This is a genomic window from Terrabacter sp. Root181 (assembly GCF_001428505.1).
Classification (GTDB): Bacteria; Actinomycetota; Actinomycetes; order Actinomycetales; family Dermatophilaceae; genus Terrabacter.
This window is the reverse complement of record NZ_LMHU01000008.1, coordinates 57414-115084: the sequence shown is the minus strand read 5'-3', so window position 1 is coordinate 115084 and position 57671 is coordinate 57414. Positions and strand designations below refer to the sequence as shown.

42 protein-coding genes and 1 riboswitch (2 of these 43 cut by a window edge) are annotated in these 57671 nt (G+C 72.0%); of the genes, 28 read left to right on the top strand and 14 right to left on the bottom strand.

Annotation, left to right across the window (positions count from 1 at the left end):
* Window positions 1–715 carry the 3' portion of a hypothetical protein gene (locus tag ASD90_RS16890; protein ID WP_056759180.1) on the top strand. The gene continues 113 nt to the left of window position 1, outside the view, so 715 of the gene's 828 nt are visible here — the last part of the coding sequence; the start codon falls outside the window, past its left edge; its stop codon occupies window positions 713–715.
* Between the two features lie 100 nt (window positions 716–815).
* Here ASD90_RS16890 and ASD90_RS16885 read toward each other — a convergent pair whose 3' ends face one another.
* On the bottom strand, window positions 816–1268 hold the full coding sequence (locus ASD90_RS16885) for a hypothetical protein (RefSeq protein ID WP_056759178.1): 453 nt from the start codon (window positions 1266–1268) through the stop codon (window positions 816–818).
* A 455-nt stretch (window positions 1269–1723) separates the two neighbouring features.
* Window positions 1724–2350, bottom strand: a complete 627-nt coding sequence (locus ASD90_RS24760; protein ID WP_369793628.1) for a DUF6318 family protein — start codon at window positions 2348–2350, stop codon at window positions 1724–1726.
* Between the two features lie 350 nt (window positions 2351–2700).
* Between ASD90_RS24760 and ASD90_RS24020 the strand changes: the two genes are divergently transcribed.
* From ASD90_RS24020 to ASD90_RS16870, 3 genes are all read left to right on the top strand, one after another.
* Window positions 2701–5517 carry an McrB family protein gene (locus ASD90_RS24020; RefSeq protein WP_056759176.1) on the top strand — a complete coding sequence of 939 codons (2817 nt, stop codon included), beginning with the start codon at window positions 2701–2703 and terminating at the stop codon, window positions 5515–5517.
* Window positions 5518–5524: 7 nt separating this feature from the next.
* Window positions 5525–6757, top strand: a complete 1233-nt coding sequence (locus ASD90_RS16875) for an McrC family protein (RefSeq protein ID WP_056759175.1) — start codon at window positions 5525–5527, stop codon at window positions 6755–6757.
* Between the two features lie 163 nt (window positions 6758–6920).
* A complete protein-coding gene (locus ASD90_RS16870; protein ID WP_082588809.1) occupies window positions 6921–7508 on the top strand; it encodes a DoxX family protein in 588 nt (195 codons plus the stop codon).
* Window positions 7509–7612: 104 nt separating this feature from the next.
* On the opposite strand, the gene ASD90_RS16865 is transcribed toward ASD90_RS16870, so the two are convergent.
* The gene (locus ASD90_RS16865; RefSeq protein ID WP_056759172.1) at window positions 7613–8290 is read right to left on the bottom strand and encodes a VOC family protein; all 678 of its coding nucleotides are present in this window, start codon (window positions 8288–8290) and stop codon (window positions 7613–7615) included.
* Window positions 8291–8412: 122 nt separating this feature from the next.
* Window positions 8413–12375, bottom strand: coding sequence for a S8 family serine peptidase (locus ASD90_RS16860; RefSeq protein ID WP_162260216.1), 3963 nt, complete (start codon window positions 12373–12375; stop codon window positions 8413–8415).
* Between the two features lie 243 nt (window positions 12376–12618).
* On the opposite strand from ASD90_RS16860, the gene ASD90_RS16855 reads away from it, so the two are divergent.
* Window positions 12619–15963, top strand: coding sequence for a TM0106 family RecB-like putative nuclease (locus ASD90_RS16855; protein WP_056759599.1), 3345 nt, complete (start codon window positions 12619–12621; stop codon window positions 15961–15963).
* Window positions 15964–15990: 27 nt separating this feature from the next.
* Here ASD90_RS16855 and ASD90_RS16850 read toward each other — a convergent pair whose 3' ends face one another.
* Window positions 15991–16446 carry a hypothetical protein gene (locus ASD90_RS16850; RefSeq protein WP_056759168.1) on the bottom strand — a complete coding sequence of 152 codons (456 nt, stop codon included), beginning with the start codon at window positions 16444–16446 and terminating at the stop codon, window positions 15991–15993.
* Window positions 16447–16477: 31 nt separating this feature from the next.
* Window positions 16478–17923, bottom strand: a complete 1446-nt coding sequence (locus ASD90_RS16845; RefSeq protein WP_056759166.1) for an ADP-ribosylglycohydrolase family protein — start codon at window positions 17921–17923, stop codon at window positions 16478–16480.
* 130 nt (window positions 17924–18053) lie between these two features.
* Here ASD90_RS16845 and ASD90_RS16840 point away from each other — a divergent pair, with 130 nt between their 5' ends.
* From ASD90_RS16840 to ASD90_RS16830, 3 genes are read left to right on the top strand one after another with little or no spacing between them, the layout of a single operon-like run.
* Complete coding sequence (locus ASD90_RS16840) at window positions 18054–18416, top strand: hypothetical protein (RefSeq protein WP_056759164.1); 363 nt, start codon at window positions 18054–18056, stop codon at window positions 18414–18416.
* Window positions 18409–18891: a hypothetical protein gene (locus tag ASD90_RS16835; protein WP_056759163.1), complete on the top strand. Its 483-nt coding sequence runs from the start codon at window positions 18409–18411 to the stop codon at window positions 18889–18891. Before ASD90_RS16840 ends, ASD90_RS16835 begins: the two co-directional genes overlap by 8 nt.
* A 24-nt stretch (window positions 18892–18915) precedes the next feature.
* Window positions 18916–20151, top strand: coding sequence for a peptidoglycan bridge formation glycyltransferase FemA/FemB family protein (locus tag ASD90_RS16830; protein ID WP_056759161.1), 1236 nt, complete (start codon window positions 18916–18918; stop codon window positions 20149–20151).
* Between the two features lie 33 nt (window positions 20152–20184).
* Here ASD90_RS16830 and ASD90_RS16825 read toward each other — a convergent pair whose 3' ends face one another.
* The 3 genes from ASD90_RS16825 to ASD90_RS16815 form a co-directional block, all read right to left on the bottom strand.
* Window positions 20185–21153 carry a hypothetical protein gene (locus ASD90_RS16825; protein ID WP_056759159.1) on the bottom strand — a complete coding sequence of 323 codons (969 nt, stop codon included), beginning with the start codon at window positions 21151–21153 and terminating at the stop codon, window positions 20185–20187.
* Window positions 21154–21212: 59 nt separating this feature from the next.
* Window positions 21213–21821, bottom strand: a complete 609-nt coding sequence (locus tag ASD90_RS16820; RefSeq protein ID WP_157623214.1) for a hypothetical protein — start codon at window positions 21819–21821, stop codon at window positions 21213–21215.
* A 334-nt stretch (window positions 21822–22155) separates the two neighbouring features.
* Window positions 22156–22821, bottom strand: coding sequence for a DUF4232 domain-containing protein (locus ASD90_RS16815; protein WP_157623213.1), 666 nt, complete (start codon window positions 22819–22821; stop codon window positions 22156–22158).
* Between the two features lie 137 nt (window positions 22822–22958).
* On the opposite strand from ASD90_RS16815, the gene hrpA reads away from it, so the two are divergent.
* On the top strand, window positions 22959–27041 hold the full coding sequence (gene hrpA, locus ASD90_RS16810) for an ATP-dependent RNA helicase HrpA (RefSeq protein WP_056759151.1): 4083 nt from the start codon (window positions 22959–22961) through the stop codon (window positions 27039–27041).
* A gap of 108 nt (window positions 27042–27149) precedes the next feature.
* On the top strand, window positions 27150–28073 hold the full coding sequence (locus ASD90_RS16805) for a proteasome assembly chaperone family protein (RefSeq protein ID WP_056759149.1): 924 nt from the start codon (window positions 27150–27152) through the stop codon (window positions 28071–28073).
* A 143-nt stretch (window positions 28074–28216) separates the two neighbouring features.
* Here the strand turns inward: ASD90_RS16805 and ASD90_RS16800 are convergent, their stop codons facing one another.
* Entirely contained in the window at window positions 28217–29842 is a 1626-nt protein-coding gene (locus tag ASD90_RS16800) for a DNA polymerase (RefSeq protein ID WP_235506767.1), read from the bottom strand.
* Between the two features lie 118 nt (window positions 29843–29960).
* Window positions 29961–31127 carry a MalY/PatB family protein gene (locus ASD90_RS16795; RefSeq protein ID WP_056759145.1) on the bottom strand — a complete coding sequence of 389 codons (1167 nt, stop codon included), beginning with the start codon at window positions 31125–31127 and terminating at the stop codon, window positions 29961–29963.
* 168 nt (window positions 31128–31295) lie between these two features.
* Here ASD90_RS16795 and ASD90_RS16790 point away from each other — a divergent pair, with 168 nt between their 5' ends.
* From ASD90_RS16790 to ASD90_RS16760, 8 genes are all read left to right on the top strand, one after another.
* Complete coding sequence (locus ASD90_RS16790; protein WP_082588837.1) at window positions 31296–32042, top strand: EcsC family protein; 747 nt, start codon at window positions 31296–31298, stop codon at window positions 32040–32042.
* Between the two features lie 105 nt (window positions 32043–32147).
* Entirely contained in the window at window positions 32148–32873 is a 726-nt protein-coding gene (locus ASD90_RS16785) for a YkvA family protein (protein WP_056759143.1), read from the top strand.
* A gap of 123 nt (window positions 32874–32996) precedes the next feature.
* A complete protein-coding gene (locus ASD90_RS16780) occupies window positions 32997–34589 on the top strand; it encodes a DUF4192 domain-containing protein (protein WP_056759142.1) in 1593 nt (530 codons plus the stop codon).
* A 94-nt stretch (window positions 34590–34683) separates the two neighbouring features.
* A riboswitch (SAM riboswitch) is annotated at window positions 34684–34797 on the top strand.
* 15 nt (window positions 34798–34812) lie between these two features.
* Window positions 34813–36075: a homoserine O-acetyltransferase gene (locus tag ASD90_RS16775; protein ID WP_056759139.1), complete on the top strand. Its 1263-nt coding sequence runs from the start codon at window positions 34813–34815 to the stop codon at window positions 36073–36075.
* Between the two features lie 166 nt (window positions 36076–36241).
* The gene (locus ASD90_RS16770) at window positions 36242–36640 is read left to right on the top strand and encodes a universal stress protein (protein ID WP_056759133.1); all 399 of its coding nucleotides are present in this window, start codon (window positions 36242–36244) and stop codon (window positions 36638–36640) included.
* 337 nt (window positions 36641–36977) lie between these two features.
* Window positions 36978–38615, top strand: coding sequence for an RNA polymerase sigma factor (locus tag ASD90_RS16765; protein WP_200958654.1), 1638 nt, complete (start codon window positions 36978–36980; stop codon window positions 38613–38615).
* A gap of 165 nt (window positions 38616–38780) precedes the next feature.
* Entirely contained in the window at window positions 38781–39014 is a 234-nt protein-coding gene (locus tag ASD90_RS23615; protein WP_157610941.1) for a hypothetical protein, read from the top strand.
* A 288-nt stretch (window positions 39015–39302) separates the two neighbouring features.
* The gene (locus tag ASD90_RS16760) at window positions 39303–39779 is read left to right on the top strand and encodes a DUF6069 family protein (protein WP_056759129.1); all 477 of its coding nucleotides are present in this window, start codon (window positions 39303–39305) and stop codon (window positions 39777–39779) included.
* A 90-nt stretch (window positions 39780–39869) separates the two neighbouring features.
* Here ASD90_RS16760 and ASD90_RS16755 read toward each other — a convergent pair whose 3' ends face one another.
* From ASD90_RS16755 to ASD90_RS16745, 3 genes are read right to left on the bottom strand one after another with little or no spacing between them, the layout of a single operon-like run.
* The gene (locus tag ASD90_RS16755) at window positions 39870–42179 is read right to left on the bottom strand and encodes a transglutaminase domain-containing protein (RefSeq protein WP_056759128.1); all 2310 of its coding nucleotides are present in this window, start codon (window positions 42177–42179) and stop codon (window positions 39870–39872) included.
* On the bottom strand, window positions 42176–43420 hold the full coding sequence (locus ASD90_RS16750) for a DUF58 domain-containing protein (protein ID WP_056759126.1): 1245 nt from the start codon (window positions 43418–43420) through the stop codon (window positions 42176–42178). The genes ASD90_RS16755 and ASD90_RS16750 overlap by 4 nt, the downstream gene beginning before the upstream one ends.
* Window positions 43421–43436: 16 nt before the next feature.
* Window positions 43437–44495: a MoxR family ATPase gene (locus ASD90_RS16745; RefSeq protein WP_056759125.1), complete on the bottom strand. Its 1059-nt coding sequence runs from the start codon at window positions 44493–44495 to the stop codon at window positions 43437–43439.
* Between the two features lie 496 nt (window positions 44496–44991).
* On the opposite strand from ASD90_RS16745, the gene mraZ reads away from it, so the two are divergent.
* The 10 genes from mraZ to murG all read left to right on the top strand — a co-directional run.
* Entirely contained in the window at window positions 44992–45423 is a 432-nt protein-coding gene (mraZ, locus tag ASD90_RS16740; protein ID WP_056759123.1) for a division/cell wall cluster transcriptional repressor MraZ, read from the top strand.
* A gap of 372 nt (window positions 45424–45795) precedes the next feature.
* Window positions 45796–46806, top strand: coding sequence for a 16S rRNA (cytosine(1402)-N(4))-methyltransferase RsmH (rsmH, locus tag ASD90_RS16735; RefSeq protein ID WP_056759121.1), 1011 nt, complete (start codon window positions 45796–45798; stop codon window positions 46804–46806).
* Complete coding sequence (locus tag ASD90_RS16730; protein WP_056759118.1) at window positions 46803–47459, top strand: hypothetical protein; 657 nt, start codon at window positions 46803–46805, stop codon at window positions 47457–47459. The genes rsmH and ASD90_RS16730 overlap by 4 nt, the downstream gene beginning before the upstream one ends.
* Before the next feature lie 517 nt (window positions 47460–47976).
* Window positions 47977–49764 (top strand): penicillin-binding protein 2, encoded by a 1788-nt coding sequence (locus ASD90_RS16725; protein ID WP_056759116.1) that lies wholly within the window; start codon window positions 47977–47979, stop codon window positions 49762–49764.
* A gap of 11 nt (window positions 49765–49775) precedes the next feature.
* Complete coding sequence (locus ASD90_RS16720) at window positions 49776–51359, top strand: UDP-N-acetylmuramoyl-L-alanyl-D-glutamate--2,6-diaminopimelate ligase (protein WP_056759115.1); 1584 nt, start codon at window positions 49776–49778, stop codon at window positions 51357–51359.
* Window positions 51356–52777, top strand: a complete 1422-nt coding sequence (murF, locus tag ASD90_RS16715) for a UDP-N-acetylmuramoyl-tripeptide--D-alanyl-D-alanine ligase (protein ID WP_056759113.1) — start codon at window positions 51356–51358, stop codon at window positions 52775–52777. Before ASD90_RS16720 ends, murF begins: the two co-directional genes overlap by 4 nt.
* Entirely contained in the window at window positions 52774–53859 is a 1086-nt protein-coding gene (gene mraY / locus ASD90_RS16710; protein WP_056759110.1) for a phospho-N-acetylmuramoyl-pentapeptide-transferase, read from the top strand. The genes murF and mraY overlap by 4 nt, the downstream gene beginning before the upstream one ends.
* Window positions 53856–55346: a UDP-N-acetylmuramoyl-L-alanine--D-glutamate ligase gene (gene murD, locus ASD90_RS16705; RefSeq protein ID WP_056759108.1), complete on the top strand. Its 1491-nt coding sequence runs from the start codon at window positions 53856–53858 to the stop codon at window positions 55344–55346. Before mraY ends, murD begins: the two co-directional genes overlap by 4 nt.
* A complete protein-coding gene (gene ftsW, locus ASD90_RS16700) occupies window positions 55343–56629 on the top strand; it encodes a putative lipid II flippase FtsW (protein ID WP_056759106.1) in 1287 nt (428 codons plus the stop codon). The genes murD and ftsW overlap by 4 nt, the downstream gene beginning before the upstream one ends.
* Window positions 56626–57671 carry the 5' portion of an undecaprenyldiphospho-muramoylpentapeptide beta-N-acetylglucosaminyltransferase gene (murG, locus tag ASD90_RS16695; protein ID WP_056759104.1) on the top strand. 67 nt of this gene lie beyond the right edge of the window, so the window shows 1046 of its 1113 coding nt (coding positions 1–1046); the start codon lies at window positions 56626–56628; its stop codon lies off the right edge, out of view. The genes ftsW and murG overlap by 4 nt, the downstream gene beginning before the upstream one ends.

Below are 57671 nucleotides of genomic sequence, written 5' to 3'. Positions count from 1 at the left end.
GCCTGCCGCTGCGGCGAGCGAGCAGGACGTCGGCGCCGTGGAGGCTGACGCTGAGCCGGCAGGGCCTGAGCTCACGCCCCTGGTCTCGCCGGGCGAGCCGGTGGCGGGTGCCGTGGGCATCGCCGGAGGCGCCGACCTCACCGCCGCGGCGGGTGCAGGGGCCCTGGCCGCCGAGACGGCTGAAGCCGCTCCGGATGCTGGTTCGCAGGACGAGGCAGACGACGTCGACGCGGCCGCTGGGGCGGACGTCGACGAGGCGGAGGACGCGGACGGGACCGGATTCGGGGGGGCCCACACGCCGCTCTCCGAGCCTCGAGGTGCGGCGGAGTCGTGGGACCGCGATGCACAGGACGAGGACGCGCTGCTGACCGAGGCTTCGACCGAGCCGGACGACTCCGCGCCTGTCGTCGACGCGACCCCGAACGGTGACGTGGCCGGCGTCGGTGAGCCGGTCGTGGTGGCAGCACTCGACGAGGCGGTCGAGGCCGACGACGCGGCGTCGTGGACGGACGCGGTGCCGGACCTCGAGCCGAGCCCGAAGGCCGACCTCGACGCAGACGTGTCGGTGGAGCCGGCCGACGACGTCGTGCCCATCGCGGACGCGACCCCGAGTGGCGACGTGGCCGGCGTCGGCGGGTCGAGGGCACGGCCGACGCAGGGTGAGCTCACCTTCGACGAGCCCCAGGAATCCGTCCCCCCGGAGGACCAGCCCTGACCCGGCTCCTCCCGCTCACCGCCGACCACCTGTGTACTGGGTGGGGTTCCGGCAACACTCGCTACTCACACGACCCGGTCCGCGACGGGACCGGCCGACGTCAGTGGTTGACGAGCACGCCCTTCGCCTCCCGCACCGTGACCGTCGTCGACGGGCCGGGAAGGGTCACCGTCGAGGGGATCTCGTCCCAGGTCGACCCGTCCAGGCTGAAGTCGGCCCCGAACGTGGTGTCGACGCGAACGGGATACTCACCCTTGGCGCGATAGAGGTGCGTGACATCTCCGTCCGGATAGACGCCTCCGGTCGACGTGGTGGGGCCGGTGCTCGATCCGTCGCCGAAGACGTAGGTGAAGCCGACCAGCTTCGGACGGATCTGGACCGGGATCCCTCGCAGCACGGACCGGTCGACCTCGCCCGGCTGGAAGCCCTGCGACGTCCAGTTCACCCGGTAGAAGGTGCGGAGGTTGACGAGGGTCGTGTTGCCGGCCGGCTGGCTCGAGATCTGCGGCTTCGACCACGGCGTCCGCATGAACGCTGCCTTGAGGTCAGCCATCGTCAACGTCGGCCGGGCGCCAGGTGCCACATCCGCAGCACAGGTCAACCCGATCAAGGTCCATGGCTGAACGACTTTGTCATCGACCAGCGTCCGTCTCCAGATTCGAAGCCGCGGGCCCGCCTCGTCGGGAGGGCAAGATCGCAGCGCCCCCGCGCATGTGACAGCTTCGGTGCCACTGTCTGGCGTGGCCTCGTAACAATCCGCCAGTGATCGGTACTCATACCTCGGAAGATGCTTGTCCCGATCATTAACCACGACCCCACCGGCGTCCCCCGGGAATTTGGGCAACCTAATGACCTTGTCCCTGGGGAGTAGGTCTGTAAAGGCGCCGTCGCTATCAGTGCCGCAGTCGACCCAAGCGTCGTCACATGGCCCCCCGTCGGCCGCGTGGCACGGGAATGCGATTGCCACGCCGACGGCAAGCGCGGTCCCCATCGCGCGGATTGAACGCTTCATGACGCTGTCTGGAGTTTGGTGGCTGTCCAGTGTCCGTTATCGAAGGAGAGGGACATTACGAACGTGCCGGGCCCATTAGCTGTGGTTCGAACCTTGTCGCCGGCCTGGTTCACAACGTTCACGGATGTCTGCTCAACGTCCACTAGCACACGGGCCGACGACGTCGAGAACGCCAGTGGACTTGTCCTGAGCACCCGAATCGAAGGTCCAGTGTGCCGCTGCCCCTTGGCCTCCAGGCTCTCCAGCGACTCGGACATTGCTCGGCATGTCTCGCACGTAGGAGCAAACAGCCCGGCAAGCACCGTCGCATCCGGTTTGGTCGCACCGTCGTTGAGCGACTCGATGAAGTGGCGGGCGAAAGCTTGAGCGCCCGGCGCCGTTCGGGCGAGGGCGGCGGCCGGGATCTTGGCGATGACGGGGTCGACCGAGGCAGTCGGACTGGGTGCTGTCGACGTGGTGGTCGTGGGGGTTGCGGAGCTGGTGACGGCCGAGGTCGACGGTGGAGTCGTCACTGCAGGACCGGGGTCGCTTCCCGTGCACGCACCCAGCGTCGCGAGCGCGACGGAGGTGGCGGCAAACGCAAGGAGCGTGCGGTGTCGGTGCGAGCGTGCGGCGGCGGTCATCGGCGTCCCCTGTCGATCGTCGATCATCGTGCGGTTGCGTCGGGTGAGGTGCGTTTCGCACCCTTCGTTCCTCGACGGCAACCTACGACGATCGTGCCTCACCCGCACCCTGAGCCCCGTCCGTCATCCACAGGCACCCCGGCTGCACCGGGCCGCGGTGCTCGGGTGACAATGGTGGCGATTCGCTGCCGTCAGGGGCCGTTCGACGCTGCGATTTCTGGGTCTCACCGGCGACACACCCACGAGTTCGGAGCATGGGCGACCGGCAGGTAACCTTTTTCGCGGTCCTGTGCGCACCTCCACGCGTGCAGTAGCTATGCGCCCTAGAAGTGGGCGTGCAAGGGAGCCCCATGTCTCGCACTGACACCGTCGACGTCAAGCGTTGGCGCGCCAAGTACGCCCTCATCGAGCGCGCCGCCGAGGCGGACAAGGACGCCCAGGCCCTCTTCGCCGAGCTCGACTCCGAGCGTTCCGCCCGCAACGGCGAGCTGCGCGAGATCCTCGCCGACCTCGTGGCCTCGAGCGACCTCGTCGCCTTCAAGGAGGCGATGAACCAGTGGACCCGCAAGGACGGCCCCTACGTCGGCTTCGGGCCCATCGGGGGCCCGTGGCTCGCCTCGCTCGTCCGCCGGGCCGAGGAGGAGTACGCCGAGGTCGTCGGTCTGCTCAAGCTGACCCTGCAGACCCCGGCGTCCCCGCAGGACGCCGGCGACAAGCTCCAGGCCATGGAGGCCTTCCTCGCCCGCGGCGGCTCGCGCGGCCAGCGCGCCCCGGGACCGGGCCACACGGCATACGTCCTCTCGCTCTTCTGGTCCACGGACGACGGCGGCGAGTGGCCGCTCATGTGGGAGAATGCCCCGCACATGCTCCAGCGGCTCGGCTGGCTCGAGCGCGGCCTGAGCCACGCGGAGCGCTACGTCGCCTTCGCTGCCCTCTGCGCGGCCCTGCGCCCCGAGGACCCGAAGTACGCCGCCCGCATCCTCTGGTACCTCAAGGAGACCGAGGCGTTCGTCGGGATCGCCCCCAAGGTGCTCGACGTGTGCGTCGAGGCGGCCGAGATCGCGGCGGACTTCCGCCAGTCGACCGGCTACGCCAACGCCAAGCGCGAGGACCGCGCGGCCGACCTCGCCCGCCAGCTGCGCGGCGAGGCCGACCACATCAGCGACAGCCTCATCGAGCGGCTCTCCACCGAGACGGGCCTCTACCTCGAGGCCCCGACCCTCGCGCTGCAGCAGCACGCGGGGGAGGACGCCGCCTACCGCTCCGACCTGTATGCCGCGTGGATCCTCGTCGGTGGTGCCGGCGCGCCCGGCTTCCGCCTCTGGGTCACCCCGTCAGGCGTCGCGTTCGGCCTGCACGGCGGCTGGGAGGGCGAGAGCGACCAGCAGCACCGCGAGGTCGGCACCATCGTCCAGGAGCACCTGCCGCGCGGCCTGACCTTCCTGCGCGTCCACGAGGACGGCCGCACCGACCGGCTCGAGGCCGTCGGGCGCGAGTACCCCGGCGGCGAGGCCTTCGTCGGCCGCTGGTGGAAGGGCGACGAGGCCGTCGGACGGGCCGACTTCGCCGACGACATCATCTCGACGGCCCGCGCCCTGACGCCGCTGCTGCGCTTCATGACCTCGAGCCAGCGAGGCCCCCTCGACGACCCCAGCCTCGAGCTCGCCTCCATGGTCGACCTCGACAGCGAGGTCGAGATCTTCAAGAGCGAACGGCCCTACCCGAGCGAGCGCGACGCCTGGCACCAGGAGCAGCGGCGCGTCTTCGCCGCCTGCCTGTCGCGCGAGGGGCTCGAGGCCTTCGACCTGCCGACGTTCAAGCGCATCGTGTCGACGCGCGGCTACGGCGACATCGGCGCGCAGTCCGTCCTCATCAGCAGCATCAACGCGCTCGACGCGGCCGGCATCGACGAGCTGCGCGTCATGGTGCGCGACCTGCTCTGGGGTGAGGGCCGTGACGAGGAGCGGATCAACCGGGTGCTCGGCTCCGACGACGTGCCGGTCCAGGGCTTCGGCGAGAGCGTCGTGCTCAAGCTCTTCGCCATCGCGCACCCCGAGCACTGGCTGCCCCTCTTCGCCCTGAGCGGGGACTCCGGCAAGATCGCGATGCTCGGGCGCCTCGGGGGCCCGGCGCGGTGGACCGAGGGCAAGTCCCGCGGTCGCACGCACGTCGAGACCAACGCCCTGCTCAAGCAGACGCTGGACCCGCTGCTGCCGGACGACCCGTGGGGGCAGGCGCAGCTCGCGTACTGGCTCATGCGCCGCTCCGACAAGGCGCTCATGCCCGACCACGACGCGCTCGGCGAGGCCGCGCAGGAGCTGCTCATCGGGGAGGACTTCCTCCGCGAGATCCAGGGGCTGCTCGAGGAGAAGAAGCAGGTCATCTTCTATGGGCCCCCCGGCACCGGCAAGACCTACCTCGCGCAGCGGTTCGCCCTGGCGCTGCAGCCCGACCCGGCCAAGCGCGACATCGTCCAGTTCCACCCGAGCAGCAGCTACGAGGACTTCTTCGAGGGCTTCCGGCCGCAGATCGACCACCAGGGCCAGATGGTCTACGAGCTGCGCAAGGGCCCGCTGGCCCTCCTCGCCGAGGCGGCCGAGGCCGACCCGCTGACGCCGCACATCATGATCATCGACGAGATCAACCGGGCGAACCTGCCGCGCGTCTTCGGTGAGCTGCTCTTCCTGCTCGAGTACCGCTCGCACTCGGTCAAGACGAGCTACCGCCCCGACGAGGGCTTCGAGCTGCCGCCGAACCTCTACTTCATCGGCACGATGAACACCGCTGACCGCTCCATCGCCCTCGTCGACGCGGCCCTGCGCCGGCGCTTCGACTTCGTGCCGTTCATGCCGCACGACGGGCCGATGGAGGGACTGCTGCGCCGCTGGCTCGAGGCCCATGACGGTCCCGTGTGGGTGGCCGAGCTCGTCGACCGCGTCAACGAGGACCTGCGCCGGGCCCTGCGCGGCCCGCACCTGCAGATCGGCCACAGCTACTTCATGCGTCCCGGCCTCGACGGCGACGAGGCGACGCTGCGCCGCATCTGGGACTACAACGTCTACCCGTTCATCGAGGACCAGCTCTACGGGCGCGAGCACGAGCTGGCCCAGTTCCGCTGGGAGAACGTCCGAGCCCGCTACGGCCAGTTCGACCTGACCAGGCCGTGACACGACGATGACCATCGAGCTGGCCCCGATCCCCGAGCACGGACGCTCGGGGCCGGTCCGGCTGTCCCGAGAGACCCGGGCTGCTCTCGTCGCGGCAGCGGGGGAGCGTCTCGTCATCCACGCGACCGCCGACCCCGACGTCGTCACCATCGGCGCGACGAGCTGGGTCGGGGCGCTTGCCGTGCCTGGCCTCGTCGTGCGCGTCATGCCGAAGGTCTCGGTCACCAACTTCTTCGCGATGCTCGGGGCGGGCGTCTCGCCCGACGCGTTCGACCACGAGCACGTGACGTGGAGCGACACCGACGAGCTCATCGACGGCGTCGCCTACTTCGCCATCCGACTCATCGACTCGGCCACCATGCGCGGCCTCGTGCACGGCTACGTCCCGCGCGAGGAGCGGATGCGGACGATCCGCGGCCGGCTGCTCGTCGAGGAGTTCGCGCGGCGGCCGTGGAGCGCGGCCGAGCCGCAGTGTCGGTTCGACGACTTCACCGCCGACATCGTCGAGAACCAGCTCTTCCGCTGCACGCTGCAGGCGATGCTCTCGTGGCCGCAGCTCGCGCCGCACATCCGCCGCGAGGCCCTGCGCGTCCTCGGCCGGTTCGACGGCGTCGCCGACACGACGGCGACGAAGCACGCCGCACCGCTGCCGATCACGCGCCTCAACGAGCACTACGAGGACGCGATGAGGCTGAGTCGCCTTGTCCTGCAAGCGATGTCGCTGAGTCACGAGGCCGGCGACCAGCAGGCCAACAGCCTCATGGTCGACATGGACGACCTCTTCCAGCGCTGGATCGCGCAGGAGCTGGACCTCCGGCTCGCCCCAGAGATGCGCATCGAGCGCGACGAGGACGTCTGGCTCGACGAGGGCCGCGCGGTCACGATGGCACCCGACCTCGTCGTGCGCCGCGGCAGCGAGGTGGTCCTCGTCGGCGACGCGAAGTACTCCATGGGCGCCGACGGCTACATGGCGTCGCGCGACTACCTCGAGCTGATCGCGTACACCACAGCCATGGGCCTGCCGACGGGTCTGCTCATCCACTGCAACAGCGACCGCGCGCCGGAGTCGGAGATCGTCATCCGCAACGCCGGCACGCGGATCCTCTGCCGTCCGATCCGTCTCGACGGGTCGTATGCCGCCGTGTGCCGTTCGCTCGACTCGCTGGCCGACCTGGTGCGCGAGCTCGCCGAGGCACCAGCGGAGTTCGAGGTCCCGACCCTCATCCGCTCACGCCGCTGACGCGTCGGACCCTGCCGCCTCTGGACGCGGAAACCGACGGCCCACAACGGTGTCCGCCAGATCACACCCGGATGAGGGATCCCTGTGACCCAACTACTACTACGCTGTGTAGTACCGACAGAGAAGCTGCCGGAACACACACCGAGTTCTGGAGTTGAGTTCCATGGGCACGATCCCACGCGACACGCACACCGAAGGTAGTGCGACGGTCACCGCGCACGACCCCACCAAGGGCGTCGTCACCTTCCAAGAGGAGGTGGTCCGCTCGGCCGTTGCCCGCAAGTTCCTCGCTGGTCTGCGCATCGTGCTCGGCTTCACCTTCCTCTGGCCCTTCATCGACAAGATGTTCGGCCTCGGCTACATGACCCCCACGGCCAAGGCATGGATCCACGGCGGCACTCCCGCCCAAGGCTTCATGAAGAACGCCGAAGGCCCGTTCGCCGACTTCTTCAAGAACATCGCCGGCCCGTGGGCCGACTGGCTGTTCATGGGCGGCCTCCTCGGCATCGGTGTCGCCCTCCTCGCCGGCGCGGGCCTCAAGCTCGCCGCCTGGACCGGCGCTCTCCTCCTCGCGCTGATGTACCTCGCCGAGTTCCCCCTCGGCACCACCGGCGCCTACACGAACCCGATCATCGACAGCCACTGGATCGAGGCACTGGGCATCGCGGTTCTCGCCACGACGCTCGCCGGGGACACCTGGGGCCTTGGCAAGTGGTGGGGCCGCCACGTCGGTAACGGTCTCCTGCGGTGAGCCGGGTCGGTGGCCGCGTTCCCTGACACGGCCACCAGCACGGGCCCTCGGGCCCGGGCAGCAAGGCGGTCCTCCTCGGAGGGCCGCCTTCCTGCTGCGTGTCGTCAGTCGGGCGTGAAGGCGCAGAACTCGTTGCCGGCCGGGTCGACCATGACGGTCCACCCGAGGCCCTCGTCACCCTTATCGCGCACCGACGTCGCCCCCGCCGCCACGAGGGCCGCGATGTCCTCGGTCGTGACGTCGAGGTGGATGCGGTTCTTCGCCGTCTTGTCCTCGGGCACGGGCTGGAAGACGATCGCCTCGAACGGCAGGCCCGCGATCCCCTCGACGTGGCTCCAGCCCTCGTCGCGCACCGCCGTGCCGCCGAGCGTCTCGGCCCACCATCCGGCCACCCGGTGTGCGGCGCCCTCGTCTCCGGTGACGTCCCAGACGAGCTCGTAGACCGGGTCGGTCACGGGTTCGTCGCGGACGAACACGCAGAACTCCTGGCCGTCCGGGTCGAGCAGCACGGTCCAGCGGGGCTGCTCGTCGTGGACCACGGCCCCGGCGTCGAGCGCGGGGCCGAGCGAAGCCGCCCTGATGTCGAGGTGCAGACGGTTCTTGACGGTCTTGGGCTCGGGAACGCGGTTGACCCAGACCCTGACCTCGTCACCGACCCGCAGGCACGAGTCCCCGTCGTCATGAGGGTGTGACTCCCAGCCGAGGAGCGGCCCCCAGAACGCCGAGAGGGCGTGCGGGTCGGTGGCGTCGATGCACAGGTCCTTGTAGGTCGCGAGCGGCATGGAGCGACCGTAGCCCCCTGGTGCCGTCGCGTTGCCGGCTTCAGCGACGACGAGCAGACGTATGCCGTCCGGCCGAGAGGCGGCCGGACGGCATACGTCGTCGGGATGGTGCGGGTGACCGCTCAGCCCACGCGGAGCGTCACCGTGGACGAGACGGACGGGTGGTAGCGCCCAGACCCGTTGTAGGTGGCCCGCACTGAGTGCGTGCCGCGCGAGAGGACGGGTGCGTGCAGCGTCGCCTTGCCCTTCGCGACGGTCGACGTGCCGAGGACCCGGGTGCCGTCACGGAAGGTGACGGTGCCCGTGGCGGTCGACGGCGAGAGCGTCGCGGTCAGCGTCGGGCGCCCGCCGTAGCGGAAGCTCGTGCTGCTCGACGTCAGGGACGTGGCCGAGGCCACGCCCTTGACGGTGACCGTGACCGTCGCCGACGTGCTGGCGACGGTGGTGGTGTCACCGGAGTAGCGCGCGACGAACGACTGCGTACCACGCGGGAGGCCGGTGACGGGCAGGACGGCCTTGCCGCCCGAGACCGCGACCGTGCGCAGCGACTTGCCGTTCCAGTCGAACGTCACGGTGCCCGTGGCGGTCGACGGGGACACCGTCGCCGTCAGCACCGTGCGGCCGCCTTGCGTGAAGCTCGACGGGCCGGCCGTGAGCTTCGTCGCCGACGTCGTGCGCACCGTGACCACCTTGGCCCGGGAGCCGTCGGTGTTGAGGTGGTGCAGCAGGAGCAGACCCTGCGGCTTGTCGACCTTCACGGTCGCCTCGTCACGCCGGACCTCGAGCTTCTCGCCCGGGCGGTCGGTGCTGAGCAGCGTGCCGAAGTCGCCGTAGGCCGACAGGCCGGGGGAGGCGAGGCTGATGGTCATCGGCTTCGCCGCCGAACCGAGGGCGTCGACGGCGACGCCCTGGGCGAGCGAGCTGACCCAGTAGCGGACCTCCGGGGCAGCGCCCGTCACGAGGCCCTCGTCCTGGAGCACCTTGACCGACACCGGCATGACGAGCGAGTCGCTGTTGAAGAGGTTCGTGTCGAACGACCCGTCCACGCCGTTGACGAGCGACTGGTCGAGCACACCGCCGAAGCCGGGGCCCGGTCGCAGGTCGACGAGCTCGGCCACGAAGTAGTCGTAGTCGTCGGTCGTCGACAGCCGGGTGTTGTAGACCACGGCGTCGGCCGTGCCGTCGGCGTTCGTGTCGAGGAAGACGTCGAACTCCGTGGACGTGGCCGGGGTGCGCCACGCGCCCTGTGTGGTGATCCCGAACGTCAGCATCGCCTGGTCGAGACGACCGAAGAGCGGCGCATCGGAGGCTGCCCCGACGTAGCGCAGGTCGGCCCCGCGGTCGTCCGCCGTCGCGTTGCAGTCGACGATTCGGGTGGCCGAGCAGTCCGCGCGGCGCGGGCTCGTGCCCTGCAGCTGAAACGTCGAGACCGTCGAGACGTACGACGTGGCGTCGCTGCCTTGGTCGATGCCGGTGCCGGTGAGCGGGAGCATCGAGGTGGCGACGCCGGCCGGGAGGCCGGACTGCCTCGTCACCGTCGTGCTCGCGGGCGACGACATCGTGGACGCCGCCCGCGGCGCCGACCAGACCGGCACGCGCAGCGCGCCACCCGCCGTGCCCTGGACGGGCTCGAGGACCATGCGGCCGCTCGCGTCGGCACGGTGGCTGCGCAGGATACCGATCTCGAGCGGGTCGGCCTCGGCCGTCGGGTCGGCGACGGGCCGCAGCGCAGACCGCGTGAAGGTCGCCGTGACGGTGACGTCGACGGACCCGTTCGCCGGGACGAGTACCTGCGACGGGCTGAACGCGTACGTCACTCCCGGCGTCGGGTGGGCAGCGTCGTAGGACAGCTCGTAGGCCGCCGACGTGACCGGGCGCTTGTTGACGATGCGCACGGTCTTCGTCAGCGTCTGCGTCGGGGCGGTCACCGCGACCGGACCGAACGAGACGCTGACGGCGCCCTGGTCGTCGGTGACGTACGCGAGCGTGCTCGTGCCGACCGCGGCGTCGGCCACGACGCGACCGGAGCCCACGCGCTCGGGACCGTAGACGTCGCCCGTGTGGTCGGGACCGACGAAGACGTCCTGGGTCGCCGTGTTCATGATCGAGGCCTTGACCTCCTCGACCGTCCACGTCGGGTGCGAGCCGCGCACGAGCGCGGCCTCACCGGCCACGTGAGGCGACGCCATCGAGGTGCCGCTCTCGGCGACGCCCTCGTTGCCCGTGCCGACGGCCGCGGAGAACGTCGTGACACCGGGTGCGGCGACGTCGGGCTTGACGCCACCGGCCACTCCGACACCACGCGACGAGAACCCGGCGAGCTGGTCGACCGCCCTGGGGCTGCGGATGGTGACGGCGTTGCGGAGGTCGTTCGTCATCGTGACGCGGACCTCGTCGGAGGCGTCGAGCTGGGCCTTGACGGCCTGCGTCCCCTGGTTGACGGTGAGCATCGCAGGGATGTCGGTGTCGCCGGTGACCCCTGCCGAGAACGCGTTGACGTCACTGCCGTAGATGACGCCGACGGCGCCCGCGGCCTTGGCGAGACCAGCGCGGTCCTTGGAGCCGCACCGGCGGCCGGTGCCGTCGAGCCACATCTGCATGACGACCTTGCCGGTCACCTTCGCCTGGTCGGCGACGGAGTAGGGCGAGCAGCCGTCGGTGTTGTTGCCGGCGCTCGGGTCCTGCGACCAGTCGCCGACGGTCACGACGGGGACGTTCGTCACCCCGGGCTCGCCGGTCCAGTCGTAGGCGACCGACTTGAGGGCGGCGAAGACGTTGTCCTGGGTCCCGTCGACCGTGTCGGCGGGCTCGATGCCGGCGGGGGAGTCGAACTCCAGGCCGTCGACGACGTCGTTGCCGTCGTCGGACGCGGCGACTGCGAGCACGCGCGGAGCGTTGCCAGGGGAGCCGCCGACCTCGTAGACGTCACCGGAGTTTCCCATCGAGGCGACGACGACGGTGCCGAGGGCGGCGAGGTTGTCGGAGGCGACGGCGTCGGGGTCCTCGGGCGAGCCGTAGGAGCTGCCGAGCGACATGTTGACGACGTCGAGGTGGTCGGAGAGGTCGCCGTCACCGTTGGGGTCGGCCGCCCAGTCGAGTGCCTGCCCGACGACGTTGGTCGAGCCGTCGCAGCCGAAGACCTTGAGGGCGTAGAGGCTCGCCTCGGGGGCGACTCCGGGGCCGATGTCGAGGCTGGAGGGGTCGTCGGACGCGTAGCCGCCGCTCCACGTCGTGCCGTCGGACGCGACGCCGAGCCCCGCCGTCGTGCCCGCGACGTGCGAGCCGTGGCCGTTGCAGTCGAGCGGGTTGGGGTCGGGCTGCGGGTTCGGGTCGTAGGTGTCCGAGCCCGGGTCGGCGTTGTAGGCGTCGCCGGCGAAGTCGTAGCCGCCGACGACCTTGGCGGTCGGGGCGAACGCGTTGGAGGCGCCGGCAGCCTTGAACGCGTCGACCGTGCCCGGGCCGCCGAAGTCGGCGTGGGTGTAGTCGATGCCCGTGTCGATGATGCCGACGCGGACGCCCTTGCCGGTCTGCGACATCGCCTTCCACACCTTCGGCGCGCCGATGAGCGGCACCGACGAGGAGTTGGTCGGTGCCTTGGGCGTCAAGCGGTGGATCGCCTTGACGCCCGGGATCGCCGCGAGGGCCGAGAGCCGGGTGGCGTCCGTGCGCACCGCGATGCCGGCGTATGCCGCGTGGACCTTGTAGAGCGAGCGTGCCTTCGTCGCGGCGGCGCCGAAGCGCGACTCGATCCCCTTCTGTGCGGTCCTGACCGCAGAGGTCTGGGTGCGTGCCGCGCTCCTGGCGGCGGCGAGCCCGCGTCCGCGGGCCTGGCCGAAGGCCGTCGTCGCGGGTGCGGCGTCGAGCTCGATCATGACGTCGACGGGTCCGGTCGCCTTGCGCAGGCCGGCGTCGACCCTGTCGCCGGCGTCCACGCGCTGCGTGCCGAGGCCGAGCGAGCCGGCGCTCGTGAGGCCGTCGGGAACCGAGCGGTCGCTGCGGTGCCTGACGGACGGGTCAGGGCTCGCCGACACCGGCGCGGCCCCGAGGGTGGTGGCGGCCAGGGCCGCGATGGCACCTGCGCTCACCGAGCACATCACACCACGACGCGAGCGCCATGGTCCCCGAGTGTTGTCGGACAACAGATCCTCCTCGCGTGGCTCCATTCACACGCGATGCGTCAGCGCACCGCGTGCGCAGGGACGCTCGCCCCCGAACTTGCCTGCCACGCCGGGAGCAACCTATCCCCGTTCGGGTCGTTCGTGGGCGTTCGAGGCGATCTCGTGCCGCAGGTGTCGAGGGTGTCGGTGCCGGACGGCATACTCGGCGCCATGCAGCGCATCGACGGTCACCTCGTCCTGAGTCCCACGGACCTGACGAAGCACGTCGCCTGCGCGCACATCACGACGCTCGACCTGGAGGCGCTCGACTCGGGCAGCCGGACGGCGGGAGGTGCGAGCGGGGCCGACGACTCCCTCAACCTCGTCTTCGCCAAGGGGCTCGAGCACGAGCACGCCTACCTCGAGCGCCTCATCGCCGAGGGGCGCGTCGTCGAGGACATCGCGGCCCTCGGCGTGCGCGGCGTCGAGGCCGAGGCGGCGACGCTCGACGCGATGCGTCGGGGCGTCGACGTGATCTACCAGGCGACCTTCTTCGACGGCCACTGGGTGGGCCTGGCCGACTTCCTGCTGCGTGTCGACGAGCCGAGCGACCTCGGCCCGTGGCGCTACGACATCGCCGACACCAAGCTCGCGCGCCGGCTCAAGGTCCCCGCGCTGCTCCAGATGGCGACGTATGCCGCGCGCCTCGAGCTGCTCCAGGGCGTGCCCCCGCAGTGGCTGACCGTCGTCACGGGCGACGCGGAGTCGCACCCGTGGCGGCTGGTCGACGTGGCGCCCTATGCCCGACGTCGCCGCGCCGAGCTCCTCGACGCCATCGCCAACCCCCGCGAGACCGAGTCGGCGCGGGTGCAGCACTGCGGCCAGTGCCGGTGGAAGGAGCGGTGTGCCCAGGAGTGGCTCGACCGCGACGACCTCATCCAGGTCGCCGGCATGCGCGCCGACCACCGCGCCGCGCTCATCGACCTCGGCATCCCGACCCTCCGCTCGCTCGCCGAGTCCACCGAGGAGCGACTGGCCCCTGCCCTGTCGATCGCGAGCCGTCGCCGGCTGCTCCAGCAGGCGCGACTGCAGCTCGCCGAACGCGAGACCGGGCAGGCGCAGTACGAGCTCCTCGACCCCGAGCCGGCGCGTGGCCTGCAGATGCTGCCTGAGCCCGACGAGGGAGACGTCTACCTCGACTTCGAGGGCGACCCGTGGGCCGAGGGCGGCGCCGGGCGCGAGTACCTCGCGGGCATCTGGACCCGACAGGGCGAGTTCGTCGAGTTCTGGGCCCACGACTTCGCCGAGGAGGGCCGCCTGACCACCGACCTCGTCGACTGGCTGACCGAGCGGTGGCGGCGCTTCCCCGACCTCCACGTCTACCACTACGCGCCCTACGAGACCACGGCCCTCAAGCGGCTGGTCGGGCAGCACGCCACCCGCGAGGCGGAGCTCGACCAGCTGCTGCGCCACGAGGTCTTCGTCGACCTCTACGCCGTCGTGCGCCAGGGCGTCCGCATCAGCAAGGGCTCCTACTCCATCAAGAAGCTCGAGGAGTTCTACTGGGGCCACACGCGGTCCGCCGACGGTGCGGGTGTCGCCGACGGGCTGTCGTCCGTCGTCGAGTACGAACGCTGGCTCGCCGGTCGCGACGACGGCTCGGCGGACCAGGCGATCCTCGACGACATCCGTCGCTACAACGAGGAGGACGTCCGGTCCACCCTCGCGCTGCACGAGTGGCTCGAGGAGCGACGCGCCGAGCTCGCACGGTCGGGGCACACGCTGAGTCGGCCGGTGCCGGAGCAGCTGCGCGAGATCGGCGACGAGGAGCGCGCCGAGATCGCGCTGGCCGACCGGCTCGTCGCCGACGGCCACACGCTGCTGGCGGGGCTCGTGGGCTGGCACCGCAGGGAGAAGCGGCCCGAGTGGTGGGACTTCTTCCGTTACAAGGAGCTCGAGACCGCAGAGCTCGTCGAGGACGGCACCGCGATCGGTGACCTCGGAGAGCCTGAGGAGATGCGGATCGTCAAGCTCTCCAAGGTCTGGCGCTACCCGTTCCCGCCGCAGGACTGCAAGGTGTCGGTCGGCAAGTACGTCCCCGACGTCGACACGCACGCCCCGGTCGGCAAGGTCGTCGGCCTCGATGCAGTCGAGGGCTGGGTCGAGCTGTCGATGAAGAAGTCGCTCGACCCGCCGCGGCCGCGAGGGCTCGGCGGGCCTGGTCCGGTCATGGACCAGGCGCTCCGGGCGAGCATCGCCCGCACCGCCGAGCTGGCGCTGTCCGGAGGCGCCAACCTCGCGACGCGGCTCGTCGACCGGGTCGTCCCGGCTGCCGCCGTGCTCGCACCGCGCGATGGCGAGACGCCGAAGGACGTCGTCGTCCGCGTCGGCCGTGGCCTGGCCGGTGAGGTGCTGGCCGTCCAGGGTCCGCCCGGCACCGGCAAGACGTACGCCGGGTCGGCCCTGATCCGTGAGCTGCTCGACGCGGGGCTGCGCGTCGGGGTCACCGCGCAGTCCCACGCCGTCGTGCTCAACCTCCTCGACGAGGTGGCTCGACCCGCCTGGCACAAGGACGGCACCAACGTCGAGGAGGGTGACGAGCCCGACGACCCCAACGCCCTGATCCGCCACACCTCCGACAACGCCGCCATCGCGGCCGCTCTCGCGACCGGGGACGCCACGCTCGTCGGGGGCACGGCGTGGCTGTGGTCGCGCGACGACATGGTCGACGCGGTCGACGTGCTCGTCATCGACGAGGCCGGACAGTTCTCGCTCGCCAACGCGGTCGCCGTGGCACCGGCCGCCCGGTCACTCGTCCTGCTCGGCGACCCCCAGCAGCTGACGCAGCCGACCAAGGCGGTCCACCCCTACGGATCGGGTGTCTCGGCTCTCGACCACCTGCGCACCGATGACGACGGGCTCGTCCACGACGTGATCGCCGACGATCGCGGCGTCTTCCTCGACCGCACGCACCGGATGCACCCGAGCCTGACGGCGTTCGTGTCGCAGCTCGCCTACGAGGGTCGGCTCGAGTCGGCTCCGGGGCGTGAGCGGCTCCGCGTCGAGGCGCCGGGCGCCCTGTCGGGCGACGGGCTGTGCTGGGTGCCCGTCGAGCACGAGACCCCCTGCGAGCAGTCGAGCCGTCAGGAGGCCCGGGTCGTCCGTGCCCTCGTCGACGACCTGCTGCGCGGGAGATGGACCACGGCAGAAGGCGACTCACGTCCGATCGGGCTCGCTGACGTCCTCGTCGTCGCGCCCTACAACGCACACGTCGCGACCCTCCGGGCCGAGCTGCCCGACGGTGCGAGGGTCGGCACGGTCGACAAGTTCCAGGGCCAGCAGGGGGCCGTCGTCATCTACTCCATGGCGAGCACCACGGCAGCGCTCGCCCCGCGGGGCGTCTCCTTCCTCTACGACCTCCACCGCCTCAACGTCGCGATCTCGCGTGCCAAGGCGATGGCCGTCATCGTCGGCAGCCCCCTGCTCACCGACGCCGAGGTCCACACGCCGGAGGAGCTGCGCGCGGTCAACGCGCTGTGCCGCTACGTCGACGAGGCCAAGACCGTCTGGTCCTGACAGGTCAGGCTCTCGGGACCTCCGGCGTCAGGGACGCCGGGGGAGCGTGGCCAGGTCCTTCTCGACGACCTCGCGGTCCTCGGGGTCGTCCATCGTCGCCAGCACCTCCCGGGCCTCGGCCTCGAAACGATCGGCCGCCTCGAAGTCGCCGCCGAGACCTGCTGCCCTCGCGGACGCCTCGAGGGCAGCCGCCAGGTCCCAGGGCTCACCGGCGCCGCCCCGCGCGATCGTGACGTAGCGGGCCGCGTGGTACGCCGCGGCGTCGGGCTGCCCGAGCACGGCGTGCACCCGGGAGACGAGCCAGTGGCCACGGCCCATGTTCTCCGGCTGCACCCCGTCGTACCGACCCCAGTGGTACATCGACGCGTGGGCGCGGGCGAGCATCTCGTCGTCGTCCTCGGGTGAGCGGTCGGTCTGCTCGAGCAGGTCCCACGTCGCGTTGTAGAGATCCACGCCGAGGCGGCGGTGGTCGATCTCGCTCATGGCGGCACTGTAGACCGGCGCCGGGCCCGGGTCAGGCGCCGTGCGCGGCGACGTCCCACAGACGTCCCTCACCGCGGATGCCGGGCAGCGCGTCCCGGATCGAGCGCTCGGCCAGCTCGGGGGCGACGCCGAGGTCGACGGCATACCGCAGGGCGACCGCCGGCGTGCGCTGGACGCCCTGCCGGCAGTGCACGAGGACCCGCTTGCCCTCGGCACGGAACTGGCGCAGCGCCGACGAGGCGTCGTCGAGGACGAAGTCCAGGTGCGGGTTCGACTCCTCCTGCTCCTCGTCGTTGATCCAGAACTCGATGTGGTCGCGGGCCGTCATGCCGGTGGCCGGGATGTCCTCGAGGCCGAGGGCGCAGAGGGAGACGATCGCTTGCACGTCGAGCTCGCGCACCCGACCCAGGTCGCTGACGGTCCCGAGAACGATGTCGGGGTCGATCGGGTGCGGGATGCCCAGCGTCGGGATCTCCGGGTCACTCATCGACGTCACCGACGGCCACTCGCCGAACTGACGGCCACCCACCGACGTCGACACGGCGAGCTCGACGAGGTCGTGCGCGCGCAGGCCCGGCCACCCGTGCACCATGCGGCGCCACTGCGTGGGCACGGCCGAGGCGCCGTAGCGGGCGCCGAGCAGGGAGCCGGCGATGGCCGCCACCGTGTCGGTGTCGTGACCGGCGCGCACCGCGGCCTGGAGCCCTCGTTGCAGGTGCATCGCGGAGCCGTCGCCGCGGTCGGTCGTCGTGATGGCGGCCCACGCGTCCTGCAGCGCGGTCACCGTGAAGCCGTTGTTGCCGAACTGACCCGGCTCGGCGCCCGTCGCGGCCTCGATCCAGTCGCCCCAGCGCCCGACGTTCGCGGCGCTCACGAGGTCGAGGCCGGCCGCGAGGTCCAGACGGCCTTCGGTGACGGCGACCCGGATGGCCTCGGACCACAGCACCGCGGAGTCCCCGGCGAGCGGGTCGGCATGGGTGAGCAGGGCGATGGCCCGGGCGGCCTGTGCTGTCGCCTGGCGGTCGTCGAGCGCGGACAGCCCGACGATGGGTGTCCGCATGAGCGCCCCGTTGCCCGCGGTCAGCCCGGTGCACGCGTGCAGCGCCTCGCTCGCCCGGGTGAGTCGCTCGTGCGAGGCGCCGGTGAGCTCCTTGGCCTCGGTGAGCACCGCGCGGGTCTGGACTCCGACGTCGGTGGCGCCGCCGTCGAGCCATGCCGTGAACGCGTCCGCCACGGCGTCGAGACCCTCGGCCGAGGTGAGGTCGACGCCCCGGGCGGCGATGCGGGCGACGCAGAGCGTCATCTGGGTGTCGTCGCTCCACTCGCCCGGCTCGTACGGCCCGAGGCCGCCGCCCTTCATGACGGCCTCGCCGACCGGGGGCGCCGCCATCTCGTAGGGCACACCGAGGGCGTCTCCGCAGGCCTCACCGAGGAGCACCCCGGCCGCGCGGTCGACGGCGATGGGGCGGATCGACACGACTGCTCCTCGAGGACGCGGGGGATTGCTTCGGGATGAAACTACCGTCCGGTCCGGCACGGCACGCGGCGTGGTCCGACCCTGGACGCCCGGCTCAGGAGCGGCGCGGCTGACGCCGTAGGCTTCTCGCGTGCTCCCACCCCTGACCATCGTGCTGCTCGTCGCGAGCGGCCTGCTCGGCCTCCTGGCCACGCACCACCTGATCCGGGGCCGTCTCGTCGACGACCCGCTCATCATCGTCGGCGCCGCGATCGAGGTGGCGCTGGTCGTGCAGCTCGTCGTCGGGCTGGCCAAGGCGTCCGCGATCGCCGACGGTGCGGAGCGGGCCACGTTCATCGCGTACCTGTTCACGGTCCTGCTCGTCATCCCGGCCACGATCGTCATCGCGGTCAAGGAGAAGACCCAGTGGGCCATGGCCGTCGTGCTGGGCGGCGCGCTCGTCGTGGCGATCCTCGTCGCCCGGCTGCAGCAGGTCTGGAGCCTCAATGTCTGAGCAGTCGCCCACCCCTTCAGGGACCACCGGCGAGCCGGCGGTCGAGCGACCCCACACAGGTCATGGATTCGGCCGCGTGCTCGTCGCCGTCTACGGTCTCCTCGCGCTCGCCGCGACGGGTCGGTCGATCCTGCAGATCACCGAGTACTTCGACCGGGCACCCGTCCCGTTCCTGCTGTCGGCGCTCGCCGCGCTCATCTACCTCGTCGCGACCATCGGCCTGGCCCGCGGCGACCGTGCGTCCGTGCGCCTCGCGACCATCGCCCTCACGGTCGAGCTCGTGGGCGTGCTCGTGGTCGGGACCTGGAGCGTCGTGCGGCCGGAGGCCTTCCCCGAGAAGACCGTCTGGTCACACTTCGGCGCGGGCTACGGCTACGTCCCTCTCGTGCTGCCGCTTGTCGGCCTCTGGTGGATCCGCCGCACGGCCCGGGCCACCGCCGCCTCCGATGCCGAGGTGGCGCGGTCGGCGGACTGACGCGCCGCCGATAGGGTTGCCGCCATGACCGAGCAGACCCCTGCCCCTGCGCCGACCCCGCAGGCGACACCCGTCGCCGGCCCCCTGACGGTCCGCGAGATCAGCGGCGACGAGGCCGTCGAGACCCTCCTCGAGCTCGGCGGCAGCTTCCTGCAGACCCCCGCGTGGGGACGCGCCAAGGCGGGCTGGCGGCGCACGCACCTCGGCTGGTTCGACGCCTCTGGGGCGCGCGTCGGCGCGGGGCTCGTCCTCTCTCGCACCATCCCGCGCCTCTCCCGGTCCTACGCCTACCTGCCCGAGGGGCCGGGGCTGCCGTGGGACGTCGTGGCGACCGACCCGGCGGCCTGGCTCGACCCGCTCGTCGCGTGGGCCAAGGCCAACAAGGCGTTCGCGCTCCGGCTCGGCTACCCGGTCGTCTCCCGCATCTGGGACCGCGAGCCGGTCAAGAAGCAGGTCGTCGACAACGGCCTGCTCAGCTTCACGAGCCTGCCCACGGCGGTCGACAACCCGGCGGCACGCAGCCTGGAGGCGTGGCTGGACCGCAACCACTGGCTCCCGCTGGGCGCCGACGGCGTCGCGGTGGGCCAGCCCCGCCTGCTCTGCATCGTCGACCTGCGGGGTCGTTCCGAGGCGGAGCTGCTCAAGGGCATGAACCAGCAGTGGCGTCGCAACGTCAAGAAGGCCGAGAAGGCGGGCGTGCAGGTGCGCGCGGTCGGGCCCGAGGGGCTCGACACCTTCCACGCGCTCTACGTCGAGTCGGCCGATCGCGACAACTTCCTGCCCCGCCCCAAGGCGTACTTCGACGTGATGGCGCGGTCGTTCGCGTCCGACGGTGCGGACGCGCCGGTGTCGGCGCGGTTCTACGAGGCCCACATCGACGGCGACGTGCTCGCCTCGGCCCTGATGATCCGCTTCGGGCGCACCTTCTCCTACCTCTACGGCGGCTCCACCGAGCGCAACCGCGACGCCCGCGCCTCCAACGCCCTGCAGTGGCAGGCGATGCGTGACGCCGCCGCAGCAGGCTGCGAGGCCTACGACTTCCGCGGCTTCAACACCTCGCTCGGGGCCACGAGCCCCCTGACCGGCCTGCTGCTCTTCAAGCTCGGCGCCGGCGCCGACGTCGTCGAGATGGTGGGGGAGCGCGAGCTCGTCATCAGCAGGTTCTGGCACCTCGCCTTCGAGAAGGCGATGGCGGCTCGGATCGCGATCAACAAGCGCCGCAAGGCCGCCCGCGCCTCGGCTGACGCCGCCGACATCTGACCCCACCGCCTGCCGGCTGCGCCAGCCGTGGACTCAGCGGCGCTGGATGTCGAAGTAGGGACTGATGTAGCACGTGGCGTAGCGCTGGCCCTGCTGCGCGACCACGACGATGCCGTCGACGAGGACGCGGCACGACACGGCGCCCCGGACCGCCGACCCGGTCGGGTCGCTGATGCGGACCCGGAGGTTGTAGTAGTCGTTGCTCGTGGCCGCGGGGTCGACCGGCTCCTCGAACGCCAGGGGCGCGGCCTGGGCGGGGTAGTCGTAGCGCTGGTGCCTCGCGTCCGAGAGGGAGACCTCGATCCGGGCGCCGTTCTCGGCATACGCCTCGAAGCGGATGGTCCTGGCGTCGGTCGGCACCGGCGTGACGGGAACAGCAGGGATGCTGATGACCTTCGGGGGTGACGTCAGGACGGACCGGGTCGGCGTCGGACCGGCCGTCGTCCCCGGAACCGGCCGCGTCGGGCCGGCGCCCGGCGCCGAGGGCGGGATGGTCGGGACCGGAACGGGGAACGAGCGGGTGACGGCAGGGCGGTTGCGGGTCACGCTGACGGCCGGTCGGGCGATCGGGTCGAGGTCGTCGACGAGGCTCGATGCCGCCCAGAAGCCGACCGGGATGAACACCCCGACCATGATCGCGACGACGTGCCACGCCTGCAGCCGTCCGCCGAGCGAGCGTCCCGCCGCGCCGGGCAGGGTGACGGTTCGCAGCCGTTCCGTCAGGGGCGGCGCAGTGGGAGCATCCGGGGCGGGCGGCGGCGGTGCTGGTGCTCGGCCGCCGGCCTTCTGCGGCACCCAGCTCGACGCTGCAGACCGCTCCAGGCCGAACGTCGTGTCGTATGCCGTCACGCCCTCGGGTGCCGATGCGTCGGGAGGGAGGTCGGCCGGGTCCGCAGGGCTCTCGAGACCGACAGGCCCCTCGTCCGCCTGACGAGTCGGCTCGTCGGCGTCGCCCGTCGTGTCGCACGTCGGGTCGCTTCGGTACGGCGGAGTCTCAGACACGGGTCCCCTCGTCTCGTGCGGGCGGCTGCCAATCTAGTGGGGGGTGCGCGTTCAGCGGGTCACATGGCCGGACGGCACGTGGCCACGGTGTCCGACGTGTTGACGGCGACGAGGCGGTCGTCGGCGTAGACCCTGCACTGCACGGAGCCCGAGCCCGAGCCCACGAGGACGGAGACAGACAGGTCGGGCGGGCGTTCGTCGAGGTGGATCTCGAAGGCCTGCGGGGGCGGGCCGTACCGCGAGTCCACGCTGAACCCTCCCACCCTCGTGTCGACCTGAGCCTCGAGCGGGTCCCCGACGAGCTCTGCGGTCACGATCTCGACACGAAGCACACGGGTGTCCGCCGGGACGGGGGCGATCCGCGGCTTGCCGGCCAGGACGGGCGCGAAGCTCGTCGAGTCGGTGATCTCCTGGACCCAGACGCCAGACACGCCGTCCCCGGGAGCGGGGTTGCCGGCTCCGGCGCCCTCGGGGCCGGCGTCCGTGGCGCAGTCGAACGATCCGGGCCCGGCATCCACCGAGTAGGAGCAGTCCTCGGCCGTGAAGTCCTCCGAGCCGTTGTTCGAGATCCCGAGCAGCAGGGGCGGGATGAGGAAGAACGCGGCCCAGCCCGGCAGGCGTCGGCGAGGCGGCCGCCGGACCGGCGGGGTCGTGAGCACTGGCGGCACGGGGGCCTGCCACGAGGCCGCCGGGGGTTGCTGCGGTCCCGGATCGGATGACCGCGACGCCCATGCCTCGGGAGGGAGAGTGGCGCCCGACCTCACCGGCTCGGGGGTGGGCGCGTCGTCGGGGAAGGAGACGTGGCGGTCGCGCTGGGGGTCCGGCAGAGCCGGACGCGCGCCGTGGGGGTCGTTCACCGGTGCCTCGCTTCGACGGGTGGGACCACGGTAGGTCCTCGACTGTCCGCGTCGTCGCACCTCAGACCGTCCGTGTCGCTGCCGCGTTCCGCGCGCCGGTGGACCGTCTGCCATCCAGCCACCGGGCATCCGGGCGAGGCGGGGCTCAGTCGGCTCCGGGCCTCCAGCCACCCACGCGGATCTCGGTGCCGTCGACGACGTCCACGGGCGAGGTCGGGTCGAGGGGGACCGTCGCAGGGGACGACCCTTCGGTCACGACGATCGTCATCGAGGCCGTCTGCTCGACACCCGCGGCGGCCAGGTCGCCTCGCCATCCGAGGTCGACGTGGGCCGTGGCACCCGGGCCGAGCGGGACCGTGCGGGCGTCGGCCGACTCGGAGTCGTGCAGTCGCCCCCGCGGGTTGCGGAAGACCGTCCCGGACGACCCTGGGGCAGTGACGACCGCGTACCCCGTGAGGACGCAGGGGACCCGGCTGTGGTTGATGACCCTCACGCGCATCTGGCGGTAGCCGAGGGCCGGGTCCACGGGGCTCGCCGACACGTCGAGCTGGCTGGGCTGGCAGGGGCCGTCGGGGAAGAGTGGTGCTGCCGGGTCTGCTGGACCTGTGGGCGAGGTGGGGCCGCTGCCCGGTGGCGGCAGCACGAGCGGGGGCTCCGTGGGCAGCGTGGGACGCGCCTTGCTGGTCGAGCCGGCAGCCGCGGGCGCGTCCGTCGGGTCGGGTTCATCGGGCGGCGGGCTCGCGCAGCCACCCACCATGACCGCGAGGCCCAGGCCCGCCGCGGCCACGACCGCTGCCCCTGTCCGTCTCACGCTCCCACGCTAGGCGACCGGCGGCGCTCGTCCGCCCGGTCCCACGACACCCGCACGAACCCGTCACCGGGGGCATCACGAGGCGGCGCGCGATATCCGTTCGGAGCCGGCCGCGGGTCGCGCCTATCCTGTCGACCATGTCCGACGAGCCCGCGAACGCACCCGCGCGCTCGCGGCCACCCCGTCGCCGCGGTCGCCGACGACCGGTCTCCGGTGAGCCGGCGCCCTCGTCGGGCGCGGGCCCGCAAGGACCTGCCGAACGACCCGACCGACCCGAGCGACCCGATCGGGCCGATCGGGCCGATCGTCCGGACCGGCGTGACCACGGCCGCGCCCGGCAACCGCGCCGCCCGGGCGGGCAGCCGCCGACGCCGGAACAACGCGAGGCCCGCCGCGCCGCGCGAGCCGCCACCGTCCCTCCCATCACGTATCCCGAGCACCTGCCGGTCGTCGACCGCCGCGACGACATCTCCGCAGCGATCCGTGACCACCAGGTCGTCGTCATCGCCGGTGAGACCGGGTCGGGCAAGACGACGCAGATCCCGAAGATCTGCCTCGAGCTCGGCCGGGGTCTCGACGGCGTCATCGGCCACACCCAGCCGCGTCGCATCGCCGCCCGAGCGGTCGCCGAGCGGCTCTCCGAGGAGCTGGCCGTCGAGCTCGGCACGGCCGTGGGCTACCAGGTGCGGTTCACCGACCAGAGCAGCCGCGACACGCTCGTCAAGGTCATGACCGACGGCATCCTGCTCGCCGAGATGCAGCGCGACCGCGAGCTGCGTCGCTACGACACGATCATCATCGACGAGGCGCACGAGCGAAGCCTCAACATCGACTTCATCCTCGGCTACCTCAGGCAGCTGTTGCCACGGCGGCCGGACCTCAAGGTCGTCATCACCTCGGCGACGATCGACCCGCAGCGCTTCGCCGAGCACTTCGCCGACCCGACGACGGGTGAGCCCGCGCCGATCATCGAGGTCTCGGGACGCACCTTCCCCGTCGAGGTCCGCTACCGCCCGCTCGTCGACCCCGACCGCCCCGAGGCGGAGGAGCGCGACATGGTGACGGGTGTCTGCGAGGCGGTCGAGGAGCTGTGGACCGAGCGCCACTCCGGCAACAGCAGCGACATCCTCGTCTTCTTCTCCGGGGAGCGCGAGATCCGCGACGCGGCCGATGCCCTGAACGGGATGAAGCTGCCCGTCACCGAGGTCGTCCCGCTCTACGGCCGGCTCTCCGCGGCGGAGCAGCACCGGGTCTTCTCGTCGCACACCGGTCGGCGGATCATCCTGGCCACCAACGTCGCCGAGACCTCGCTCACCGTCCCGGGCATCCGCTACGTCATCGACACCGGCACGGCGCGCATCAGCCGCTACAGCCAGCGCACCAAGGTCCAGCGCCTGCCGATCGAGCCGATCAGCCAGGCGTCCGCGAACCAGCGCTCCGGTCGCTGCGGCCGTGTCTCCGACGGCATCGCGATCCGGCTCTACGCCGAGGACGACTTCGACCGGCGCCCCGAGTTCACCGACCCCGAGATCCTGCGCACCAACCTCGCGTCAGTCATCCTCCAGATGACGAGCCTGGGACTCGGCGACATCGCCCGCTTCCCCTTCGTCGACCCACCCGACAGCCGCCAGATCACCGACGGCGTCCGCCTCCTGGAGGAGCTGCAGGCCTTCTCGCCCGAGGACGACGAGCCCGCCCCGGCGCGGGGGAGGCCGCGTCCGGGACGTCGGCTCACGGCATACGGCCGCACCATCGCGACGTTGCCGATCGACCCGCGCCACGCGCGCATGGTCATCGAGGCCGACAAGCGAGGGGTGCTCCGCGAGGTGCTCGTCATTGTCGCCGCCCTGTCGATCCAGGACCCGCGCGAGCGACCACAGGACAAGCAGGAGCTGGCCAACGCCTCGCACAAGCGCTTCGCCGACGAGACGAGCGACTTCGTCACGTGGCTCAACCTGTGGGCCTACCTCAAGGAGCAGCAGCGCGAGCTGAGCAGCAGCGCCTTCCGCCGGCTGTGCAAGGCCGAGTTCCTCCACTACCTGCGCATCCGGGAGTGGCAGGACCTCCACAGCCAGGTGAAGCAGGCCGCCAAGCAGGCGGGGCTCGACGTCAGCCGGGGCAGCGGCCCCGTCGCGCAGGGCGAGCTCGACGTGGACGCCATCCACCAGTCGCTGCTCGCCGGCCTGCTCTCGCACGTCGGCGTGCGCGACGAGCAGAAGCGGGAGTATGCCGGTGCGCGGGGCACGCGCTTCGGCATCAGTCCCGGGTCGGCGCTCTTCCGCAAGCAGCCGCAGTTCGTCATGGCCGAGGAGCTCGTCGAGACGAGCCGCCTCTGGGCACGCGTCAACGCCCGCATCGACCCCGTCTGGGCCGAGCAGCTCGGCGACCACCTCGTCAAACGGCAGTACTCCGAGCCGCGCTGGTCGGGCAAGCGGGGCTCGGCCGTCGCGACCGAGCGGGTCACGCTCTACGGCGTGCCGCTCGTCGTCGGGCGCGTCGTGGGCCTCGGTCGCATCGACCCCGAGCTCGCGCGCGACCTCTTCGTCCGGCACGCCCTCGTCGAGGGCGACTGGCACACCGAGCACGCGTTCCTGCGCGAGAACGCCGCGCTCGTCGAGCGGCTCGGCGAGCTCGAGGCCCGCACCCGACGACGCGACATCGTCGTCGACGACAGCACGCTCATCGCCTTCTACGACAAGCGGATTCCTGCCGACATCGTGTCCGGGCGGCACTTCGACACGTGGTGGAAGAAGGTGCGGCGCCAGACGCCGGACCTGCTGACCTTCACCGAGGAGCTGCTGCTGCGCGAGAGCGCCGGCAGCATCGCCGACGAGGACCACCCGACGACGTGGACGCAGGGCGAGAACGTCCTGCCGGTGACCTACCAGTTCGAGCCCGGTTCGGCGCAGGACGGTGTCACCGTCCACATCCCCGTCGAGCGCCTCAACCAGGTGACTCCCGGGGGCTTCGACTGGCAGGTGCCCGGCTTCCGCGAGGAGCTCGTCACCGCGCTGATCCGCAGCCTGCCCAAGGGGATCCGCCGCAACCTCGTCCCAGCGCCCGACCACGCCCGCGCCGTGCTACCCGAGCTCGACCCGACGTCCGGGCCACTCCTCGAGGCACTCGCGACCGTGCTCCGGCGGCGGGCCGGCGTCGCCGTGACGCCCGCGGACTTCGAGGTCGAACGCGTCCCGCCGCACCTGCAGGTCACCTTCAGCGTCGACGGCGCGGACGGTCGACCCGTCGCCACCGGCAAGGATCTCGAGGCGGTGCGCGACACGGCGGCACCCCAGCTGCGCCGGCAGGTCAGCCGCGCCGGATCGTCCGTCGAGCGCACGGGGCTGACGTCCTTCCCCGACGAGGGCGTGGCCGAGTCGTTCGAGAGCACCCAGGGCGTGCACGGCTTCCCGGCCCTCGTCGACACCGGGGCGGGCGTCGACCTGCGGGTGCTCCCGACCCGCGCCGAGGCCGACGCCGAGCACCGTCTCGGCGTGCGTCGGCTGCTCCTGCTCGGCATCTCGCCGCCGTGGAAGCAGATCCTCGCCCGCCTGACCAACACCCAGAAGCTCGCCCTCGGCCACAACCCGCACGGCAGCGTCACCGCGCTGCTCGACGACTGTCTGGCCGCGGCCGTCGACGCGATCCGCGACGACGCCGTCAGCGACCGCGCCGGAGGTGACGACCACGCCGTGCGCACGCGCGAGGACTTCGAGTGGGCGCTGTCGGCCGTGCGCACCCACACGACGGCCAAGGTGGTGCAGGTCGTCGGCCTCGTCGAGCCGATCCTCGCCAAGCACCTGGCCCTGACCAACCGGCTCGCCGAGCTGGACCGGTCGAGCAGCCCCGCCATCCGCCCGATGCTCGCCGACGTGCGCGCCCAGCTGCGTGAGCTCGTACGGCCCGGCTTCGTCGCCGACACCGGCCTGCGCCGGCTGCCCGACCTCGACCGCTACCTCCGCGCCATCGCGCACCGGCTCGACAAGGCGCCCGCCAACCTGGCCCGGGACGCGCAGGCGCTCGAGCAGGTCGACCTCGTCGAGGGCCGCTACGCCGACCTGCTCGACTCGCTGCGGCCGGCCCAGCGCGGGGCCGTCGACGTCGTCGATGTCGGCTGGATGATCGAGGAGCTGCGGGTCTCGCTCTTCGCGCAGACGGTCGGGACGGCATACAGCGTCTCGCCGCAGCGCATCCTCAAGGCGATCGCCAAGGTGGGCGCCTGACCGCTCGGGACTCCCCGTCCCGCCGCCCGAGCGGAGGCCACAGGCGGGGAATCATGGGATGCGGCGAGGCGTTGCACGAAGGACCCCGTACGACGAAAGGCCAGACCCGTGCAGGACCCGACCGAGCTCTTCCAGTTCGAGAGCGACACCTCACCGAGCCAGCTCCAGCAGCTGCAGGCGTCGGTGCTCGTGGTCGCCCTCGGCGGATTCATCGACGCCGGCCACACCCAGCGACTCATGGCCGACCACCTCCTCGAGACGCACGAGTCGCGCGTCATCGCCTCCTTCGACGTCGACCAGCTGCTCGACTACCGCGGCCGCCGTCCCGTCATGGTCTTCGACCGCGACCACTGGAGCAGCTACGACGACCCGAGCCTCCTGCTGCACCGTGTCGTCGACAAGGAGGGTGTGCCCTTCCTGCTCCTCGTCGGGCCCGAGCCCGACTACCAGTGGAACCGCATGGTCGAGGCCACCTCGATGCTCATCAAGGCCTTCGGCGTCGACCTCACCGTCAGCGTGCACGGCATCCCGATGGCCGTGCCGCACACCCGGCCGCTCGGCGTCACCGCCCACGGCACCAACCCGCGTCTCGTCACCGGCAACGACCCTGCCTTCGGCACGGTCCAGGTGCCGGCGAGCTTCTCGTCGCTGCTCGAGCTCCGGCTCGGCGAGGCGGGGCTCGACGCCATCGGCTTCGCGGTCCACGTGCCGCACTACCTCGGCCAGAGCGAGTTCGCCGACGCCGCCGTGCTCGGCCTCGAGCGGGTGCGCGCCGCCACGGGCCTCGACCTGGACCTGCGTGAGCTCGCCGCGACCGCCGGTCTGAACCGCGCCGAGATCACCCGCCAGATGGAGGACAGCGACGAGATCACCGCCGTCGTCCGGGCCCTGGAGCAGCAGTACGACACGTTCCTCGAGGGGCGTCAGCAGCGCAACCTGCTCGCCACCGACCTGTCCGACCTCCCGACGGCCGACGAGATCGGTGCGGAGTTCGAGGCGTTCCTCAGGGACGTCAGCGACGAGGACCAGTAGCCCCACACCGTCGAGAGGCCACGTCTGGCCGCCTGACAGAAGTCGAAAGGCCATCCTTTGCCGGGTCCCGCTCGCAAAGGGTGGCCTTTCGACGTGTCGGGCGCGGCCACAGGTGGCCTCTCGACGGGGGAGACCGGGGACGATCAGGCCTTGGCCTCGCTCCAGCGGCGGACGATCGAGGTGTCGGCGACGAACCGCACCTCGTCGGTGCCGGCCCACGTGCGGGCCGCGCTCGTCAGCGTGCCCTCGACGGCGGCCGCGGCGGCCTCCGCCTCGCGCTCGGGGACGTGGACGAGCAGCTCGTCGTGCAGGCACAGCACGATCTGGCCGCCGAGCGGGCGCACCGCGTGGCGCACCGTCGCGGCCCACGCCTTGAAGAGCTCGGCCGCCGACCCCTGGATGATCGCGTTGCGCGCGTAGCGACCTCGGGCGCCGTCGGCGCCCGAGGCCGAGAACTCGGCGCTCCCGGAGGGCTCCGGAGCACCGGGCTCTAGGGCGGGCACCGGCACACCGCCGAAGCGGATGAGCCGGCCACCCCACGTGCGCACCGGACGCCGGGCGACGCCGTCGGCGTACGCCCGGTCGAGCAGCTCCATGGCCACGGGGTAGGCGCGCTCGAGGTCCTTGAGGGCCTCGCCCGCCGCTCCGGAGCGCTGGCCGTACATGGCCGCGAGGACGGCGACCTTGGCCCGGGGGCGGTCGGCGCCGAGCTTGGCTGCGACAGGGGCGTAGAGGTCGTCGGCGCGGGTGGCCTCGGCGAACGCCCGGTCTGCGCTGACCACGGCGAGCACGCGCGGCTCGATCTGGCCGAGGTCGGCGCGGACGAAGACGTGGCCCGGGGCCGCGCAGATGGCAGGGCGCAGGGGAGCGGGGAGGTTGTGGAGGCCGTTCTGCGCGGTCATGCGTCCCGCCGCACCGTCACAGGCGGTCCAGCCGCCGCGGAGCCGGTCGTCGGCGCCGACGTGGTCGTCGAGCCAGCGGTAGCCGTACGTCGTCGCGATCCGCTCGTCCTTGCGCCACCGCAGCAGGGCGTCGACGAGGGGGTGCGTGTGCCGGTATGGCTCGAGCACCCAGGCACGGGTGTTGGGCACGTCGACGCCGACCGAGAGCAGCAGCTCGCGCACCTGCCCGGGGTTGCGCAGGTCGGTGCGCTCCCGGCCGCTGGCGTGGCGAAGCACCACGGCGTCGCGCTCGGCCCGGATGCGGGCCGCGTCGGCGTCGTCCCGGGGCCGCACGCCGGCCGAGGCCGCGATGAGGTCCTCGGCGGCCGGGCGGTCGACCGGCAGCCCGTCGCGCTCGAGCTCGAGGCAGAGCACCGCCGCCGCGGACTCGGACCAGACGGTGCGCTCGAGCCGGCCCACGTGCTCACCGCCGATGCGACCGAGCGCCTCGCGCTGCGCAGACCGGCAGTCGAGGGCCAGCACCGCCAGCTCGCGCAGTCGCGCGTCGTCGGTGGCCCACGCGAGGGCGTCCGCACGGAGGTGGCCGGCGGTCGTCAGCAGGGACGCGTCCTCGCCGGCGACGACGTCGAAGAGGTCGCCGTCGAACCCGCTGAGCCGGGGGGAGCGGGGGGCCGGCACCTCGGCCTCGTCCAGCCCGAGGCACCCGGCGACCACGTGACCCGGTGTGGCCCACCAGCCGCCGTGGACGATGCGGTGCGCCTCCGCCAGGTCCCAGGTGCGTGCCACGTCGACTCCGGCCGCGACGACGCCGCGCAGGGTGGAGGTGGCCGACCACACGACCCAGCGGGGACCGAGCCGGGTCGTCATGTCCACGAACCGCCGCACCACGTCGCCGAGCGGCCAGGCCTCGTCGACACCCGGCCCCACGGCATACGCGCCCCGAGGACCGACGACGAGGGCGACCAGCGGTGGACCGGGAGGCTTGTCAGTCAAGGGAGCCGGCGATCCGCTCGACTGCCTCGCGGAGGACCTCGGGAGACGTGGCGTAGTTGAGCCTGGCGTGCCCCGCGCCCCCGGAGCCGAAGAGCGGCCCGGGGGAGAGCGCGACCCGCGCCCGGCGCAGCACCTCGCCCGCCGGGTCGGCGCCGAGGCCCAGCCCCGAGAGGTCGACCCACGCGAGGTAGGTGGCCTCGGGCACGGCGAGCCGGGCCCCGGGCAGGAGCTCGGCCACGAGGTCGGTGAGCAGGCTGCGGTTCGCGTCGAGCTCGGTGACGAGCCGGTGCACCCACCCGCGCCCGTCGCGGTAGGCGGCCGTCTGGGCGATGACGCCCAGGTGGCTCGCGCCGAACGTGACGTAGGGGTGCAGCCGGCGCACGTCGTCGAGGGCCCCTTCGCCGGGCACGATGATCGCCGCCTTGAGCCCCGCGAGGTTCCACGCCTTGGAGGCCGACGTGACGGTGATGCCGCGCTCCGTTCCCGCGACGGTGAGGTAGGGCGTGAACGTGCTCGACGGGAGCACGAGCGGGCCGTGGATCTCGTCGGAGACCACCCTGACGCCGTGCTCGTCGGCGACCCGCGCGAGCGCCTCCAGCTCGGCCGGCGTGTGCACCGTGCCCGTCGGGTTGTGCGGGTTGGAGAGCAGGTACGCCGCGCGCGCGCCGTCGGCGGTCACCCGGGCGAAGACCTCGGCGAGACGGTCGAGGTCGAGCCGGTGGTCCGGGCCCAGCGGCGCCTCGACCACCTGTCGTCCGCACGCCTCGACGACCTCGTAGAAGGCGTTGTAGACCGGCGGGCTGACGACCACCGGGCCCCCCGCGTCGGTGAAGAGCCCGAGCAGGTGCGTCACCCCGGTCAGCACGTCGGCCACGCGGGTCGTCGTGCGGGGGTCGAACCCCCACGCCCACTCGTCCTCGGCGAACGCCGCGACCTCGGCGGCATACTCCTCCGTCAGGGCGTAGCCCGTGTCGCCCCGGGCCACGGCGGCGCTCACGGCGTCGACGACGGCCGGGCACGGCGCACAGTCCATCTCCGCGATCCACATCGGGATGACCTCGGGGCCGTAGCGTCCCCACTTCACCGACGTGCGGTCGCGCCGGAGGTCGGCCAGTGGCACGCCGAAGATCGTCGCGCTGCTCCCGCGCCTCTCACCCATGGGAGCGACCCTACGAGAGCCGACCGACGCCGTCTCCTGCGGTCCCGGGCCGGCTCGACTGGGTACGAGGATGCCACGAGCGACCCGGGCGGCATACGGTGTCGTCGGCGGCGCAGCGAGGGTCGCTGCGCAGGGACGACGGACAGAGGATGGAGACCGGTGGGCATCATGGGCTGGGACAGGGACGAGACCGTCGAGGCATCGGACGCGACCGCGGTGCAGCTGCGCACGGCGAAGGACGCCGGCGCGCTCGAGCGAGCCGCGCTGCCGGCCGAGGGCGGGCTCTCGGGGGCCGCGACCCGGCTGGTCGAGCGGCTGCTCGATGTCGGCATCGACGGGAAGGGGCCGTTCGACCCGGCTCACGAGATCGCCGCCAACGTGCTCAAGCACGCCCGCGGCGACGCCGACGAGGCGCTGCGGATCATCGCGCGCGACCACCGGCAGCTCGGCGCCGTCGGCGGCTTCGTCACCGGCCTGGGCGGCTTCTTCCTGATGCCACTCTCGCTGCCCGCCAACGTGCTCGAGTTCTACCTGCTGGCCACGCGCATGACCGCGGCCACGGCCAAGGTGCGCGGCTACGACATCGACCAGCCCGAGATCCGCTCCGCGATCCTGCTGACCCTCGCCGGTGCCGACAGCGAGGACATCCTGAAGAAGGCTGGCCTGCATGCTGCCGGCGGCAAGCTGTCGGCCGTCGCCTTCGACCGCCTGCCCGCCCCGGCCCTCATGGTCCTCAACAAGGCCGTCGGCTTCCGCCTCCTCGGACGCATCGGGCAGGGCACCTTCGCCAGGCTCGGCCGCCTGGTCCCCTTCGTGGGTGGCCTCGTCGGCGCGGCGGTCGACGTCTACATGCTGAACCGCATCGGCAAGCAGGCGGCCAAGGAGTTCCCTCCGGTCGCGACCTTCGGTCGCTGAGACGACCGGCTGGGCAGGCCTGACCGTGGAGAGCACGCAGATCACCGTTGCGCATCGCCGTCCGGGCCGGGGAATCGCAGGGGACACCCGTTCGTTGGGCCGGGCATGAGGACCGCGTCCCGGATCAAGATGGCCACGACCGTCGCCTCAGTCGTGCGCGCCTCGACGCGCGCCGGGGGGCCGAGCATCCCCGAGCGCGTGCAGGCGGTGCCGCGTCTCGTGCGCGCCACGGTCGAGGGGACGTATGCCGGCACGACCCTGAAGCGGCTCGGGCTCGTCGCGGGGGCGGTCGTCTACGTCGCCTCGCCCGTCGACCTCGTGCCCGAGGCGGTCCTGCCCGTCATCGGCGCGGCCGACGACGCCGTCGTCATCTCGTGGGCGGTCAAGGCCTTTTTCGAGGAGACCGAGCGCTTCATCGCCTGGGAGGTCGGTCAGGGGCGGCACCGGCCGCGCCCACGTCGCGGGACCGCGCCCTGGGCTCCGGCGGGCGGTTCGCACTCGGACGCTTCACGGGCCACCGTGCCCGGTGTGCCGCTGGATGGCCCGGTGGGCGTCCCGACCACAGGGTGGTCCGCAGGCGACCAGGACGGGCTCCGCCGGGACCGCGACACCACGGGAGCGGCGGCCCCCGGCCGCATCGCCAGTCGCCTCACGCGGGTCACGGGTGCCTCCCGCCGCGAGCCCGGTGTCGGTGCCTCGGACGGGGCGAGCACCGGGGCAGACCGGGTCACGGGGCCGGGTCGTGGCGAGCGCGTGCGCCTTCCCGAGGGGATGCGGCAGGCGGCGGCGGACTACGTCCTCGAGTCGGTCCGCAAGCGCCTCGAGCGCTGAGCCTCCCCCGCCGACGGACGGGCGCGGCCTCGGCCATCCACACCCCTTGCGGCGGCGGCACGTCGGTCCACAGGGACGCGGCCGGGCCTGTCCCGGCCGGAGCCCGGTGGACAGGCTCGGGGCATGCCGAAGATCTCACTGTCCGGGCCGGCCGAGCTGCTGACCGTCATCCCCTTCCACCTCGGCTTCCAGCCGGTGCGGAGCGTCGTCGTGGTGTGCTTTCACGGCCGACGGCTCGGGCTCGTGGCCCGGCTCGACCTCGTCGACGAGGGCCTGGCCGCGGAGGCAGCCGCCCAGACGCTGCCGACCCTGCTGCAGGGATCGCCGTCGTCCGTGGCTCTCGTCGGCTTCGAGGTCGAGCCGGACGAGTCCCTGCCCCTGCTCGAGGCGCTCGGCGCCGGAGTGGAGTCCGACCGTGTGGTCGTCCGCGAGCGGCTCGTCGTGCGCGACGGACGGTGGCGCTCCGTCGGGTGCGGCTGCTGCCCCGACGAGGGTTGGCTGCTTCCCGAGCAGGCTGACGTGCCCGCGGTGGCGAGCTACGTCGCGCTGGGGCACGCCGTGCTGCCTGACCGGGACGAGCTGGCGCGGCTCGTCGAGCCGCTCGCCTCGTCGGAGCCACGACACGACCTCGCGGTCGCCGCCATCGACGACTGGCAGCGTCGCTACGCAGCCGCCGGCGGGACGATCACCGAGGACGCCGACCCGCCCGGACGACGGAGACCGTCGCGGCGTCCACTGCGCCCGACGGAGGTGCGTCTGGGCGTCCTCGACGGCACCGACCCGACGGCTCGACAGTTCCTCGTCAACGACTCCCTCGTCGCCTGGGGTGGGGTCCTGCGGGGCGAGATCGAGGGCTACGGCATCGAGCACTGGCTGCCGTCCCTCGTCGGTCCGCTGCGTGACCGCGAGGTGCGCGAGGCCCTCGTGGGCTGGCTGTGCCCGGGCACCCTGCCGGCCGGCCGCCTGCCCGACGACGTCGCCGTGCTGCTCGAGCTGCTGCTGGGCCCGGACCTCCGAGTCCCCCCGGCGGCGGGCGAGCTCCCCGAGGGCAGCACGGCGAGGTCCCAACCGCGGGATGGCGGCGCTCCGGGACGCTGGAGGGGGACAGAGGTCGGGGCCCGGCTGTCCGACCCCGACCTCGACGCGGTCCGCTCGCTGCAGGAGCTGTTGTCCCACGAGGACGCAGACCCGTGGGGCCCGCTTGCCGGGGACGCCGACGGCGAGCGAACGGCCGACTGGTTCGACGTACGCCGCACCCTGGACGAGCTCGACGAGGTGGACGAGCTCGACGAGGTGGACGAGGTGGACGAGCTGGACGAGCTGGACGAGCTGGACGGGGACGGGCTGGACAAGGAGGACGAGGACGGGCTGGACGGGGAGGGCCTGGACGAGCGGGCGGCACTGCTCGAGCGCGCCGAGCCGGTGGACGACGACGACCTCGGTGCGCGCCGGGACGAACCCGACTGGGACGGCTGGGAGGAGGCCGCGGCACCCCGGCTGCTCCTGTCGCGCCTCGAGCAGGTCTGTCGCCTCACCCCGGCCGCCCATGCCGCGCCCCTGCTCTCGATCGTGGCCCACCTCGCCTGGTGGTGCGGTGACGGGGCACGTGCCGGTGTCGCCGTCGACCACGCGCTCGGGCTCGAGCCGGACCACTCCCTGAGCCGGGCCGTCCGCGACGCTCTCGACCACGGCGTCCGTCCCAGCAGGTGCGCCTGACCACGGGCCATGAGGCCTCGGCGCCGGTGGGTCGGAGTCCATGTCGTGGACCGGCCGATCTCGGCCCGGGGAGGCCTCGCGTATGGTTGGAGCAGGTCATGAGTACCAGCGACAAGCCCCGGCTCGCTGGTCGGCAACCCTCCTTCGCGGTGGGGTGCCCCGGGTGAAGACCTGGCCGCACCCGTCCCGGTGCGTGCAAGCGCGAGGACCGAGGAGTACCCCGATGACCGTCACCCACCGGAAGCAGAGCACGCGCCGGCCGCGGTTCGCGACCGCTGGCACCGGCCAGACAGGCGGCACCGCAGCGACGCCGGACCATGCCGCGACGAGCCGTGTCGACGACCACACGACATGCGAGCCCCGTCGGCCCGACGGCGCCTGGCGCGACGGGGACCCCGTCGGTCGGCGGCAGTTCGCCGACATCGGCGAGGTCGAGCTCGAGCGCGGGGGCGTGCTGCCCGACGTCCGCATCGCCTACGAGACGTGGGGCCGGCTCAACGACGCGGGCGACAACGTCATCCTCGTCGAGCACGCCTTGACGGGCGACAGCCACGTCATCGGTGAGGCCGGCGACGGACACGCCTCGCCCGGGTGGTGGAACGCCCTCGTCGGTGCGGGTGGCCCGGTCGACCCCGAGCAGTGGTTCGTCATCGCGTCCAACGTCCTCGGGGGCTGTCAGGGAAGCACCGGCCCCGCGAGCAAGGCGCCCGACGGCCTGCCGTGGGGGAGCCGCTTTCCCTACGTCACCGTGCGCGACCAGGTCGCCGTCGAGCGCCGGCTCCTCGACGGGCTGGGCATCCGCCGCCTCGCCGCCGTCGTCGGGGGGTCGATGGGTGGGATGCGGGCGGTCGAGTGGGCGGTGACCTACCCCGACGACGTCGACCGCTGCATCGTGCTCGCCTCGACGGCGTACGCGACGGCTGACCAGATCGCCTGGTGCCAGCCGCAGCTGCTCGCGATCCGCAACGACCCCGACTTCGCCGGCGGGGACTACTACGACGGCCACACGCGTCCCGACACGGGCCTCGGCCTGGCCCGCCGCATCGCGCACATCACCTACCGCACCGAGACCGAGCTGGGCGAGCGGTTCGGACGCCAGGCCCAGCTCGGCGAGGACCCACTGCGCGCGGGCGACCGCGGCCGCTTCGCCGTCGAGTCCTACCTCGACCACCACGCCGGCAAGCTGGCGCGTCGATTCGACGCGAACTCCTACGTCGTGCTGACCGAGGCGATGAACTCCCACGACGTCGGCCGCGACCGGGGTGGGCTTGAGGTCGCCCTCGAGCGCGTGCGCGCCGACTGCACGATCGTCTCGGTGGACACCGACCGTCTCTACCCACCCCGGCTGTCGGACGAGCTGCACGCCGCTCTGCCGGGTTCACGTCGCGCGCACATCACCTCCGAGTTCGGGCACGACGGCTTCCTCATCGAGGAGGACCAGGTGGGTCGCATCGTCCGGGACGCGCTCGAGCGTCGCCGCGGCTGAACCCGTCTGCGGCCCGGGCGGGTTCGCCGGTGTGTGCCGTCATCGCATGCCTTGGTCGTGCGCCCCGACGGTGACTCGGCGAGACTTCGCGCGGGACGCGCCGGACGCCTCGTTATCGGGTACGGTGCGAGCACTGGTTGTTTCCGTCCCAAGGAGGTCCGGGAAAGTGGCCATCGTCGTTGGTTATGTCGCCACCAAGGAAGGTCGCGCGGCGCTCAAGCGAGCCGCCGAGGAGTGCGTCCTGCGTGGCTCGAAGCTCGTCGTCATCAGCTCCCACCGGGGTGGCAAGGACTTCGACGCGAACGAGGCCAGCCAGTTCGAGAGCGAGCTCAGCCGCGTGCAGACGCTCCTCGAGGAGAAGGGGCTGGAGCACGAGGTGCGCCAGCTCGTCCGGGGCAACGACCCCGCCGAGGACCTCATCTCCGTCGCGGAGGAGGAGAAGGCCGACTTCATCGTCATCGGCCTGCGTCGTCGCAGCCCGGTCGGCAAGCTCATCCTGGGGTCCAACGCCCAGCGCATCCTGCTCGACGCGAGCTGTCCTGTGCTCGCGGTCAAGGGCGACTGACCGCCGTCGGCACGCTCCGGATGGGGTGCGGACCGTGACCTGCGCCTCGTCCGGCACGCGAGTTTGACGTGCGTTCGCTCGAAGGGCGTACGCCGTTTTATAATGTCCGAGTACCGGATCGCACGAGGCGCACCGAGAGATCGAAACAGGGATCGACTCCGACAGGCCAAGCTCTTCCGGCACCAACCCCCATTCTCGTTCGTTGTGATGATGCATGCCCGGATTCGGGTCGGTCATCTGACGAGACCTGTGACGAAAGGCGACTGCATCCGTGCCTAAGGCAACAACCGCTGGAGCTCCCAAGACCCTGCCGAAGGTGTTCCAGCACGAGGCGATCATGCAGCTCCTGGTCAAGGGCAGCACCAGCGGCACCATCACCGGAACGGAGATCGCGCGCGCCCAGGTCGATGCAGGACTCGACCTGAAGCAGATGAAGCCGGTCCTCACGACCCTCGAGGCCCACGACATCGAGATCGTCGTCGACGCGCCGCACTCCAGCACGACGAAGAAGACCCGTACAGGGACCAAGGGAGGCACTGTGGCCACCGCACGCAGCACCACGGCCGCGGCGACGAAGTCCGCGACGCGGACCACGACCGCGACGACGAAGACCGCCGCCAAGAAGACGACGGCCAAGGCAGCCCCGGCCCGAGCCGCCGCTGCCACCGATGACGAGCCCGCCACCGCCCCGAAGGCTGCTGCCGCGCGCACGGCCAAGAAGGCCGCGACCAACGCCGGTGTCGCCAAGGCCGCGGCCAAGCCCGTCGCCAAGAAGGCGGCCACCCGCAAGACGGCGGCCAAGAAGGCCGCGACGTCCGCCGACGGCACCGTCGCCGCCGATGGTGACGCCGACGACGCCGAGCCCGACGACGCCCCGGCCGCCGAGCTCGAGGAGGTCGTCGTCGAGGCCGTCGTCGAGGCCGTCGACGTGGACGACGACGCCGAGGACGGCGACGAGGCCACGCCGGCCGCCGCGGCCAAGCCCGAGGAGACCGAGGAGTCCGGCTTCGTCATCCGTGACGACGACGAGGACGACGCGCCCGCACAGCAGGTCGTCACCGCCGGCGCCACGGCCGACCCGGTCAAGGACTACCTCAAGCAGATCGGCAAGGTCGCCCTCCTCAACGCCGAGCAGGAGGTCGAGCTCGCCAAGCGCATCGAGGCCGGCCTGTTCGCCGAGGAGAAGCTCAACTCCGGCGACAAGATCGACATGAAGCTCAAGCGCGAGCTGTGGTGGATCGCCCAGGACGGCAAGAAGGCCAAGAACCACCTGCTCGAGGCCAACCTGCGACTCGTCGTCTCGCTCGCCAAGCGCTACACCGGTCGCGGCATGCTCTTCCTCGACCTCATCCAGGAGGGCAACCTCGGCCTCATCCGTGCGGTCGAGAAGTTCGACTACACCAAGGGCTACAAGTTCTCGACGTACGCGACGTGGTGGATCCGCCAGGCCATCACCCGCGCGATGGCCGACCAGGCGCGCACCATCCGCATCCCGGTCCACATGGTCGAGGTCATCAACAAGCTGGCCCGCGTGCAGCGCCAGATGCTCCAGGACCTGGGCCGCGAGCCCACCCCGGAGGAGCTCGCCAAGGAGCTCGACATGACCCCCGAGAAGGTCGTCGAGGTCCAGAAGTACGGCCGCGAGCCGATCTCCCTGCACACGCCGCTCGGTGAGGACGGTGACAGCGAGTTCGGTGACCTCATCGAGGACTCCGAGGCCGTCGTCCCGGCCGACGCCGTGAGCTTCACGCTCCTGCAGGAGCAGCTGCACTCGGTCCTCGACACGCTCTCGGAGCGCGAGGCGGGCGTCGTCTCGATGCGTTTCGGACTGACCGACGGCCAGCCGAAGACGCTCGACGAGATCGGCAAGGTCTACGGGGTGACGCGTGAGCGCATCCGCCAGATCGAGTCCAAGACGATGAGCAAGCTGCGTCACCCCAGCCGCAGCCAGGTGCTGCGCGACTACCTGGACTGACGGTTCGGCTCGCTCCATCGCGTGTGCGCAGGTCAGGTGCCCAATGGGCGCCTGACCTGCGGCATGTCCGGTAGCGGCCTGGACCGGTGCGCTGTCGGCCCGCAAGGACGGTGATGCCTCGCCATGTGGTCGAACAGGTGTTCGAGGATGCGCCACACTGGAGCCATGGCTGGCGGATCGGGACGGGGGCACGAGCACCCCATCCCGCCCACACCGCCCAGCCGCCGGCACTGCTGGGTCCGCGGCGGCCCCGACGCCCCCGGCCCACACCCGGGCATCGTGATCGAGTGGCAGCAGCGGGACGGGGTCTGGTTCGCTCTGGTCGCGTACCTCATCGAGACCGACCGCGTCCTGGTGCAGCAGTGGCTCTCGGCCGAGCTGCTCACGCGAATCGGGTGACGAGCGAAGGACTCGAAGGACCACTGCGATTCAACGGCCAGCTGGGTCTTCATCGGTCATCCGAGCCGGTCGTTCGGGTCCTTCGCGGACGCGGCCATGTCCGTCTCTCCGGCGCGCCTGCTACCCGCCGACAACTCCGAGCACGCCGTCGAACCTCCCAAGGTAGGGCCACATGTAACGCGTACGGCCCGGCGGTTCTCTGGCGCGGGGCGGCTCGGGCGCGGTTTCATGGGGTGCGGGGTTCGACACAGCGACTGCGGAGGGCGACATGAGCACTGAAGGTCGATCATGAGCAAGCCGAACGTGGTGCCGGGGCGCTCCTCCCACGTCTCCGTCGACGCGGGCCGCCTCTGGACGGGTGGCCTCGCCACCGCGGTGGTGGTCGCCCTGACCTGCTGGGTTGGTGTCCTTCTTGCTCAGGGCGTGCTGGACGTCAGCCTGGCGAAGACGGCCGTCGTCCTGCACGTCAGCGACTCGCTCGGCCTCAACTACGCCGTGACCGCCTTCCTGGCCGCGGTCGCCGCGACAGGTCTCGCCCATCTCCTGTCGGTGACGACGCCCAGGCCTCGTTCCTTCTTCTCCTGGATCGTCGGGCTGACGACGGTGGCCGCCATGATTCTCCCGTTCACCCGTGACGGCTCGACTGCGAGCAGGGTCGCCGTCAGCATCATCAACCTCGTCGTCGGACTGTGCATCGGCTCGTTGCTCACCGCGGTGCTCTCGCGCACGGTCGTCGATGCGGAGCGTTCCTGGCAACGGCGCTGACGGCTCGGGAGGGCCCCACGACAGACCGTCGTGGGCTCCTTCGCGTATGCCGTGGGGGTGGAGTCCCGGGAGTGTGTGCCGTTCGCCGGGTCAGCGGCGCCGCGGGAGCAGGCGGTCGGGCAGCGACCGCCAGAACGAGACGGCGGCCCCGGGCCAGAAGAAGGACCGCGCCCGGGTCTGCCAGGCTCGGGTGTGCCCCACCTGGCGGCGGATCGAGCGGATGTCGTGGTGCAGCCGGAAGGCCTCCTGCGGCGTCGTGCGCTCCGGCCGGTCGTAGCGCGACTTCTCGAGCGTGGCCGTGACCCGCCGCATGGCGGTGGCGTTCTCCTCGTCCAGGTGCCCGGCGGAGACGTAGCGCTCCCGCAGCTGGCGCAGGGTCGCGCCCTCGGGCGCACTGAGCCCCAGGTCGCCGAAGTGCGAGGTGAGGTCGTCCCACTCGGCCTCGATGAGGTCCTGCTGGGTCACCGCGGCGCGCCGTCGACGCAGCCGGAGGAGCCAGGCCGTGATCGGCATGGCGAAGGCCGCGAGCAGACCGAGGACGAGCGCAGTCGCGAGGACGACGTTGCGCACGCTGAACACGTGCCCGAGGGAGTCGAGGAAGGACTCCTGGGGCCGGACGGGCGCGGCCGTGGCCGTCGTGCTCGTGCTGCTGACCGAGGCCCCGCCGCTCGCGGTGTTGGTGTCGCTCACCTCGCGGCCACCACCCGTCGAGCCGGAGTCCGCACCGAGGACGGCATACGGCGGCGGCGTGCCCGAGCGGGCACCCGGGGTCGGCTCGAAGCGGAGCCAGCCGTAGCCCTGGAAGTAGAGCTCGGGCCAGGCGTGGGCGTCGCTCGCCCGGACGATGTAGCGCTCGCCCGAGAGCTGACCGGGCAGGAAGCCGATCGCCATGCGCGCCGGGATGCCTTGTGCGCGCGCCAGCATGATCATCGCCGTTGCAAACTGCACGCAGTAGCCGCGTCGGGTCTCGTAGAAGTTCTGGATCGGCTCGAGGAGGCGTCCCTGGCTGTCGCGAAGCGACTCGCCGAGGTCGAGCGAGTAGGTGTAGCGGCTCGGGTCGCGCAGGTGGTTCTGGATCGCGATCGCCTTGTCGAGCGGGTTGTCCTTGCCCTTGGTGACCTCGGCGGACCACTGCTCGATCAGGTCGCGCGAGCGGTCGGGGATGGTGAGGTCGTCGTCGGTGATGTCAGGGGAGTCCGGGGCGCCGGACTCGCGCAGCTCCGGCGGCGACGGTGCGATGTCGGCGTACGTCACCGTGTAGTTGCTCACCGCGCGGTCGACGCGAACGTCGCGCGTCACGGGGTCGACGCTCCACTGCGTGCCCGCCGCGTTCAAAGCGATGACGGGGTACGGAGCGGCGATGCGCGGTGCGGCGAGGGTGTTGTCCGTCACGGTGATGTCGTACTTGCGCATCTTGTTCGGCGGCGGGAGCGGCGCGGGGTTGTCGGGTCGCTCGCCGGTGGCCCCGGCGACGCTCCACTGCCCGCGCGAGTAGTACGACGTGGCGAGCACGCGCAGGGGAGCGCGGGTGAAGGCGGTGGTGGTGTAGGTCAGGACGGGAGACTGGTCCTGGTTGTTGAGGCTGCGCGAGAGGTCGAGCGTGTCGTTGAACCCGACGGAGCCCTCGCCGCCGCCACCGCCCGACCGGCCGAGCCCCTCGGTGAGGTAGCGCGGGGGGAAGTGTGGGATGACGGCCGGCACGAGGAGCGCGACGACGACGCCGACGGCGCCGAGCTTGAGCGCGCCCGCGGTGAACGAGCGCAGGGCCTCGCGGTCGTGCGCGGCCTCGTCGATCTCGCTCTGGTCGGCCGCGTTGGCGGTGCCCCAGCGGCCGAACTGGGCGCGAGCGGTCGTGTGCAGCATGACGAGCCACAGCACGACGGGCACGACGAAGTAGCGCAGCGCGAGCGCGGCGTCACCATTGGCCGCCGTGATGAGGTAGGCCGTCAGCAGGGGGAGCCCGGCGGCTGCCGGGCTGCGCCACGTCGCCGCCATGGCGTCGACCGCGATCGCGACGAGCGCGACGGCGACGACGAGGCAGAAGGTGATGCCGTCGTTGAGGGGAGCGGGCGCCGAGTAGCGGTTGATCGTCTCGAGGGCCTGCAGCCCGAGGGAGTTGGCGGCTTCGAGCGTGGCGGGTGTCGGCACCAGCAGGGTGAACGTCTCGCCGGTGTAGCGGGCGAGGATGACGTAGGTGGTGACGAGCACCTGGAGGAGCACGACGAGACCGCGGGAGCGGGTGAGCCCCCACCCGACGAGTCCGAGACCCGCGACGAGGAAGACGATGAAGACCGCCTGCGGCAGCCAGGTCGTCTCGACGAAGAGGCTCGTGATCGGGTAGACCGCGGCCACCGTCGCGAGCGCGGCGAGGAGGGTGATCCTCCAGCGACGGCGGGTCATCGACTGCCTCCCACGGTGGCGGCCGTGAGCACGGCCCAGGCGTGCGCGACGTCCTCGTCGCGGTGGACGGAGACGGCTCGCCAGCCGGCGAGGCGCAGCGAGTCGACGTGTGGCCCGGCCTCGTCGGCGTCGGTCGTGCCGAAGCTGCGTGCGTCGAGGACGAGCGCCAGCCCGGTCGTGCCAGGCTGGCGCAGGCTCGCCACCCGGGACGTGACGTCACGTCCCGACGGACCGACGATGGCGACGAGGAAGCCACCGGCTGCGGCCAGCGCCTGGCCGGCGCGGAGGATCTCGTCCTCGCCCGTGTCGTCGCGAGGTCTCGCCACGGCGAGCACGTCGAGCATCTCCTCGGGTGTCATCGTCTCGGCCGCGCGTGACGTCTCGACCGTCTCGGCGCAGACGAGGTGCACGGCATACCCGGAGTCGCAGAGGTGCACGGCGACCGACGCGGCCGCGGTGATCGCCCACTCGAACGAGCTGCTCACGCCCGTTCCTCCGTGGGCGGAGGGCCGCGGGTCGATGAGGACGACGGCTCGCCGCTGCGCGGGGCGGTCCTCCTGGCGCACCATGAGGTCGCCGGTGCGCGCGGTCGCGGGCCAGTGGATGCGACGCAGGTCGTCGCCGTCGCGGTACTCGCGGATGGTGACGTCGTCCTCGCCGTGCAGCGCGATGAGGTGGGCCTGCTCACCCTCGGAGCCGACGCCCGCACTGGGCTGGCGGTTCGACGACAGCGGGTGCACGGCCGGCAGCACGACGAGGTCGGCGGTGCCCTCGAGCACGGCGTTGCGGTTGGCCAGGCCGAAGGGGTCCTGGACCTGGACCCCGAGGGGGCCGAGGTGGTGGCGTCCGCGCAGGTGGGAGCGCACGGCGTAGTCGATCGCCCGCACCCGTCCCGGCGGGATGCGCCCGACGACGAAGCGCGGCCGGTCGCCCAGGACGTAGTCGAGGCGCTCCTCCGCGAGGAAGATCGGCGTCGTGTTGGTCGAGACGTTCTCGAAAGACAGCGTCACGTGGGCGTCCTGCCCGACGCTGATGCGTTCGGGGTGGGTGTGCCGCTCGATGCGCATGCGCGTCTTGCGGGTGCGCACGAGGACGGCGGAGATGAGGGGGAGCGCGACGAGGAGCACCCCGAAGCGGGTGAGGTCGCGGAAGCCGAAGATGACCCCGGCGAGCACGAGGACGGTGCCGGAGCCCATGAAGGCCCGGCCCCTCGTCGTCAGGACGCTGCGCAGCGAGCTCATGGGCGCGTGCCCCGACTCAGCGGGCTGAGGGCGGCACCGGCACCTGGCGCAGCAGGTCGGTGACCACCTCGGCGGTGGTGCGCCGGGCGAGCTGGGTCTCGCTCGACGGCATGAGCCGGTGCGCGAGGACCGGCCCGGCCAGCACCTGCACGTCGTCGGGGATCACGTGGTCGCGACCCTCGAGGGCGGCGTACGCACGGGACGCGCGCAGCAGGTGGAGTGCGGCACGCGGGGACGCGCCGAGCCGCAGCGCGGTCGTGGCCCGGGAGCGGGTCACGAGGTCGACGATGTACTGGCGGATGGCGGGGCTCGCGTGGACCTGGCTGACGGCATGCACGACGCGGTTGATGGTGTCGGCGTCGGTGACCGGTGTCAGGGCGTCGAGCGGCGAGCTCGACCCGTGGCTCTCGAGCAGGTCGAGCTCCGCACTCGGTGCGGGGTAGCCCATCGAGATGCGGGCCATGAAGCGGTCGCGCTGGGCCTCCGGGAGCGGGTAGGTGCCCTCCATCTCGATGGGGTTCTGGGTGGCCATGACGATGAACGGGGCCTGCAGGGTGTAGGTGGTCCCGTCGACGGTGACCTGGCGCTCCTCCATCGACTCGAGCAGGGCGGACTGGGTCTTGGGGGAGGCGCGGTTGATCTCGTCGCCGACGACGACGTTGGCGAAGATGGCGCCCGGCCGGAACTCGAAGCGGCGCGCGTCCTGGTTGAAGATGCTGACACCCGTGACGTCGCTGGGCAGCAGGTCCGGGGTGAACTGGATGCGGCGCACCGTCGCGTCGATCGACCGGGCCAGGGTCTTGGCGAGCATCGTCTTGCCGACACCGGGGACGTCCTCGATGAGCAGGTGGCCGCCCGCGAAGAGCACCGTGATGGTGGTGCGGACGACCTCGGGCTTGCCCTCGATGACACTGGTCATGGCGCCCATGAGCCGCTCGGCCACGTCGTGGATCAGGCCGAGGTCGGCCGCACCCGTGGTGGGGGTCGCACCCGAGCCTGCGCCCGGGCCCGGTGATGCCGTGGTCCCGAGCCCCGTGTCCGTCGTCGTCACGCTGTCCTCCGTCGTCGTCCCCATGTCGTGGCGCAGCCCTGCTCGTGGCGGACTGCGCAACCCGTCAGGTGATCTTCTCCCATGGACCCTCGACACCGGTAGGGCTGCCCCGGTCGTGACCGGATGGAGACCTGGACGAAGGCACGTGGGGGGAGGCCACCCGAGAGCGTCCCTGGCACACCTCCACTTTCCTCCACCTCCAACGTCCCGCGCGGGCGTTCGGTTCGGTTCGGTGCCCCTCGGGCCCTCTCCGAGCCCGCCGCTGAGCACGACTCGTGAGCAGCTCGCGTATGCCGTCCCGCCGGGGTCGGCCGCCGCGTCGGGGCGAGCGCAGGGCTGGGTGGCGCGCAGCGTCTGATCTGCTCCACTTCACTCCACCCCTTCTGACCTGCGAAAACACCGGACTCGCCGGGCCCATAAGGGGCAAGGTTCGTTGACGGTGGAGCAAAGTGGAGTATCGTGGCGCTCCAAGGTAGGGAATGGGGACGCCTTCGGGTCGACAAAGGGGAGGTGGCGGACCATGTTTCTCGGGACGCACACGCCCCGGCTCGACGAGAAGGGTCGGCTCTTCCTGCCCGCGAAGTACCGCGAGCGGATGGCCGGCGGGCTCGTGGTGACGCGCGGCCAGGAACGCAGCCTGTTCATCTACCCGATGGACGAGTTCGTCAAGGTCGCCGACCAGATGCGCCAGGCCCCGACGACGAGCAAGGTCGCCCGCGACTACATGCGCGTCTTCCTCTCCGGCGCGTCCGACGAGATCCCCGACAAGCAGGGCCGGTTCACCATCCCGGCCAACCTGCGCCAGTACGCCGGCCTCGACCGCGAGGTCACGGTCATCGGCGCCGGCGCCCGCCTCGAGGTCTGGGACAGCACGGTCTGGAGCACCTACCTCGAGCAGACCGAGCAGAGCTTCGCCGACACGGCGGAGGAGGTGATCCCCGGGCTCTTCTGAGCTCCGGACGACCACCGCCGCCAACGCCCACCCGCCGACCGACCGACACCGCCGACCGACATCCCCGACCGATCAGCACCTGAGTGCCGGCCTCCAGCCGCTCCACTCCCGGGACGACTTCCCCCGTCCCGGGCGAGGCAGCGGATGGGGACCAGCCCCCAGGTCGACCGCACCGCAGACCAGCACACCGACCGGCAGCCGATCAGCTCCCTCCACCTGATCGCCGCCACCCGGCCGACCGGCCACCACCACCACCACAGCAGCAGACGAGGCGGACCTCTATCCACCGCCAGGTCACATGAGTCACACCAGCCCCGTGCACCACAGGCGCACCAGAACGGGCCCGCAGCACGAGCGTGAGAGGGACGCACCATGAGCGATCGAGGACAGGCGCAGGAGCGCCACGTCCCCGTCATGCGCGACCGGATCCTCGACCTGCTCGCGCCCGCCCTCGAGCGGCCCGGCGCGGTGCACGTCGACGGCACGCTCGGCATGGGCGGCCACGCCGAGGGAGTGCTCGAGCGCTTCCCGGAGTGCGTCGTCGTCGGGATCGACCGCGACCGGGAGGCCCTCGCGCTCGCCGGTGAGCGGCTCGCCCGCTTCGGTGACCGCTTCCGCCCGGTGCACGCCGTCTACGACGACATCAAGGACGTCGTGGCCGACCTCGACGTGTCGACCGTCGACGGCATCCTCTTCGACCTGGGGGTCAGCTCGCTCCAGCTCGACGAGACGGACCGTGGGTTCGCCTACCGTGTCGACGCTCCCCTCGACATGCGGATGGACCAGTCCACGGGCCAGACCGCCGCCGACGTGCTCAACACCTACTCGGTCGAGGACCTCACCCGCATCCTGCGCGACTACGGCGAGGAGCGCTTCGCCCGGAAGATCGCCAAGGCCGTCGTGCAGGACCGCGCCATCGAGCCGTACACGTCGTCCGGTCGGCTCGTCGACATGCTGCGGCGCGTCATCCCGGCGGCCTCGCAGCGTCAGAGCGGTCACCCGGCCAAGCGCACCTTCCAGGCCCTGCGCATCGAGGTCAACGACGAGCTCGAGGTCTGGCGTCGAGCCATCGACGAGGCGATCGACGTCCTCGCAGTCGGTGGCCGGATCGCCGTCCTGTCCTACCACTCGCTGGAGGACCGGGCGACGAAGCGCGCGTTCGCCGCCGGCGCCACCTCCAGCACCCCCGCAGGTCTGCCGGTCGAGCTCCCCGAGCACGCGGCATACCTCTCCCTCGTCACGCGCGGCGCCGAGGTGCCGAGCGACGACGAGGTCACCACCAACCCACGGGCCGCCTCGGCCCGACTTCGCGTCGCGGAGCGCGTGCGCGACACCTCCACGCACACCTCAGCCAGCAGGACCAGGAAGGGACCCACCCGATGAGCCAGATGACCGCCACGGCCCGGCCGCTCCGCGCCCCGCGGCGCGGCCCCGCCCCCACGCCACTCCGGGTCATCCCGAGCAGCATCACGCGCACCGGAAACGGCACCTTCGCCACGATCTGCATCGCGCTGCTCACCGCCGGGCTCATCGCCCTGCTCCTGCTCAACACCGCGCTCGCCCAGGGCTCGCTCGCGCTCGGCGACCTCCAGCGGGAGTCGGCGCGACTCAGCGACACCGCCGGCAACCTCCAGGAGGACATCGACCGTTCCTCGGCGACCGGCGCCCTCGCCCGTAGCGCCGCCGAGCTCGGCATGGTGCGGATGAACACCCGCGGCTACATCGACCTCTCCAAGGGCACGGTCACCGGGGAGCCCGAGCCGGCGACGAAGAACAACGCCTTCCCGATCGTCACGAGCCCGACGCCTCCCGCCGTGACGGCCAAGGTCAAGAAGGTGCTGTCGTCGGCGACGAAGGCCAGCAAGGCGGCCTCGGCCAAGCCGGCCCAGGCCGCCACGCCGACGACGCCCGGTGCCAAGCCCGAGACCCCCGGAGCACCCACACTGGGCACGACGCCCGGAGCGTCGACGGGTCGGGCCACGGGCGCGCCCGCGGCGAGCCAGGCGGGGCAGGCCCAGCAGACGACGGTGAGGTGAACCCGTGACGCAGAACCGGTCGACCGATCCACGACGGACCGGCCGCGGCGCTGCGCCCGCAGGGGACCACCGCCGTACGTCGTCCGCCGCGGGCGCGACGCGCACGAGTCAAGGACGCACGAGCCAAGGACGCACGAGCCAAGGACGCACGAGCCAGGGACGCGCGGGCGCAGCTCGAGCGAGCCAGGGCGGCGCCACCCGACAGGGCACCCAGGCGCGCTCACCCGGCCCGAAGGCGGGCTCGAACGCCGGCGCGCGCGCGAGCACGTCGGCACGCGCCACCCCGGCAGGGCGGGCCCCCGCCCCCGGCCGGGCCCGCGGCGGCGCGCCGGCCGGCACCGCACGTGCGGGCGCGCGTACGGGCGCTCCGCGGTCCCAGGCGTCGCCGAGCCGCGGCCGCGGCCCGGCATCCCAGCGCGCGGCCGCAGCACGAGGGCCGCGAGGCCCCCGTGGTCCGCGCGGGCCCCGTCGCCCCCTCAAGATCTCGCGAGCCAACCCGCGCCGTCGCGCGCGCGTCATGTTCGTGGCCATCCTCTTCGTCTTCACGATCTTCGCGGGGCAGCTGCTCCGCATCCAGGCCTTCGACGCGTCGGCGACGCAGGAGGCCGCGCTGTTCAAGCGTTCGGTCAAGACGACGACCCCGGCCATGCGCGGCCAGATCCTCGACACCAACGGCCAGGTGCTCGCCGACTCGGTCGAGCGCTTCACCATCGCGGCCGACCCGAAGATCATCCCGGGCTACACCGTGGCGATCGACGGCGTGCGCCAGGAGGTCGGGGTCACGCGGGCCGCGGCCGACCTCGCACCGCTCCTCGACATGACGCCGACCCAGCTGACGAAGCTGTTCACGCGCTCGAACACCCGGTACGTCGTGGTCAAGAAGGAGGTCAACCCGGCGATCTACCGCGAGATCCGGTCGCTCGGCATCCCCGGCATCACCGGTGAGCGCACGGCGCAGCGGATCTACCCGACGTCGATGGCCCTCGGCCAGCTCGTCGGCTTCGTGCGGCCCTCCGACCAGAGCGGCGCGGGCGGCATCGAGCAGATGCTCGACAAGACCCTCAAGGGCACCCCCGGCGTCAGCGTCGCCGAGCGGGCCCGCGACGGCTACATCATCCCCGGCTCCCAGCGCGTCGACACCCCGGTCGTCAACGGGCGCGACGTCAAGCTGACCATCGACGCCGACCTCCAGTGGTACGCCCAGAACGCCCTCGCCAAGCAGGTCACCGCCGTCGGCGCCCAGTCCGGCACCGCGGTGGTCATGGAGGTGGCCACCGGCAAGGTTCGGGCCGCCGCGAGCTACCCGACGTTCGACCCCAACGACCTCGGCGACGCGACCAAGTCCTCGCTCGGCAACTACGCCTTCAACGACGCCTTCGAGCCGGGCTCGACCGGCAAGCTGATGACGATGGCGGCAGCGCTCGAGCAGGGCGTCATCACCCCGGACACCGGCGTCATCGTCCCCCCGCGCCTGCCCCGAGCCGGCACGTCCTTCAAGGACAACGAGCCGCACGGCGTCGAGAACATGACGGCCACCGGCGTGCTAGCGAAGTCGTCCAACATGGGCACCATGCTCATCGGCGAGCGCGTCGCGCCGGCGATCATGGAGGCGTACTACCGCAAGTTCGGCGTCGGCTCCAAGACCCCCGTGGGCTTCCCGGGGGAGTCGGCAGGACTGCTCGCCGGCGCCAAGGACTGGGTCTCGACCCGCCGCTACACGGTCCTCTTCGGCCAGGGCTACGCCGTCACGGCGATCCAGCAGGCCGGCGTCTTCCAGACCATCGCCAACAAGGGCATCCGCGTGCCGCCGTCGCTCGTCGAGGGCACGGTCAACGACAGCGGGACCCTGATCCCGTCGCCGCCGACCACGCCGACCCGGGTCGTGACCGAGGACACCGCGGTCACGCTGTCGCGGATGATGGAGGAGGTCACGGGCGAGAACGGCACCGCGAGCGCGGCCCGCATCAAGGGCTACCGCGTCGCCGGCAAGACGGGCACGGCCGACCGCTACGACGAGAAGCTGGGGCGCTACAACGGCTTCACGGCCTCGTTCATCGGGTTCGCCCCCGCCGAGGCGCCGAAGTACGTCGTCGCCGTCTTCATCCAGAAGCCGAGCGCCGGCATGTTCGGTGGCGCCCTCGCCGGGCCCGTCTTCAACCAGGTCATGTCCTACCTGCTCGAGCGCACCGGCGCACCGCCCAGCCCGAAGTCGACCCTCGACTACCACGTGTGGGCCGACCAGCCCCTGTCGTCCGACGACCCGGAGGTCATCAGCAATGCGCGGGCGAAGCGGGATGGCCTGTAAGTTGGGATGACGTGTCACCTTCCCCCCTTCGACCCGCTACGTCGGGTGTGCACCTCCGCGACCTGACGACCCGGATCCGGGCCGACGTGGGCTCCGCGGACGCCTCCGACCTCGTCGTGACCGGGGTCACCCTCGACAGCCGCGCCGTGCTCCCCGGGGACCTGTATGCGGCCCTCCCGGGGTTCAACGTGCACGGCGCGCGCTTCGTCGCCGACGCCGTGGCCGCCGGAGCCGTCGCCGTCCTGACCGACGCGGCCGGCCTCGCTGAGGTCGGAGCGCAGCCTGAGGTCACCGTGCCCGTCGTCGTCGCACAGGACCCTCGCGGCGTCCTCGGCGACGTCGCGGCGCAGGTCTACGGACACCCCTCCGAGTCCCTGACGATGCTCGGCGTCACCGGGACCAACGGCAAGACGACCACGGCGTACCTCGTCGAGTCGGCGCTGCGGGCGCACGGGCAGCGCACCGGACTCATCGGCACGGTCGAGACGCGCATCGGGGACGAGCGCATCGAGTCGGTGCGCACGACGCCCGAGGCGACCGACCTGCACGCGCTGCTCGGGCTCATGCGCGACCGGGGCATCGACGCCTGCATCATGGAGGTGTCGAGCCACGCCCTCGAGCTGCACCGCGTCGACGGGGTCGTCTATGACGTGGCACTCTTCACGAACCTCTCGCAGGACCACCTCGACTTCCACGCCTCGATGGACGACTACTTCGGCGCCAAGGCCTCCCTGTTCACCCCGCAGCGCTCCCGCTCGGCGGTCGTCTGCGTCGACGACGCGTGGGGCCGGCGCCTCGCGGCCGAGGCGACCGTCCCGACGACGACCCTCGCCACCACGGCCGAGGGCAGCCCGGACGCCGACTGGCTTGTCGAGGAGGGTGACGGGGGCGCGTTCACCCTGCGGGAGCGGGCGACGGACCGTGCCCTGGGACTCGTCTCGCACCTGCCCGGCCACTTCAACGTCGCCAACACCGCACTGGCCGCGCTCGCGCTGCTGCGCATCGGCCTCGCGCCGGCCGAGGTCGAGGCAGCCATGTCGGTGGCTCCCGACGTGCCGGGACGCATGGAGGTCGTCGCGCCCGGGGGCGCCGAGGGCCCGCGGTGCGTCGTCGACTTCGCGCACACACCCGACGCCGTCGACGCGGCCCTCGCCGCGCTGCGTGCCTCGACGCCGGGGCGGCTCATCGCCGTCCTCGGTGCCGGGGGCGACCGCGACCGCGGCAAGCGGCCGGCCATGGGTGCCGCCGCCGCCCGTCAGGCCGACGTCGTCGTCGTCACCGACGACAACCCGCGTTCCGAGGACCCGGCCGAGATCCGCTCGGCCGTCGTCGCCGGAGCCCGCGCGGAGGTCCGTGCCGGCTCGGCGCAGGCCACGGAGATCATCGACGGTGGCACGCGTTCGAGCGCCATCGCCGAGGCCATCGCCCTCGCGGTGGTCGGTACGGGGGAGGACCGCCCTGTCGACACCGTCGTGGTGCTCGGCAAGGGACACGAGAAGGGTCAGGAGATCCACGGAGTGAAGCATCCGTTCGACGACCGCGACGCCGTGCGCGCCGCCCTCGCAGCCGTCACCTCGTCGGGGGTGACATCGTGATCGCCTTGTCCCTCAGTGAGATTCGTGACCTCACGGGCGGCGCCGTCCACGGCACCGACTCCCCGGAGGCCGTCGTCGTCGACGGCCCGGTGACCACCGACTCCCGTGACTGCCTCCCGGGCAGCCTCTATGTCGCGCGCATCGGCGAGACCGCCGACGGGCACGACTACGTCGAGGCGGCCGCCGCGGCCGGGGCCGTCGCGGCCCTCACCTCGCGCCCGGTCGCAGGCGTGCCGTGCGTCGTCGTCGAGGACGTCCAGACCGCCTTCGGCCTCGTCGCCCGCGGCGTCGTCGACCGCGCCCCCGAGCTGCGGGTCGTGGGCATCACCGGCTCGTCGGGCAAGACCAGCGTCAAGGACCTGCTCGCGTCCGTGCTGTCGTCCGTCGCCGAGACCGTTGCCCCCGTCAACTCCCTCAACGGCGAGATCGGCGTGCCGCTGACGGTGTGCCGCGTCACCCCGACGACGCGATTCCTCGTGGCCGAGATGGGCGCCCGGGGGATCGGCCACATCGACTACCTCACGCGCATCGCGCCGCCGCAGGTCGCCATCGTGCTCAATGTCGGCACCGCCCACATCGGCGAGTTCGGCTCGCGCGAGAACATCGCCCGCGCCAAGGCCGAGCTGCCGCTGGCCGTCCCCGCCGAGGGTCTGTCGATCCTCAACGCCGACGACCCCGTCGTCGCCGCCATGGCGTCCGGTCTGGCGTCGCGCGTCCAGCTCGTCGGGCTCTCGCCCGAGGCCGACGTACGCGCCGAGGACGTCACCCTCGACGAGCGCGGCAGGGCGGCATACACCCTCGTGTGCCCGCAGGGCACGGCCCGGGTCTCGTTGCAGCAGAGCGGCGCCCACCACGTCGGCAACTCGCTCGCCGTCGCCGCCGCGGCCCTGGAGCTCGGGCTGTCGCTCGACCAGGTCGTCGCCGGGCTCGGCGCCGCGGAGGCGGTGAGCCGCTGGCGGATGGAGATCACCGACCGGGCCGACGGCGTGGTCGTCGTCAACGACGCCTACAACGCCAACCCCGACTCGATGCGTGCCGCACTCGACGCCGTCGCGGCCATGCACGTGGCGGGGGAGCGCTGGGCGGTCCTCGGCGGCATGCTCGAGCTGGGGCCCGACAGCGACGCCGAGCACGCGGCCGTCGGGTCGTATGCCGCGTCGCTCGCCTTCGACCACGTCGTGGCCGTCGGCGAGGGCGCCCGTCCGCTCGCCGAGGCCTTCGCGGGCTCCGAGTGGGTGCCCGACACCGACGCCGCGCACGACCTCCTCGCCACGCGGCTGCGCGCCGGCGACGTCGTCCTGCTCAAGTCGAGCCGGGACAGCGGTCTGCGCTGGCTCGGCGACCGCCTGGCGGCCGAAGGTGGCCCGGTCACCGCCACACCCGTCCCCACCACGTCCGGAGAGGCGGTCACGCGGTGAAGGGCGTCCTGCTCGCAGCATCGATCTCGCTGATCATCTCGTTGTTCGGCACCCCGCTGTTCATCAAGTTCCTCGTCAAGCGCGGCTACGGCCAGTTCATCCGCGACGACGGACCCACCTCGCACCACACGAAGCGCGGCACGCCCACCATGGGTGGCGCCGTCATCCTCGCGGCCATGCTCGGCGCCTACTTCCTGGCCCACCTGCTGACGCTCAACCCGCCGACGGCCAGTGGGCTGCTCGTGCTCTTCCTGGCCGCAGGGCTCGGCTTCGTCGGCTTCCTCGACGACTTCATCAAGATCAGCAAGCAGCGCAGCCTCGGCCTCCGCTCGAAGGAGAAGCTCCTGGGGCAGGCCCTCGTCGGCATCACCTTCGCCGGGCTCGCGCTGCAGTTCCCCAACGAGCAGTACCGCACGCCGGCGTCGCTGCTCGTGTCGTTCGTCCGTGACACCAACATCAGCCTCGCGCTGGGTGGCAGCACCGTCGTCGGGGTGATCCTCTTCGTCGTCTTCGCGAACGTCATGATCGCGGGGGCGTCCAACGGCGTGAACCTCACCGACGGCCTCGACGGCCTCGCGACCGGCGTCTCGACGATGGTCTTCGGCGCCTACGTCCTCATCAGCATCTGGACCTTCAACCAGAACTGCCAGACCAACCCGGGCATCAAGTGCTACGAGGTGCGCGACTCCCACGACCTCGCGCTCGTCGCCGCCGCAGGCATGGGCGCCTGCTTCGGGTTCCTCTGGTGGAACGCGACGCCCGCGAAGATCTTCATGGGCGACACCGGCTCGCTCGCCCTGGGCGGCGCGCTCGCCGGCCTCGCCATCACGACCCACACCGAGCTGCTCCTCATCATCCTCGGCGGCATGTTCGTCCTCGAGACGCTGTCGGTGGTCGCCCAGGTCGCCTCGTTCAAGACCACCGGTAAACGGGTGCTGAGGATGGCGCCGCTGCACCACCACTTCGAGATGGTCGGCTGGAACGAGGTGACGGTCGTGGTCCGCTTCTGGATCATCGCCGGACTCTTCGTCGCCTTCGGCCTCGGCGTCTTCTACGCCGAGTGGGTGGTGGGGTCCCAGTGAGCTTCGACCCGCTCTACGAGCCCCGCGAGGGACTGACCCACAGCGATGCCGACTGGTCGGGGATCAACGTCCTCGTCGTCGGGCTCGGCGTGTCCGGCTTCGCCGCCGCCGACGCGCTCGCCGACCGCGGCGCCCGCGTCACGGCCGTCTCCCGCGACGTGACCGAGGCGATCCGCGAGCGCGCGACGATCCTCGAGATCCTCGACGTCGACGTCCGCCTCGGCCCCGAGCACGTCGTCGAGCCGCCGCCCGGCACCGAGCTCGTCGTCACGTCGCCCGGGGTCCCCCCGCACGACCCGCTGATGCTCGCCGCGGCCACGGCCGGCATACCCGTGTGGGGAGAGGTCGAGCTCGCCTGGCGCATGCGCGCCCGGGAGGGCGCCGCACCGTGGCTCACCGTCACGGGCACCAACGGCAAGACGACGACCGTCAACATGCTCGCCTCGATCCTGCGCCACGCCGGCCTGCGCGCCACGTCGGCCGGCAACGTCGGCACGCCCCTGCTCGAGGCCGTGCTCCACCCGGAGCCGTACGACGTGCTGGCCGTCGAGCTGTCGAGCTTCCAGCTGCACTGGCAGCGGTCGGTGTCGGCCGTCGCGTCCGCCGTGCTCAACGTCGCGCCCGACCACATCGACTGGCACGGCAGCTACGCCGAGTACCTCCGCGCCAAGGGCAAGATCTACGAGAACACCCACCTCGCCTGCATCTACAACGTCGCCGACATCCAGACCGAGCAGCTCGTGATGGAGGCCAACGTCGTCGAGGGGTGCCGCGCCATCGGCTTCACGACGGGCATCCCGGCCCCCTCGATGGTCGGGGTCGTCGAGGACGTCCTCGCCGACCGCGCCTTCGTCGAGCAGCGCCAGCGCTCGGCCGCCGAGCTCTGCACGATCGCAGACCTGCAGGGCGACGCCCCCTCCATCGCACCGCACTACGTCGCCAACGCCCTCGCGGCCGCGGCGCTGGCTCGCGCGTACGGCGTCGGACCCATCGCGGTCCGCGACGGCCTGCGGGCCTTCCGCCCCGACCGGCACCGCATCGCCGAGCTGGCGACCGTCAAGGGCGTGCGCTTCGTCAACGACTCCAAGGCCACCAACCCCCACGCGGCGGCGGCGGCGATCCGGTCGTTCGACTCCGTCGTGTGGGTCGCGGGCGGCCTGCTCAAGGGCGCCGACGTCGACAGCCTCGTCGAGGAGATGGCCTCGCGGCTGCGCGGCGTCGTCCTCATCGGTGCCGACCGCGACCAGATCGCGCAGGCCCTTTCCCGACACGCGCAGGATGTCCCGGTCGTCGACGTGTCCGACACCGACACTGGGGTCATGGACCGTGTCGTCAGGGAGGCCGCGCGCCTCGCCCAGCCGGGCGACGTCGTGCTGCTCGCGCCTGCCGCCGCGTCGATGGACATGTTCACCAACTACGGAGCCCGCGGCGACGCCTTCGAGGAGGCGGTCCGGCGGCACCTCGAGGCACACGGGGGGCTGGAGTGAGCGCGACGACCGCCGACGAGAAGACGTCGGGCAAGGCCGCCGACCCGTCCTCGACGTCCCGTTCGCTGCCCGTCATCGGCAAGCTCGAGTCACCGCTGACGACCTACTACCTCATCCTCGGTGCGACCTCGACGCTCGTCGTCTTCGGCCTGATCATGGTCTTCTCGGCGTCCAGCGTCGAGGCGCTCCTCGCCGACGAGGCGTCCTACACCGTCTTCCTGCGCCAGCTGCTGTTCGCCGTGCTGGGCGCGGTCGCTGCCGGAGCCGCCAGCCGGCTCGACGTCCGGTGGTGGAAGCGGCTCGCGTTCCCGACGATCATCGTCTCGGTGCTGCTGCTCGCCGCCGTCATCCCGTTCGGCAAGAGCGTCAACGGCAACCGCAACTGGCTCGCGCTCGGCCCGGTCCAGTTCCAGCCGGCCGAGTTCGCCAAGGTCGGGCTCGTGCTCGTCGGAGCCGTGATCTTCGCCAACAAGTCCTCGCGGATGGCCAGCATGCTCCACGTCGTGCTGCCCTATCTCGTCCCGATCGCCACGGTCGTCATCGGACTCATCCTCGCCGGCCACGACCTCGGCACGGCGATGGTCGTGCTCGTCATCGTCGCGTCGGTGCTGCTCGTGGCCGGGGCCCCCAAGCGCGTCTTCGCCCTCGGCGGCGGCCTCGCCCTCGTCGGTGTCGCCCTGATGGTGACCGGCAGCAACAACCGCACGAGCCGCATCTCCAACTGGCTCGACCCGACGTGCCAGGCCGACCCCGACGGCTGGTGCGGCCAGTCGGTGCACGGCCTCTACGCCCTGGCCGACGGCGGCTGGTGGGGCGTCGGGCTCGGGGCCTCGAAGGAGAAGTGGGAGTGGCTCTCGGAGGCGCACAACGACTTCATCTTCGCGATCATCGGCGAGGAGCTCGGCCTGCCGGGCACGCTGATGATCCTGCTGCTCTTCGGCATCCTCGCCTGGGCCTGCTTCCGGCTCGTGAGCCGCACCCAGGACCGGTTCGTCCGCATCGCGGGCTTCGGCATCATGGCGTGGCTGCTCGGTCAGGCCATCATCAACATCGGCGCGGTCATCGGGCTCTTCCCCGTCATCGGTGTCCCGCTCCCGCTCGTGTCCGCCGGCGGGTCGTCGCTCGTGACGACCCTGCTCGCCCTCGGCATCCTGTTGTCCTTCGCGCGCAACGAGCCGGGCTGCAAGGCCCTGCTCGACGCCCGCCCGAGTCTCGTCCGTCGGTCGCTCGCGGTGCTCCCGTCCCGCGTCCGCTCCGTCCCGCAACGTCGCAGAAGCCGGTGATCCCACTGTCCTCGCCCACCTCCGTCCTGCTCGCCGGGGGAGGCAGCGCCGGCCACGTGTCGCCGCTGCTGGCCCTCGCGGACGCCCTGCGTCGCCGCCACCCGGAGATGCGGGTCACGGCGCTCGGCACCGAGGAGGGCCTCGAGGCGCGCCTCGTCCCGGCTCGCGGCTACGACCTGCGCTTCGTGCCCAAGGTGCCGCTGCCGCGTCGCCCGAGCGCCGACCTGCTCCGGCTCCCGGGCCGCCTCAAGGCGGCCGTCGACGCCGCGGGCGCAGCCATCGACGAGACCGGAGCCGAGGTCGTCGTCGGCTTCGGGGGCTACGTCAGCACCCCGGCCTACCTCGCCGCGCGGCGCCGCCACGTGCCGATCGTCGTCCACGAGCAGAACGCGCGGGCCGGTCTGGCCAACCGCCTCGGGGCCCGCTGGGCCAGCGCCGTGGCGACGACGTTCTCGGTCACGTCGCTGCCCCACGCGCAGCGCATCGGCATGCCGCTGCGCCGCGAGGTCGCGACCCTCGACCGTGCGGGCCTGCGCACGCAGGCCCTCGAGCACTTCGGCCTGCAGCCCCAGTGGCCCACCGTCCTCGTCACGGGGGGCTCGCTCGGCGCGCAGCGCCTCAACGACGCCTTCCGTGCGAGGGTCACAGAGCTGAGCCGGGGGGGCGTGCAGGTGCTGCACGTGACCGGACTGGGCAAGGAGTTCGTCCCCGAGCCCCCCGCCGAGGGGGCCCCGTACGTCGTCGTGCCGTACGCCGACCGCATGGAGCTGGCGTATGCCGCCGCCGACCTCGTGGTCGCGCGCTCCGGCGCCAACACGGTGTGCGAGCTGACGGCTGTCGGCCTGCCGGCCGTCTACGTCCCGCTGCCCGTCGGCAACGGTGAGCAGCGCGTCAACGCGGCCGACGTCGTGGCAGCCGGAGGCGGCCTGCTCGTCGACGACGCCGACCTCACCCCCGACTGGATCGACGCCGTGCTGCTCGGTCTCGCCACCGACGGCGACCGGGTGTCACGGATGGCTGCGGCGGCCCTGACGCTCGGCGA

What these genes read in the sequence shown, in the direction of transcription:
- ASD90_RS16885 (WP_056759178.1), bottom strand. Translation starts at nt 1,268, where the DNA reads ATGGCTGACCTCAAGGCAGCGTTCATGCGGACGCCGTGGTCGAAGCCG.
- ASD90_RS24760 (WP_369793628.1), bottom strand. Translation starts at nt 2,350, where the DNA reads ATGACCGCCGCCGCACGCTCGCACCGACACCGCACGCTCCTTGCGTTT.
- ASD90_RS24020 (WP_056759176.1), top strand. Translation starts at nt 2,701, where the DNA reads ATGTCTCGCACTGACACCGTCGACGTCAAGCGTTGGCGCGCCAAGTAC.
- ASD90_RS16875 (WP_056759175.1), top strand. Translation starts at nt 5,525, where the DNA reads ATGACCATCGAGCTGGCCCCGATCCCCGAGCACGGACGCTCGGGGCCG.
- ASD90_RS16870 (WP_082588809.1), top strand. Translation starts at nt 6,921, where the DNA reads ATGGGCACGATCCCACGCGACACGCACACCGAAGGTAGTGCGACGGTC.
- ASD90_RS16865 (WP_056759172.1), bottom strand. Translation starts at nt 8,290, where the DNA reads ATGCCGCTCGCGACCTACAAGGACCTGTGCATCGACGCCACCGACCCG.
- ASD90_RS16855 (WP_056759599.1), top strand. Translation starts at nt 12,619, where the DNA reads ATGCAGCGCATCGACGGTCACCTCGTCCTGAGTCCCACGGACCTGACG.
- ASD90_RS16850 (WP_056759168.1), bottom strand. Translation starts at nt 16,446, where the DNA reads ATGAGCGAGATCGACCACCGCCGCCTCGGCGTGGATCTCTACAACGCG.
- ASD90_RS16835 (WP_056759163.1), top strand. Translation starts at nt 18,409, where the DNA reads ATGTCTGAGCAGTCGCCCACCCCTTCAGGGACCACCGGCGAGCCGGCG.
- ASD90_RS16830 (WP_056759161.1), top strand. Translation starts at nt 18,916, where the DNA reads ATGACCGAGCAGACCCCTGCCCCTGCGCCGACCCCGCAGGCGACACCC.
- hrpA (WP_056759151.1), top strand. Translation starts at nt 22,959, where the DNA reads ATGTCCGACGAGCCCGCGAACGCACCCGCGCGCTCGCGGCCACCCCGT.
- ASD90_RS16800 (WP_235506767.1), bottom strand. Translation starts at nt 29,842, where the DNA reads ATGACGACCCGGCTCGGTCCCCGCTGGGTCGTGTGGTCGGCCACCTCC.
- ASD90_RS16795 (WP_056759145.1), bottom strand. Translation starts at nt 31,127, where the DNA reads ATGGGTGAGAGGCGCGGGAGCAGCGCGACGATCTTCGGCGTGCCACTG.
- ASD90_RS16790 (WP_082588837.1), top strand. Translation starts at nt 31,296, where the DNA reads ATGGGCTGGGACAGGGACGAGACCGTCGAGGCATCGGACGCGACCGCG.
- ASD90_RS16785 (WP_056759143.1), top strand. Translation starts at nt 32,148, where the DNA reads ATGAGGACCGCGTCCCGGATCAAGATGGCCACGACCGTCGCCTCAGTC.
- ASD90_RS16780 (WP_056759142.1), top strand. Translation starts at nt 32,997, where the DNA reads ATGCCGAAGATCTCACTGTCCGGGCCGGCCGAGCTGCTGACCGTCATC.
- ASD90_RS16775 (WP_056759139.1), top strand. Translation starts at nt 34,813, where the DNA reads ATGACCGTCACCCACCGGAAGCAGAGCACGCGCCGGCCGCGGTTCGCG.
- ASD90_RS16765 (WP_200958654.1), top strand. Translation starts at nt 36,978, where the DNA reads ATGCAGCTCCTGGTCAAGGGCAGCACCAGCGGCACCATCACCGGAACG.
- ASD90_RS23615 (WP_157610941.1), top strand. Translation starts at nt 38,781, where the DNA reads ATGGCTGGCGGATCGGGACGGGGGCACGAGCACCCCATCCCGCCCACA.
- ASD90_RS16760 (WP_056759129.1), top strand. Translation starts at nt 39,303, where the DNA reads ATGAGCAAGCCGAACGTGGTGCCGGGGCGCTCCTCCCACGTCTCCGTC.
- ASD90_RS16755 (WP_056759128.1), bottom strand. Translation starts at nt 42,179, where the DNA reads ATGACCCGCCGTCGCTGGAGGATCACCCTCCTCGCCGCGCTCGCGACG.
- ASD90_RS16750 (WP_056759126.1), bottom strand. Translation starts at nt 43,420, where the DNA reads ATGAGCTCGCTGCGCAGCGTCCTGACGACGAGGGGCCGGGCCTTCATG.
- ASD90_RS16745 (WP_056759125.1), bottom strand. Translation starts at nt 44,495, where the DNA reads ATGGGGACGACGACGGAGGACAGCGTGACGACGACGGACACGGGGCTC.
- mraZ (WP_056759123.1), top strand. Translation starts at nt 44,992, where the DNA reads ATGTTTCTCGGGACGCACACGCCCCGGCTCGACGAGAAGGGTCGGCTC.
- rsmH (WP_056759121.1), top strand. Translation starts at nt 45,796, where the DNA reads ATGAGCGATCGAGGACAGGCGCAGGAGCGCCACGTCCCCGTCATGCGC.
- ASD90_RS16730 (WP_056759118.1), top strand. Translation starts at nt 46,803, where the DNA reads ATGAGCCAGATGACCGCCACGGCCCGGCCGCTCCGCGCCCCGCGGCGC.
- ASD90_RS16725 (WP_056759116.1), top strand. Translation starts at nt 47,977, where the DNA reads ATGTTCGTGGCCATCCTCTTCGTCTTCACGATCTTCGCGGGGCAGCTG.